Annotated in this window: 31 protein-coding genes and 3 pseudogenes; 18 read left to right on the top strand and 16 right to left on the bottom strand. The window is 61.1% G+C overall.

Features of this window, described 5'->3' with window-relative positions; all coding sequences use genetic code 11:
* From NKI72_RS26605 to NKI72_RS26575, 7 genes and pseudogenes are all read left to right on the top strand, one after another.
* Positions 1-120 (top strand): annotated as a pseudogene (locus NKI72_RS26605) (transcriptional regulator); the annotation flags it as partial.
* Between the two features lie 184 nt (positions 121-304).
* Positions 305-1,816, top strand: coding sequence for an arabinosylfuranosidase ArfA (arfA, locus tag NKI72_RS26600; protein ID WP_352837464.1), 1,512 nt, complete (start codon positions 305-307; stop codon positions 1,814-1,816).
* A gap of 49 nt (positions 1,817-1,865) precedes the next feature.
* Complete coding sequence (locus tag NKI72_RS26595; protein ID WP_352449658.1) at positions 1,866-2,957, top strand: ABC transporter ATP-binding protein; 1,092 nt, start codon at positions 1,866-1,868, stop codon at positions 2,955-2,957.
* Between the two features lie 19 nt (positions 2,958-2,976).
* Entirely contained in the window at positions 2,977-3,894 is a 918-nt protein-coding gene (locus NKI72_RS26590; protein WP_502893759.1) for a carbohydrate ABC transporter permease, read from the top strand.
* Positions 3,891-4,739 carry a carbohydrate ABC transporter permease gene (locus tag NKI72_RS26585; protein WP_352851243.1) on the top strand — a complete coding sequence of 283 codons (849 nt, stop codon included), beginning with the start codon at positions 3,891-3,893 and terminating at the stop codon, positions 4,737-4,739. Before NKI72_RS26590 ends, NKI72_RS26585 begins: the two co-directional genes overlap by 4 nt.
* 94 nt (positions 4,740-4,833) lie before the next feature.
* A complete protein-coding gene (locus tag NKI72_RS26580) occupies positions 4,834-6,153 on the top strand; it encodes an ABC transporter substrate-binding protein (RefSeq protein WP_352472497.1) in 1,320 nt (439 codons plus the stop codon).
* A 296-nt stretch (positions 6,154-6,449) separates the two neighbouring features.
* Positions 6,450-7,396: pseudogene (locus NKI72_RS26575) on the top strand (IS630 family transposase).
* Positions 7,397-7,402: 6 nt separating this feature from the next.
* Here the strand turns inward: NKI72_RS26575 and minE are convergent.
* Genes minE through minC form a run of 3 tightly spaced genes read right to left on the bottom strand, consistent with a single transcriptional unit; the run spans position 7,403 to position 9,226 of the window.
* Positions 7,403-7,675 carry a cell division topological specificity factor MinE gene (minE, locus tag NKI72_RS26570; RefSeq protein ID WP_023677151.1) on the bottom strand — a complete coding sequence of 91 codons (273 nt, stop codon included), beginning with the start codon at positions 7,673-7,675 and terminating at the stop codon, positions 7,403-7,405.
* Positions 7,672-8,487, bottom strand: a complete 816-nt coding sequence (gene minD / locus NKI72_RS26565; protein WP_352472499.1) for a septum site-determining protein MinD — start codon at positions 8,485-8,487, stop codon at positions 7,672-7,674. The genes minE and minD overlap by 4 nt, the downstream gene beginning before the upstream one ends.
* Before the next feature lie 19 nt (positions 8,488-8,506).
* Positions 8,507-9,226, bottom strand: coding sequence for a septum site-determining protein MinC (minC, locus tag NKI72_RS26560; protein WP_352472500.1), 720 nt, complete (start codon positions 9,224-9,226; stop codon positions 8,507-8,509).
* A 238-nt stretch (positions 9,227-9,464) separates the two neighbouring features.
* Here minC and NKI72_RS26555 point away from each other — a divergent pair, with 238 nt between their 5' ends.
* Positions 9,465-10,325, top strand: a complete 861-nt coding sequence (locus tag NKI72_RS26555; protein WP_352851241.1) for an alpha/beta hydrolase — start codon at positions 9,465-9,467, stop codon at positions 10,323-10,325.
* A gap of 94 nt (positions 10,326-10,419) precedes the next feature.
* On the opposite strand, the gene NKI72_RS26550 is transcribed toward NKI72_RS26555, so the two are convergent.
* Positions 10,420-11,526 (bottom strand): glycosyltransferase, encoded by a 1,107-nt coding sequence (locus NKI72_RS26550; protein WP_352472502.1) that lies wholly within the window; start codon positions 11,524-11,526, stop codon positions 10,420-10,422.
* Positions 11,527-11,534: 8 nt separating this feature from the next.
* On the bottom strand, positions 11,535-13,085 hold the full coding sequence (locus NKI72_RS26545) for a GumC family protein (RefSeq protein ID WP_352832132.1): 1,551 nt from the start codon (positions 13,083-13,085) through the stop codon (positions 11,535-11,537).
* A 167-nt stretch (positions 13,086-13,252) separates the two neighbouring features.
* Here NKI72_RS26545 and NKI72_RS26540 point away from each other — a divergent pair, with 167 nt between their 5' ends.
* Positions 13,253-14,566, top strand: a complete 1,314-nt coding sequence (locus NKI72_RS26540) for a VpsF family polysaccharide biosynthesis protein (protein WP_352832129.1) — start codon at positions 13,253-13,255, stop codon at positions 14,564-14,566.
* Positions 14,567-14,584: 18 nt separating this feature from the next.
* Here the strand turns inward: NKI72_RS26540 and NKI72_RS26535 are convergent, their stop codons facing one another.
* Positions 14,585-16,027 carry a glucosamine inositolphosphorylceramide transferase family protein gene (locus NKI72_RS26535; protein ID WP_352851240.1) on the bottom strand — a complete coding sequence of 481 codons (1,443 nt, stop codon included), beginning with the start codon at positions 16,025-16,027 and terminating at the stop codon, positions 14,585-14,587.
* 201 nt (positions 16,028-16,228) lie between these two features.
* Here NKI72_RS26535 and wecB point away from each other — a divergent pair, with 201 nt between their 5' ends.
* The 3 genes from wecB to NKI72_RS26520 are packed head-to-tail and all read left to right on the top strand — an operon-like array spanning position 16,229 to position 19,507.
* On the top strand, positions 16,229-17,383 hold the full coding sequence (gene wecB, locus NKI72_RS26530) for a non-hydrolyzing UDP-N-acetylglucosamine 2-epimerase (protein ID WP_352851239.1): 1,155 nt from the start codon (positions 16,229-16,231) through the stop codon (positions 17,381-17,383).
* Positions 17,376-18,707, top strand: coding sequence for a UDP-N-acetyl-D-mannosamine dehydrogenase (gene wecC, locus NKI72_RS26525; RefSeq protein WP_352851238.1), 1,332 nt, complete (start codon positions 17,376-17,378; stop codon positions 18,705-18,707). Before wecB ends, wecC begins: the two co-directional genes overlap by 8 nt.
* The gene (locus tag NKI72_RS26520) at positions 18,704-19,507 is read left to right on the top strand and encodes a WecB/TagA/CpsF family glycosyltransferase (protein ID WP_031211886.1); all 804 of its coding nucleotides are present in this window, start codon (positions 18,704-18,706) and stop codon (positions 19,505-19,507) included. Before wecC ends, NKI72_RS26520 begins: the two co-directional genes overlap by 4 nt.
* 208 nt (positions 19,508-19,715) lie before the next feature.
* Here NKI72_RS26520 and NKI72_RS26515 read toward each other — a convergent pair whose 3' ends face one another.
* Both NKI72_RS26515 and NKI72_RS26510 read right to left on the bottom strand, forming a co-directional pair.
* Positions 19,716-20,534, bottom strand: coding sequence for an isocitrate lyase/PEP mutase family protein (locus NKI72_RS26515; RefSeq protein WP_352851236.1), 819 nt, complete (start codon positions 20,532-20,534; stop codon positions 19,716-19,718).
* Between the two features lie 267 nt (positions 20,535-20,801).
* The gene (locus NKI72_RS26510) at positions 20,802-22,241 is read right to left on the bottom strand and encodes a lipopolysaccharide biosynthesis protein (protein ID WP_352851234.1); all 1,440 of its coding nucleotides are present in this window, start codon (positions 22,239-22,241) and stop codon (positions 20,802-20,804) included.
* A 169-nt stretch (positions 22,242-22,410) separates the two neighbouring features.
* Here NKI72_RS26510 and NKI72_RS26505 point away from each other — a divergent pair, with 169 nt between their 5' ends.
* Positions 22,411-23,529 carry a glycosyltransferase family 4 protein gene (locus NKI72_RS26505; RefSeq protein WP_352851233.1) on the top strand — a complete coding sequence of 373 codons (1,119 nt, stop codon included), beginning with the start codon at positions 22,411-22,413 and terminating at the stop codon, positions 23,527-23,529.
* Here the strand turns inward: NKI72_RS26505 and asnB are convergent.
* Together asnB and NKI72_RS26495 are read right to left on the bottom strand one after the other, a co-directional pair.
* On the bottom strand, positions 23,503-25,428 hold the full coding sequence (asnB, locus tag NKI72_RS26500; protein ID WP_352851231.1) for an asparagine synthase (glutamine-hydrolyzing): 1,926 nt from the start codon (positions 25,426-25,428) through the stop codon (positions 23,503-23,505). The genes NKI72_RS26505 and asnB overlap by 27 nt on opposite strands.
* 168 nt (positions 25,429-25,596) lie before the next feature.
* Positions 25,597-26,838, bottom strand: coding sequence for a glycoside hydrolase family 5 protein (locus NKI72_RS26495; protein WP_352851230.1), 1,242 nt, complete (start codon positions 26,836-26,838; stop codon positions 25,597-25,599).
* A 116-nt stretch (positions 26,839-26,954) separates the two neighbouring features.
* On the opposite strand from NKI72_RS26495, the gene NKI72_RS26490 reads away from it, so the two are divergent.
* From NKI72_RS26490 to NKI72_RS26480, 3 genes are all read left to right on the top strand, one after another.
* Positions 26,955-28,883 carry a heparinase II/III family protein gene (locus tag NKI72_RS26490; RefSeq protein WP_352851229.1) on the top strand — a complete coding sequence of 643 codons (1,929 nt, stop codon included), beginning with the start codon at positions 26,955-26,957 and terminating at the stop codon, positions 28,881-28,883.
* A 239-nt stretch (positions 28,884-29,122) separates the two neighbouring features.
* Positions 29,123-30,118 (top strand): sterol desaturase family protein, encoded by a 996-nt coding sequence (locus tag NKI72_RS26485; RefSeq protein ID WP_352851228.1) that lies wholly within the window; start codon positions 29,123-29,125, stop codon positions 30,116-30,118.
* The gene (locus tag NKI72_RS26480) at positions 30,115-31,284 is read left to right on the top strand and encodes a GNAT family N-acetyltransferase (RefSeq protein ID WP_352851227.1); all 1,170 of its coding nucleotides are present in this window, start codon (positions 30,115-30,117) and stop codon (positions 31,282-31,284) included. Before NKI72_RS26485 ends, NKI72_RS26480 begins: the two co-directional genes overlap by 4 nt.
* A 144-nt stretch (positions 31,285-31,428) precedes the next feature.
* Here NKI72_RS26480 and NKI72_RS26475 read toward each other — a convergent pair whose 3' ends face one another.
* The 6 genes and pseudogenes from NKI72_RS26475 to NKI72_RS26450 all read right to left on the bottom strand — a co-directional run bounded on the left by NKI72_RS26475 (position 31,429) and on the right by NKI72_RS26450 (position 36,767).
* A complete protein-coding gene (locus tag NKI72_RS26475) occupies positions 31,429-31,740 on the bottom strand; it encodes a UBP-type zinc finger domain-containing protein (RefSeq protein WP_036238601.1) in 312 nt (103 codons plus the stop codon).
* Complete coding sequence (locus NKI72_RS26470) at positions 31,737-33,428, bottom strand: FAD-dependent oxidoreductase (protein ID WP_352851226.1); 1,692 nt, start codon at positions 33,426-33,428, stop codon at positions 31,737-31,739. The genes NKI72_RS26475 and NKI72_RS26470 overlap by 4 nt, the downstream gene beginning before the upstream one ends.
* A 358-nt stretch (positions 33,429-33,786) precedes the next feature.
* The gene (locus NKI72_RS26465; protein WP_352449638.1) at positions 33,787-34,713 is read right to left on the bottom strand and encodes an NADP-dependent oxidoreductase; all 927 of its coding nucleotides are present in this window, start codon (positions 34,711-34,713) and stop codon (positions 33,787-33,789) included.
* Positions 34,714-34,826: 113 nt separating this feature from the next.
* The gene (locus tag NKI72_RS26460) at positions 34,827-35,264 is read right to left on the bottom strand and encodes a CBS domain-containing protein (RefSeq protein WP_352472517.1); all 438 of its coding nucleotides are present in this window, start codon (positions 35,262-35,264) and stop codon (positions 34,827-34,829) included.
* Positions 35,261-35,395 carry a hypothetical protein gene (locus NKI72_RS26455; RefSeq protein WP_352501351.1) on the bottom strand — a complete coding sequence of 45 codons (135 nt, stop codon included), beginning with the start codon at positions 35,393-35,395 and terminating at the stop codon, positions 35,261-35,263. Before NKI72_RS26455 ends, NKI72_RS26460 begins: the two co-directional genes overlap by 4 nt.
* A 368-nt stretch (positions 35,396-35,763) precedes the next feature.
* Positions 35,764-36,767 (bottom strand): annotated as a pseudogene (locus NKI72_RS26450) (AraC family ligand binding domain-containing protein).
* 71 nt (positions 36,768-36,838) lie between these two features.
* On the opposite strand from NKI72_RS26450, the gene NKI72_RS26445 reads away from it, so the two are divergent.
* Positions 36,839-38,305, top strand: a complete 1,467-nt coding sequence (locus NKI72_RS26445) for an alpha-glucosidase/alpha-galactosidase (protein ID WP_352851224.1) — start codon at positions 36,839-36,841, stop codon at positions 38,303-38,305.
* Positions 38,306-38,424: 119 nt separating this feature from the next.
* On the top strand, positions 38,425-40,509 hold the full coding sequence (locus NKI72_RS26440; protein ID WP_352851222.1) for an ABC transporter substrate-binding protein: 2,085 nt from the start codon (positions 38,425-38,427) through the stop codon (positions 40,507-40,509).
* The last annotated feature ends 149 nt before the right edge of the window (positions 40,510-40,658 follow it).

Raw genomic sequence — 40,658 nt, 5'->3', positions numbered from 1 at the left:
TCAATCCGCGTCCGTATCGGCGTCAAGGACGACGCCAAGCGCCCCGGCGGGATCAATATTTTCGGCAAGGGCTTTGGAAATTACGATCAGGACATCCTGCTCAGGATCAAAACTGGTTGATATCATGAAACCGGGTTCTGAAGATAACGCAGCGATTTCAACGATCTGGCATTCTGCTGTGCCACATCGTTCGTCTAATTGTCCTACATTTGGCTATTTTGGCTTGACGAAGGGCTGCCATTTCCCCTTTGATATCGGGCAAGATGATTTAAATCATCGTTTGTGATATCGATGGGAGGAATGCATGAAGGCAGCCGTTACGGCTCATCCGCACTATGTTGTCTCGGAAATCGACCCGAGGCTCTACGGATCCTTCATCGAGCATCTGGGGCGGGCAGTTTACACCGGCATCTATGAGCCCGGCCATCCGACAGCGGATGCCAGCGGCATGCGTCAGGACGTCATCGATCTCGTCAGGGAACTCAATGTTCCGATCGTCCGCTATCCCGGCGGCAATTTCGTCTCGGCCTACAATTGGGAAGACGGCATTGGCCCCAAGGAACAGCGCCCAGTGCGCCTCGACCTCGCCTGGCACACATCGGAAAGCAACGAAGTCGGCCTGCATGAATTTGCCGATTGGTGCACCTGCGCCAACACCGAGATGATGCTTGCCGTCAATCTCGGCTCGCGCGGCCTCGACGAAGCCCGCAACCTGCTGGAGTACGCCAACCATCCCGGCGGCAGCAAATGGAGCGACAGGCGCATCGCCAACGGCCGCAAGGAGCCGTTCGACGTCAAGCTCTGGTGCCTCGGCAATGAAATGGATGGCCCCTGGCAGATCGGCCACAAGACCGCGGACGAGTATGGCCGGCTGGCGCATGAGACGGCCAAGGCCATGCGCGCCTTCTCCAAGTCACTCGAGCTGGTGGTCTGCGGCTCTTCGAATGCCAAGATGCCGACCTACCCTGAATGGGAAGCGACGGTTCTCGACCATACCTACAACGAGGTCGACTACATCTCGCTGCACATGTATTTCGACAACGAAGCCAACGACGCTCCGAACTATCTCGCCATGAGCGAAAAGCTCGACGACTACATTGTCTCGGTCGCCGGCGTCATCGAGTATATCAAGGCCAAGAAGCGCTCCAACAAGCAGGTCTACATCTCGTTCGACGAATGGAACGTCTGGTACCATTCCAAGGAGCAGGACAGGAAGATACTCGGCGGCAGCAACGGCTGGCCGTTCGCCCCGCCGTTGCTCGAAGACATCTATAATTTCGAGGATGTGCTGCAGGTCGGCCTGATCCTCAACACCTTCATCCGCCGTTCCGATGTCGTCAAGATCGCCTGCCTGGCACAACTGGTCAATGTCATCGCGCCGATCATGACCGTTCCGAATGGCCCGGCATGGCGGCAGACGATTTTTTATCCCTATCTGTTTGCTTCTAACTATGGTCGCGGCAATGCGCTGGATCTCAAGGTGGAAAGCCCGACCTACAAATCCAGCGTTGCGGGCGACGTCGCTTATGTCGATGTTGCCGGCGTGCACGACAGGCAAACCGGCCACGTCACCTTCTTCGCGGTCAACCGCCATTCGAGCGAGGCAATCGAAACAGTGGTCGACCTCACCGGCTTCGGCGCGGCGGAGATCGTCGACCACCAGGTGATGGCACACGCCGATCTGAAAGCCGTCAATTCGGCCGAAAACCCTGGCAATGTCGGCCCCAGGAAGGGTGAGGGCGCCTCGCTCGCCGGCGGCAAGCTGAGCCTGTCACTGCCGGCCTATTCCTACCAGGTCATACGCCTGAGACTCTGAGTTCAGGCGGATCATCGAGAAAGCGCAAACGCTGAGGAGGAGCGTCGACGTGACGGCCGATATCGAGATCAGGAACGTGAGCAAGCAGTTCGGTGCCATGACGGTGCTGGATCATCTGTCGCTCTCCATAAGGGCACGCGAATTCATCGTGTTCCTGGGCCCGTCCGGCTGCGGAAAATCGACGCTTCTTCGAATGATTGCCGGGCTCGAAGCTGTCGATAGCGGCGAGATTGCCATCAACAACGAGCGCATCGATCATCTGCCACCGGGCAAGCGCGGCATTGCCATGGTGTTCCAGTCCTATGCGCTTTATCCGCATATGACGGTGCGCGACAACATGGCCTTCGGGCTTGCGAATATCGGCGTACCAGGCAAGGTCATCGAGGCGCGCATCAACGAAGCCGCCCGCATCCTCGAAATGCCGCATCTGCTCGATCGCAAGCCGGGCCAGCTCTCCGGCGGCCAGCGCCAGCGCGTCGCCATCGGCCGTGCGATCGTCAAGGAGCCGAAGGCCTTTCTGTTCGACGAGCCGCTTTCCAATCTCGATGCGGCGTTGCGCACCCGCACCCGCATCGAGCTTGCCCAGCTTCACCAGCGGCTGCAATCGACGATGATCTTCGTCACTCATGACCAGGTCGAGGCCATGACGCTGGCCGACCGCATCGTCGTCATGAACAATCGCAAGATCGACCAGATCGGTACGCCGATGGAGATCTACGAACGCCCGGCGACCAAATTCGTCGCGGGTTTCGTCGGCGCGCCGGCGATGAACTTCGTCGATGCGACGCTTGACAGATCCGGCGAGAACGCCACGGCCAGGTTTGCGGACGGCGTCTCGGTGCAGACCGAGATCGCCTCCAGCCAACTGACCGATGGCAAGTACACTTTCGGCATCCGTTCTGAAGACGTGCGCATCGTTGCCGCCGGACAGGGCAATGCCGGCGGCGTGGTCGATGTGCTCGAGCGGCTCGGCGAACGCACCCTGATCTACGCGCGGCTGGGCGATGGCCAGCAGATCGTCGGCTCGGATGCCGGCAACAGCCGCGTCGCCGTCGGCGACAGAATCGGGCTCGCCTTTGACGGCCAGAAATCGCATCTGTTCAACGAGACCGGCCGCGCCTGGCATGCGAGGGAGGCCTGAGATGGCTGACCGGCTGGCGATGTCCCCAACCGCGACACTTGCTGTCGGCGTCAGAGCCCCTACCGCCGACATCTATGCGCCGCAATGGCGAAACGTCATTTTCGTTGCGCCATTCTTGTTCTTCTTCACCACGCTGCTGCTCTTCCCGCTGCTCTGGGGGATGTGGCTGAGTTTCCACAAGGCCGACACGTTCTCGTCCGGAAATTTTGTCGGTCTCGGCAATTACGCCAGGCTGTATCACGACAAGGTCTTCCTGCAATCGATCTGGAACACCTTCTATTTCGTGCTTCTGACGGTGCCGACGCTGGCGCTGATCGGCCTTTTCCTGGCGCTTTGCCTCAACCGCCGCACGCGCACTGCCGCGGTTTTGCGGACGCTGTTCTTTTCCTCGTCGGTGCTGTCGGTCACCATCGTCACGCTGATCTGGCGCATCGTCTTCATTCCGAATGTCGGCCTGTTGTCGACGATCTACGGATGGTTCGGCGCAACGGCTCCGGCCTTCATTTCCGACCCCAGCCTTGCGATGATCGGCATCGCCATTGCCACCATCTGGTGGTGCATCGGCCTGCCGATGATGCTCTTTCTCTCGGCGCTCCAGCAGATTCCACAGGATATTTACGAGGCGGCAGCGCTGGACAATGCCAATCGCTGGCAGACGCTACGCTCGATCACGCTGCCGTCGATCAAGCGGACCTTCATCCTGGTGATCATCATCCAGATCGTGCTGCAATTCCAGCTGTTCGGCCAGGCCTGGCTGATGACGCGCGGCGGTCCGAACAACCTGACCAAGCCGATCGTGCTCTACATCTACGATACCGCATTCCGTCGCTGGGATCTCGGCCTGGGCGCCGCCGCATCGGAAATCCTGTTCATCCTCATCCTGGTCGCGGCCATGGCCCAGTACCTGGTGACACGCAGCAGGGGAGACCAGGCATGAGCGCCACAGCAGCTTCCATCAAGGGCCGGGCATTTGGCGACCATTTGTTATTGGCCCTGGTCATCCTGCTTTCGATCGTCATGATCGCGCCGGTTCTGTGGGTCATCGGCCTGTCACTCAAGGACAATACGGAGCTGATGGCCGATCCGAATTCGGTGTTTCACGCGCCCTATACGCTGAAGAACTACATCAACACCGTCGGCACCTCGTCGGTGTTCATCTGGGTGCGCAACAGCATCATCGTCTCGGGCGGATTGACGCTCGGCACGTTGATCCTGTCATCGCTCGCCGGCTACGGCTTTGCACGGCTGAATTTCCCCGGCCGAGACGTGCTGTTCGTGATCGTGCTGTTCGGCCTGGCGGTCCCGGAACAGGCCGTGCTTGTCGCCCGTCACCAGATCTTCAGCATGCTGAAGTTCCACAACACCTATCAAGGGCTCATTCTGCCGGGCCTTTCGGCTCCGTTCGGTGTCTTCCTGATGACCCAGTATTTCAAGGCCATCCCGAAGGAGTTGGACGAAGCCGCCATGCTCGATAACGCCAGCCGGCTCAGAATTTTCTGGAAGGTGCTTCTGCCGCTCACGCTGCCTGCGCAGGCGACGCTCGGCATCTTCACCTTTCTCGGCGCCTGGAATGACTACTTCTGGCCGCTGATTTCGGCGACGAGGAAGGACATGTTCACGCTGACGGTCGGCATGGCCTCGACCCAGACCAACTTCGCCCAGTCCGAAGGCATCGGCTTCCTGATGGCGCAGGCGGTGTTCGCCGGTGCACCGATCCTGATCGTCTACCTGTTCTTCCAGAAATACATCGTCACGGCAGTCTCCGGCGCTGCGGTGAGATAACGAAGATTGCCTGACGGCCGGGGGAATGCGCAGCAATTGAAGCACGAAAGCCAATCCAGGGTGGAGCGGCGGAAACTCAGTAGGAGGAACTGATATGAAACTGAAGAAAATACTGTTTGCCGCAGTCTCTGCGGGCGCAATGATGCTCGCAAGTCCAAGCTTCGCGGCCACGGAGCTGAGCGTGCAGCGCTTTTTCGGCGCCTGCGATGCCGATTTCGGCACCAACACCGATGCCACCAAGGCCGTTGGCGAATGCGGCATCATCACCTCGCTAATCAACAAGTTCAACGCCGACAATCCCGATGTCCATGTCAACGTCACCACCGTGGAATGGCCCGGCTATGATCAGCTGACCGCGCAGTTCGCTTCAGGCGACGCTCCGGACATCGTCACGATCCATGAATCCGTACTGTCGGATTATCAGTCGAAGGGCCTGTTGATGCCGCTCGACGATCTCTTGAAGTCGGTCGGCGTGACACCCGACGCCTTCACCGACGCGGCACGCAATGGCGCCACCAAAGACGGCAAGGTCTATGGCCTGCCGATCGACAGCTGGACGATGCTCTATCACGTCAACATGGATCTTTTCAAACAAGCCGGCCTCGTCAATGCCGACGGCACGCCGATTTTTCCAAAGTCGCCCGAGGAACTGCTCGCCCAGGCCGAACAGTTCAAGCAGAAGACGGGCAAGCCTTATTTCGTTCAGAACCTGACCAATGAGACTGCACTCTACACACGCAACCTCTACACCTATCTTTTCCAGCAGGATTCCGATTTCTTTGCCGATCCGAAGCACGTGAAGTTGAATACGCCGGAAGCCAAGAAGGTCGTCGAGATGTACAAGGCGATCTTCGAGAAGGGCTACACCACCAAGGATCTCGATTATGGCGGCTCGATAAACGCCTTCCTTGCCGGCGAGGGTGGCGTCCACCTTAACGGCACCTGGGTGGTCGGCGATTACAACGCCCAGTCCGAGACCAAGGGTACGGCGCTCAACAAGGGCGGCTATGCGGTCTATCCGTATCCGCAGCTGTTTGGCGGCGCCCATGCGCAATATGCCGACGGCCACACTTGGGCCGTTTCGCAGAAAGACCGCACGCCTGAACAGATCGCGGCCATCGGTAAATTCCTGAAGTTCTTCGCCGACAACGACTTCGAATGGTCACGCACCGGTCACCTGCCGGCCTATAAGGCCGTCATCACCTCGGACGCCTTCAAGGCCCTGCCGCATCGCAACACGATCTCTGCGGTCGCCGATCTCGGCAGGCCGCTGCCGTCCGCCGTACAGCGTCAGTTTGCGATCCAGGACATTATCGGCGAAGAGATGAGTGCAGCAATCAGTGGCCAGAAGGACGTCGACACCGCCCTTGCCGACATGGAAAGCCGCGTCAACGAATTGCTCGCCAACATTTGATCACGGGTTTCGAAAGGCCCCTCCCAAGGCCCCCCGCGGCTGGAAACGGCCGCGGGTTTTTGGTGAGGCAGTGATTTTTGTGAGGCAGTGATTATTGTCCTCGAATTGCGCGCGACTTGCCGGTGGCGACCGGGTCAAACACGCCAACCACGGCGCCGCAACCTCGGCAGCAGCCGACGCAAGCCCTGGCCGGAGGATTCGGTTAGAGCGGTTCCTGATTTGACGGAATCGAAGGGGATTCCGGATCAGTCGGTTTTGTGATTCAAGATGCTGGCTGGAGTGGAGGCCAGCATCGGATGACGCGACCTCTTTCGGATGATCTTCGCGAACGTGTTGTAGCGGCGGTTTTGGGTGGCGAGAGCCGCCGGTCGGCCGCGAAACGGTTCGGCATTTCGGTTTCGGCGGCGGTGAAGTTGTTGCAGCGCCATCGGGCGACTGGCTCGGTTGCGCCTGGCAAGATGGGCGGACATCGCAAGAGGGTGCTGGAGCCGCACCGTGCCTTCATCGAGGCGCGTGTGCGAGACGCCGCATCTGACACTGCATGGTCTGAAGGATGAGTTGGCCGCACGCGGGGTCAAGGTCTCGCACAACGCGGTCTGGATGTTCTTGAGGCGCGAGGGCCTGAGCTTCAAAAAAAACGCTGTTCGCCCTTGAGCAGGCGCGCGCTGATATTGCCCGCAGGCGTCAGCGATGGCGCTCTTGGCAGGCCGGCCTCGATCCGCAGCATCTGGTCTTCATCGACGAGACCTGGATCAAGACCAACATGGCTCCGCTGCGCAGTTGGGGGCCGAAGGGCGAGCGGCTGCGCGGCTTGGCCCCGCACGGCCACTGGCGCACGCTGACCTTCCTCGGCGCGCTGCGCTGCGATAGGCTCGCGGCACCTTGCGTCTTCGACGGGCCAATCAACGGCCAATGCTTCCGCGCCTATGTCGAGCAGCAGCTCATCACCGTGCTGAAACCCGGCGACATCGTCGTCATGGATAATCTGGGAAGTCATAAGTCGGCGGCCATCAGGCAGATGATCAAGGCGGCCGGCGCCAGGCTTTGGTACCTACCGCCCTACTCCCCAGACCTCAATCCGATCGAGCAGGCCTTTGCCAAAATCAAACACTGGATGCGCCAAGCTCAGAAACGTACCGTCGAGGACACTTGGCGCCACATCGGCCACCTCGTTGAAACGATCGAGGCAACCGAATGCAACAACTACTTCGCAAACGCCGGCTACGCTTCCATCAAAACGTGAAAGGCTCTAGAACGCCGCGGCCATGGGCATTGCGACCTTGTTGGGGATCTGGATGTCGATCTCCAATCTCGACGTCGTTTCGCCGTGATCCATGCTCACCTGCAGGAAATCCTGGTCGACCTGAACATGCCGGGCGATCACCGCCATGATCTCCTCGCGCAACACCGAGACGAGATCGGGCTGGTTGCGGCTTCGACGCTCGTAAGCCAACAGCAGTTGCAAGCGCTCGCGCGCCACCGGCGCGCTGCCGCGGCGCTTGAAGATATCGAGCAGGTTCATGCTGCCCTCCTTCCCAACAGCCGGTCGAGGAGGCCCCTCCGCTCGAAAGGCAGAATGACCGGCAGGTCCTCGCCCTCGAGTCTTCTTGCCGCGTCGATATAGGCGCGTGCGGCGGGGTTGGTGTTTTCGCTGAGCGTAACCGGCGCGCCCACATTGGATGCGCGCAGCACGTCCTGGCTCTCGGGAATTATTCCCAGCAAGGGCGTCGACAGGATCTCGAGCACGTCATCGATGCTGAGCATCTCGCCGCGGGCAGCGCGCGCAGCATCGTAGCGCGTGACGAGCACGTGTTTGGCAATCGATTCACCCTGCTCGGCTTTCATCGTTCTGGAGTCGAGCAGGCCGATGATGCGATCGGAATCGCGGACCGAGCTCACTTCCGGGTTGGTGACGATTACCGCCTCGTCGGCAAAGCGCATGGCAAGTTGCGCGCCCCGCTCTATGCCGGCGGGACTGTCGCAGAAGACGTAGTCGAAAACCGAGCGCAGCTTGTCGATGACATCGGCGACGCCTTCCTCGGTGAGAGCATCCTTGTCGCGCGTTTGTGAGGCCGGCAGCAGGAACAGCGTGTCGAGTCGCTTGTCACGGATCAGCGCCTGCGAAAGCTTGGCGGTTCCCTGAATGACGTTGACGATATCGAAAACAACGCGCCGCTCGGCACCCATGATCAGATCGAGGTTGCGCAGGCCGACGTCGAAATCGACGAGAGCCACCCGCTTGCCGGTTTTCGCGACCGCGGCGCCGAGAGCGGCCGTCGAGGTCGTCTTGCCGACACCCCCTTTGCCGGATGTGACAACCACTACCTTGCCCATATTTGTGCCTCCAATGTTGTTAGTTGAGCGGTGCGACGCAAAGTGCGCCGTCCTCGAGAAAGGCCTGTACCGGCCTTCCTCGCGAGGAGGCGTCCATCTCCTCGGCAGTGCGGTACCAGCCGTCCACCGCCAGAAGTTCGGCTTCGTTTTTCCGGCAAAAGATGCGAGCCGCGGAATTTCCCGTGGCGCCGGCGAACGCACGTCCACGCAGCGTGCCGTAGACGTGGATTGATCCTCCGGCGACGATCTCGGAACCGGAACTGACGGAGCCGACAATGACCACATCGCCATCGGGATGAAAGATCGACTGGCCGGAGCGGATCGGTGCCTTGATCATCAATGAGTTCGGCGCCTGCGGTTCTTCCGTCTTGGCCTCAGCGGCGGCCTTCGGGTCCGGCTGCACGTAAAGCGCATCAGCGGTGGCCTCCTTGGCGCCAACGAGGAGCGGCGGCAGATCGGCATCGAGCGCTACATTGCCATCGGCCTCGATCGCGTAGATGCGAATCCCGCGCTCCGCGAGCTGTAAGACCAGATCCCGCATCTCGCCCACCTCGGGCTTGAGTATATTCAGATCGAGCACGACCGGGCGGCCGGCAAAGAAGCCGGGGGAGTTTTCGGTCCAGTGATCGAGGCTTTGCAGCCATTCCCCTAGCGGGGCCTCAGGGGTGAGGGTGAAGGCTACAAACGAGCGCGCTCGAAAGCGTATGGACTTGTTTTGAATGGGAGCGACGCAGGTCACAGAGGCGAGTCCTTACTGATTGGTTAAGGCTAGCCCGGCATGGTTAACGAAAAGTTAATGGCGGCTTTCCGAGGCGTTGGCGGAGGCATTCTTTTTGTCCCTGATCGTCCCGGCGGCGCCCTGCTTCCGGTGCACGACGAGGTCCTCCTCGCGGCTGCCTGGAGGCGCCTCCAGTTCACGAGGTCGGCCGACCGGTATATTGTTGCCGGAACGCCGGGCCTATTAAGGAGTTATCGATTTGACAAGCGTTGCCAGGGGACCTGTCGCGGATCGCGGTCGCGCTGCCTATGACCTTGGCGCGACCGCCATCTTTGCTTCCAAATCAGACCCGCGCTTTCACTATTGCCTGTATGTGCCTCCCGCGGTTGGGGAAGGGGCCAAAGTCGATCTGATGGTCGCTGTCCATGGCACCGGCCGCACCTCTTTTCTTGGATTCCGCGACGCGTTTTCCGAGTTCGGACGCTGGAACGGCTGCGCCGTTTTGTGTCCGCTGTTTCCAATCGGCGTTCTCGGGGATGATGCCCGCAGCGGGTACAAATATTTGCTCGAGGGCAACATACGCTACGATCAGGTGCTGCTCGCCATGGTTGAGGAGGTCAGCGCCAAATACAGTCAGGATTGGAGCCGCTTTGCCATGTTCGGATTTTCCGGCGGCGGACATTTCACGCATCGTTTTGCTATCCTGCATCCCGACAGGCTCTGGGCGGCCTCAATCGGCGCGCCAGGCTCGGTGACCTTGCTCGATCCGACGCATGACTGGTGGGTGGGCATTCGCGATCTGCCGGAGAAGTTCGGCATCACCTTCGATGCCGCAGCGCTGGCAAAAGTGCCTTTCCAGATGATCGTCGGCGGCGCTGACCTGGAGACTTGGGAAATCACTCATGTCCAAGGCAGCACCCATTGGATGCCAGGCGCCAACGATGCCGGGCGAACACGGCCGGAACGCCTCGTGGCATTGTGTCGATCGTTCGAGGAGGCGGGGGCGCGCGTGCGCTTCGATTTGCTGCCAGGCATATCTCATGAACGGGACGCGGTTCTCGATTCGGTCAAGGATTTCCTTGCCCAACAACTCAAGGAACGAGGAAACGTCTCACGATGAATTCGTTGCGCCCCAGCCCGTGAAGAGATTATCGCAATCAAAGCCCGACTACGTCGACCGCATCCAACGCCGATTTGCTGCCAGTGCGTAACGACTAGAGCAACGCTTCGTATTGATTGCCAATCTTGTCGACTGTGAAATCCACCGCCCTGTTTTTCAGCACGGCAGCAGGGGTGGGGTGGTCCAGCGTCTCGGCCATCGCCTTCGCCAGGGCCGCGGCGTCACCGATCGGCACCAAGGTGCCGAAGCGGCCGTCACCGAGTATTTCGCGCGGGCCGTGCGGAGCATCGGTGGAGATTACGGGGACACCGGCGGCCATGGCCTCGACCAAGACGTTGCCAAAGCCTTCGCTCGTGGATGTAAGGACGAACAGATCGGCTGCGGCGTAACAGGCTGCGGGATCGTTGACGTAGCCGGCAAAGAGTACGTCCTGGCCAATGCCGATCTGCTCGGCACAGGCGTGCAATTCGGCAGCCAGCGGACCTTCGCCGAAGATGACAAGCCGGGCAGGGCGGCCGGCGCGCAGGGCAGCGAAGGCCCGCAGCAAAGTCCGGTGGTCCTTGACCGGCACCAGGCGTCCCGCGGTGGCGATGACCGGGCCATCGCCCATCGCCGCCAACGCTGCCTGCCAGGCATAGGAATTCCTCTGCGGTGCTACAGCTGGCGGCAGCGGGTTATTGATGACGACAACCTTCGATTCGGGGAAGCCTCGGGCGATGATGTCACGGCCGACACCCGCCGAAACGGCGATGGCTTTGGTTGCGCGCGCTGCAACCAGCGCGGAAAGCCAGATCGCCAGCCTGGCGCCGAGGCCGCTGGCAGGCAGCGAGGCCGCGGCATGGAAGCTTGGAAAGAATTTTGCCCGGCTTCTGGCCAACATGAGTGACAGCGCCATCACCAGATTGGCGAATTCCGGGGCGCTATAGACCGCATCAGGATCAAGGCGGCGGAACAAATTTGCGCTTCGCACGATGCCTTTCAGCGTCGCCGACTTGGCGTAACCCTCGCCGCGCAAGGGAAGGCCGAAGTCGACCAGATGCACGGCAGCGGAACGCAGCGCGGCGTTAGGGCCTTCCGCGTTCCAGGTAAAAAGCGTGACCTCGTGGCCACGCGATGCCAGTTCATTTGCCATCAGGACGAAAACACGTTCGGCGCCCCCGCCCCTCAGGCTGGCGATGTGGAAAACGATGCGCTTCACCATGCCTTGCTTCAGGCTCGGCTGGCGGCAACGCCTGATCGGGTCGGCGGCCGGCGCATGTCGCGGATGATGCCCATGCCGATGGCCAGCAGCATCCCCAGGGCAAAGCCTGCGAACGCTCCGGCGCCTGCCACCAGGGCAGTGCGCGGGGGCCATGAGCGCGCGGGCGGGGGCACCGCGGTCGAAATCACCTGTACGTTTGTGGTGTCGATCTGCTCGCGCTCGCTGATTTGGCGCGCACGTGACAGGAAGCTCTCATAGACCGCTCTCTTGGACGCGGCATCGCGTTCAAGTTCACGCAGGGCGACCTCGGATTCGCTGTCGGTGAATACATTGCCCTTCAGATCGTTCATCCGGGCGTTGAGAGAAGCCAACGAGGCCCGGGCCTTGTCCAGGCTGGCCTTTGCCGTGCCGACGGTGCGGGAGAACTCGGCCCGGAGTTGCGAGTTGACGGTCTCGAGTTCCGTCCTGAGCCTGACAATCGTCGGGTGGCGCGGACCGAAGGTCATCGACTGTGAGTCGATCTGCTGCCGCAGGCTGTTTGACCTGTCGCGCAGCGCAGCGAGCGCTTCCGAAACCGTGGGGTCGGGATTGGCCCCGTTGATACCGGAGGCAACCAGGGCGTCGTAGCTTGCCTGCGCGGCGATGACACGCGATTGCGCATCGACGATTTCGCCATTGAGCTGCGTCAGCGTCTGCGAACTGACGAGCTGGCCATTGCTGGACGACAGGTTGTGGCTGCGCCTGTAGCTCTCGACCTTCTCTTCGGCTGCCTGCACGTCGCTCTTGAGTTGGCCAAGCCGGCTGTCAAGGGCAGCCGCGGCACGGCTGGCGCCGGCAGCTTCGGCCTTAGCCAGTTCTTCCTGGAAGTTTTTGACTATGGCCTGCGAGATCAGGATCGCCTTGGCGGTGGTTTCCGCAGATACCGAGAGGGTTGTGACAAATGAGGTCGGATCCGCGATGGCGTCTACCCGGTCCGCCAGGTTCTTCAAGGCGATGAGCCTCGGGTCGGGCTTCGCCACAGCGCCGGACGAGGATGTGCTCCGGTCCGGATCGAAAAACTCCGGATCGTGAGTCAGATTCAGTTCGTCCACCACACGGGAAAGCACGTTGCCCGAGGTCAGGATGCGCTGCTTGCTGCGCGTGCTGAGCAGCTGGCTATCGACCTGGCCCGGTTGCGAGTAGAGGTCGTTTTCCACAACCTGCAAATTGGATGGGTTGATGAGGACCTCGGTCGTGACGGTGTAACGCTGCTTGCTCAGCAATGCATAGGCGCCGCCGACAATGCCGCCGATTACCGCCAGCATGAAGGCCAGGGCGAGGCCGGCCCGCAGCCAGACGAACAGGCGTCGAAAATCGAGCTCGAGGAAATCGCCGATCTTGTCCAGGGTCACCGTTGCGACAGGCTCTGGAGGTTGCGGCGTCACCGGCGCGGAGCTTAGCCCCGCGACTGGGCCATGCTGTTGCAGCAATGCCCTGCGCCGTGCATTGGCGATACGCTCGAATGCACTGTTATTGGAAGCCGTCGCGGAGATAGGGGGTGTGCCGGAACCGGCAGACATGGTGACAACCCTTGTTAAATCATTACGCTTGGCCTGCTCTACAGAAACATCGTTAACATCTTATTTTCCAAGTTGGCCCATTTTACCGCTCTCGCTGTCCGTCCGGCGGACGTTGAAGGGGTCTCGTTGCCCGGAATGCTGTTTGAATACCTTCACCTGGATGGGCCATGAGCTATCCCGCTGCCGCATCGGAACGATTGTTGCCCAGTCGAGCGCGCCGTGAGAACGCGCTGTCGCTGCTGTTTTTCCTATGCGCCGCCTTCGCGCTCCTGCTTCGCTTTACGGTGTCGCCGCAGGTGATGAACATGGTCGTCGACTATACGGCCCAGGGGGGCTCGTTCTACGAGAAGCTGCATTTCGGCACCTATGCGATCTTCCTGGTCCTTGCCGTCGTTCTTTTCAGCCGACCGTTTCTGCTGCAGGGCGACGAAATTGGGATATTCAAAGCGTTGATTCGCTTTTCGGTGCTGATGTTCGCGCTGGTGCCCTATCTGTTCGTCACCGGCCGTGCGGGCTCCTCCGGGTTCATCATCGATTCTTATCTGGTGGCCGGCGCCGCAGGCCTGTTGATGCTGGCCTTGAACGCGGAAGTGCGGCGGGCGTTGGGCGACGTCGTGCTTGGAATGGTGATCCTCAGCGCTGTGCTCGGCACGATCGAAGCGGTGACTCAACATCGATTTATGCCTTACGGTCTCAACGAACTGCAGTTCAGGCCAATTGGCCTATCGGCGCACCCGCTGGCGCTAGGCGCGCTCTGCGCCACAGCCATCGGATTCGTGCCGCTGACGCGCTGGCGCATATGGGTGCGGGTGGCATCGATTCTCGTGTTGCTCGTCGGTTGTGCTGCGTCAGGCGCCCGCGCCGCCCTGATGCTCGCTGCGGGAGAAACCCTCATTCTGCTGCTGTTCGTGCCTTGGCCGCGCCTGACTCTCAAGCACCAGCGGCAGGCCAAGTCCGTCGTGCTGCTGTTCGCCCTGGTGAGCGGCGCAGTGCTGGTGGCCATACTATTTTCGGGCGGGCTGCTGAATCGATTCGGCAACACGATCTTTGACGAGAATTTCATGGCGCGGGTGACGATCTACCAGATATTCGGACTTGTTAGCTGGAAAGACGTCCTGTTTGGCATGAACGTCGACGACCTCCTGGCGATCGTCAAAGAGAAGCTGCATCTGCCCTATATCGAGAGCGCTCCGGTGGTCATCACCATGCTATTCGGCTTGCCGATAGCTGTGCTCTTCATAGTGCTGGTATTCTGGTTCATTTTTCGGCTGCTGCGCGCGGCGCCGCTGCCAGCATGGATCGGCACCATGACATTCCTGCTTGCTGCGCTGTCGAACAACGCGCTCTCGTCAAAAGCGCCGGATATTACGACTATCGTGGTGTTGCTGCTTGCCTATAGAAACGTGCCGTATAGAAACCAGCCGAAGAGCACGTCTTCGACCGCTGTCGCATCCGAGCCGAAACTGGATCGGCTTGGATAAGCGCAGGCTCCAGACGCATCAGCCGGCGCTATCCACAACCTCGACATTGCCTGCGCGATTGAGCGTGTGGATGCCCGCCCGCGCCCACGCCGGTCCTGGGCCGATCGGGTGGGGCGGTGCAAACAGGACATCGAAGTCGTCAAGGCGATCCAACCGCATCAATCCCAGGCCGCCGCCATAGGCTCTAGACCCGTTTTGCACGGGCAGTAGCAAAGCGTCGCCCTGGCGGATGAAAGCGCCGCCCGGCCGAGTGGCCGAGTGATCGACGGCGACGGGATTGAGCGCGTGCGCAGCCCACGGCCCACGCAGCGCCGGGGCGGAATAGACGGCCATCGTGTCGGACGCGCTACCGTGACCGAACCGCTCAGTCCCCAACAGCCAGAAGCGGCCGTCGGATTCGAGCAGCGTGGCGTCGTTGAAGTCCCTGTCCGTCATCAGCACCGTGTCGCGTACCCAGCGAACCGGAAACTGCACGGCACGGTAGAGCACCACTTCGCGCGCCGTAGCGCTTTCAGGGATCATGAAAATCTCGCCGGAGTGAGCGAACACCTGCGGATATGACAGATGATGCGCTTCCTCCAGCACCACTTTCGGTACGCCGAAAGTGCCGTCGGTGCCAAGTTCAGCGACAGAAATCACCCCGCGGCCGGTGGAGTAGGGAAACTCCTCGACAAACAGAAAATGACGGCCGTCGCGCTCGAGAACGAACGGATCGGCGTAGAAGCGCTGCCCGTCATCGGCAAGCACGGTGAAGGGCTTACCATCCAGCAGTCCGGTTTCGGCGACGCCTGGACCGTCGATCAGCCGATAAGCAACCTGCCAATAGAAGGGACGCCGACCACGTCGCAGTTTTTGCACGGCGCGGTCGACTAACCCCCTGCCGAAAAAGGGCAGATAGTGCCCGATAAATCCGCCTTTCTGCAGGGGCGGCGCCGGGCTCTCGGCAATCGGCGCAAGTTTGCCCGCGGAAAAGCGGGCGACACATTGGGCAATCAGGGAGATGGCGCCGGCGAGCAGGTCGTTGCTGGTTCGGGACAGCCACAACCGGTCGCTGATCATCGGCCGCGCCCTGGCGACGGCAACGCCGTCGAGGCGCGCGGTGAGTTCGGGCAGCCGCCCGCTCGCCAGCATCTCGGTCATGCCTGCGGCAAAGCTGCTTTGGCCGCAAAATTCGAGCGTCAGGACAGGCGTGCCGCGTCGTGCGGCGGTAGCCGTGAGATCGACTATAAGATCGACTGGGCCGGTGTCGCCGGACGGCAACGGCCGGGAACGGCTTGCCAGTGAGGGGCCGAAGCGCCGGCCCTCGAGCGCCAGCACATTATCCATCGTGCGCGCATTGGGTTCAGGCGTCGGCGCGCGGCAACTCGAAACCGCATGTCCAGCCGCACTCAACCGCGCCAGAAGCTCATTTTCCCAGCGCCGGGATGTGTCGGCGTGGCCGATGATTAAAATATTAGTCAATCCAATATATTCTTTTTCAAGACTACTGCCATAGACTACTTGTCAGCCCAACCTTTCACAAGAGTTAAACCGGGAGAACGCGGCCTTGGTTGTTAATCATATATTAAGAATTGAGATCACGAAGGCGCTTTCCGGCGCTATTATGACTCTTGCGGGCAATAGTCGGCATGTCCCGAAGGCTGCAGGCGACCAGGATCAGCGATGAACGTCCTTTCACGTCCAAAACTGCCATCCAGGCAGAAACTGCTGATCGTGTTCGGCACTAGGCCGGAGGCACTCAAATGCTTTCCAGTGGCGCGTGCCGCCCTCGCTCATCCAGGCTTCATCACCGAAATATGCATAACCGCCCAGCATCGTGAAATGGTCGACCAGGTTGTCGAGCTGACCGGCTTGCCTGTGCACCACGATCTCAACATCATGCAACCCGGCCAGTCGCTGTTCGATGTGACCTCGCGCGTGCTCCTGGGCATGGCCGAGGTGTTGGACAAGGCGAAGCCCGATATCATCATGGTACAGGGCGACACCACCACGGCAATGGCCGCGGCTCTTGCTGCCTTCTACAAGCGTATCCCCGTCGCTCATGTCGAAGCAGGATTGCGCAGCCACAACATCAACTCGCCGTTTCCTGAAGAACTGAACCGCAAGATTGCCGGCGACATCGCCACCTGGCATTTTGCGCCGACCGTTCAAGCGCGCGACAATCTCATCGCCGAAGGAAAGGCCGAAAGCACCATTTTCGTGACCGGCAACACGGTGATCGACACGCTGTTGCATTTTTCAAGCGCGATCGATGCCGACAGGCTGATGAACGCGAAGCTCGCTGCCAGCTTCCCCTTCCTCGACCCTTCCAAGAAGATGATCCTCGTCACCGGACATCGCCGCGAGAATTTTGACGGCGGCATCCAGCGCATCTGTACGGCGTTGAAGGGATTGGCGGCGCGGGGAGACGTGCAGATCGTCTACCCTGTCCATCCAAACCCCAATGTGCGCTCGGTGGTCAACGCAGAGCTGGAAGGCGTGCCGAACATCCATCTGGTCGAGCCGCAGGACTATCTGCCGTTCCTGTACCTGCAGAAGCAGAGCTATCTGGTGCTTACCGATAGCGGCGGCGTGCAGGAAGAAGCGCCGTCGCTCGGCAAGCCGGTGCTGGTGATGCGCGAAAATACCGAGCGACCCGAGGGGATCGTGGCCGGCACCGCCCGCCTTGTCGGCACCGATGTCGAAAAAATCCTGTTCAACGCCAATCGCCTGCTCGACGATCAGGCTGCCTATCGCGGCATGGCGGAACGACACAACCCATATGGCGATGGCCGGGCTAGTAACCGGATTGTTGAGGAACTGCTGCATCATGGCTGAAATCAAAACCGTTTCCGTAATCGGCATGGGATATATCGGCCTGCCGACCTGCGCCATTTTCGCCAGCCGCGGGCTCAACGTCATTGGCGTCGATGTCAACGGAGCGGTGGTCGAGAAGGTCAATCGCGGCGAAATCCACATCGTCGAGCCGGACCTTGACGGTCTGATCCAGAAGGTCGTGGCGAACGGCAAGCTCATGGCCTACAGCACGCCGCAGCCGGCGGACGCCTATATCATCGCCGTGCCGACCCCGATGACCCACGATCATAAGCCGGACGTAACCTACGTGCTCGCGGCGGCACGAAGCATCGCCCCCGTGCTGAAGCGCGGAGACCTTGTGGTATTGGAATCGACATCGCCGGTTGGAACCACGCGTATCATGACCGGGCTGCTTGCCGAGTTGCGGCCTGATCTCAAATTTCCTGTCCAGCATGGCGAAGACGCCGATGTGCTGGTCGCCTATTCGCCCGAGCGTGTGCTGCCGGGAAAGGTGCTGACCGAGCTGATCAACAACGATCGCTCGATCGGCGGATTGTCCCGCAAATCGTCGGAGCGGACCGCGGCACTCTATTCAACCTTCGTCACCGGCGACCTGTTCATGACGACGGCCGAAAGTGCTGAGCTGGTGAAACTGACCGAGAACGCGTTCCGCGACGTCAACATCGCCTTCGCCAACGAGCTTGCCGCCGTGTGTCAGGACCTGTCGCTCAATGTCTGGGAAGTGATCGATCTCGCCAATCGGCACCCTCGCGTGAACATCCTCCAGCCGAGCCCGGGCGTCGGCGGTCACTGCATTGCGGTCGATCCATATTTTATCATCGACGCCGCACCCAACAGCACGCGGCTGATGGCTTCGGCACGCCAGATCAATTCCGAGCGGCCGATGTCGGTGGTCAGGGATATCGAGGCCTTGCTCGACCCCTCCCGCAAGCAAACGATCGCCTGTCTTGGCCTCAGCTTCAAAGCCAATATCGACGATCTGCGCGAGAGCCCGGCCGTCGAGGTGGTGAAGCTTCTGTCCGATAACCCCAATGTGAAGATCATTGCGGCTGAACCCAACACAAATGCGCTGCCGCATGAGCTCGAGGGCAGGGGCATCGTGTTCACCGACGCACTTTCGGCCATCGACAAGTCCGATATCGTCGTCCTCCTGGTCGACCATCGGCAGTTCAATCTGGTCGACCCCGAAGCGCTCAAGGACAAGAAGCTCGTCGATACGAGGGGTCTGTGGACGTGGCGCAAGGCACGCAAGCCCGACGCCCGCATCGAAGGCAAGAAACCAGAGGTCGCACAAGTGACGCTTGCAAGGGAGCAGGCCGCATGAACGCGCACGCCCCGGCATGGGCGCAGCATTCCCTGTTGGCATCACGGCGCCGGGAGTTCCTTGGTGCACCGATCCATGCGCTGACCATGGCCGAGACACTGGCCATCGCCGACGAGGCGATGACCCTGGGGCGGCCGCTGCATCATGTGGTCGTGAACGTCGCCAAGCTGGTGACCATGCGCCAGAATGCCGAGCTGCGCGAGGATGTGGCCGGGGCGGACGTGGTCAATGTCGACGGCATCGGCGTGCTTTGGGGTGCACGTCTGTGCGGCGTCGCGCTGCCCGAGCGGGTGGCGGGCGTCGACATCATGATCAATCTGCTGAGCCTCTGCGCGAAGCGTGGATTCAGGCCGTATCTGCTGGGGGCCGAACAGCACGTTCTCGACGCGGTTGTAGTGAGACTTGCCAAGGACCATCCGAGCCTCGTCATAGCGGGAATGCGCAACGGCTATTTCAAGCCGGAGGACGAGGCCGGGATCGTCGCGGCGATCAACGCCTCGGGCGCCGACTGCCTGCTGGTGGCCATGCCAACACCGCGCAAGGAACGCTTTCTCAAACGCTACCGCGATGAACTCGCCTCAAGTTTCGTGATGGGCGTGGGCGGCAGTTTCGACGTCTATGGGGGCAAGGTTGCCCGCGCGCCGAAGCTGATACAAGCGGCCGGCCTGGAGTGGCTGTTCCGCGTCGTCCAGGAGCCGCGACGCTTGTGGCGCCGCTACTACGATACCAACACTGCCTATGCGGGACTGCTGTGCCGGGAGTTCTGGGAGCGTCGCTGGCGCCGAAACGCCGGTTTATAGTTTCGCGTTCCCTCACAAAACAGGCGTTGGCCCTGGGAGCGACGTTCGAACTCCGGAGACTAAGGCCGTGACTTGGAAAACAGCGCTTAACATTGGGTGTCTGAGTGTCACGATCGGAGATGCCGTCTCGGAATCGTTGCCGCTTAAATATCAAGGTAAGCGCCCGCCTTGCGGTATGTTGCAGCCGGGGCGCGTCGCTCTTTCGGGCTTAGATTACAGGCTCGGGATCGTGAAGGCTGTTCCAGGCCGGAGCGCTTTCCAGTGCCGTATAGTTCCCCGTTGCGATGTCCTGGCATATTTTCATTAGTTCTCCGCCAGCCGCGCGCGCAAGTGATCCGCCCACGCTTATCCGCCGTACACCCGCCCCGGCAATCTGCTCGAACGTGAGGCCGGAAACGCCTTGGCCAAGGACATGGTTCACTGGTGCACTGACAGAGCTGCAAATCTGCTCGAGAGACGCCAGATCCGGGACACCCGGCGCATACAGCACCTCAGCGCCAAGAGCTTCGAAGGCCTTCAGGCGGCGAATTGCCTCGTCGAGACCATATACGCCTTTACCCATCCCATCGGCGCGGGCGGTGAGTACGATGTCGTATTTTCGAGCAGCTTCAACCGCCGCCGCTACACGTGCCACCGCCGTATCAAAATCGCGTATTGGCTGGCCGGGATTTGGTTGTCGATCTTCGATCGAAAGTCCAGCCAATCCCGCTTCGGCGGCAAGCCGGACGGTTTCAGCCACGCCTTCTGGTGTGTCTTTGTAACAATCTTCCAGATCGGCAGTGACTGGTATGATCGTCGAGGCTGCGATCTCGGCAGCGTATGCCAAGCTTTCGTCGCAGCCGACTTCCTTTGCCCCGTCCTTCTTCCCCTTCGAAAAGGCGTAGCCCGAAGATGTGGTCGCTAGCGCCCTAAAACCCAGACTAGTCATCATCCGCGCGCCGGCTACGTCCCAAGGGTTTGGCATCAGGAAGCAGCCGGATTTATGAAGAGCGCGAAATTGTTTAACCTTCTTGGATCGGGAAATCACATTGCCCCCTCAGACTTGGACAAGAAGCCGGGTTCGACTAAATGCCGATGATTGCAGCTTTTCAATCATCCGTTTCTCGCCCGACTGCGATCCCGCGGATTCGTTGGCATTTTTCCGCCGAGCGCGACGTGCGGACCATTATGGCGCCTCGCTCTCATGACCCGAACACCCGGAGACCGAATGTCGGATATGCAACGAGCCCGTCCCCGGCAAGGTACACCATGTGTTGTAAGCCTCAGAAATACCTGCTTACAGATCGCTTGGAAATTACGCGATCCGTAGCCGCGCTCGCAGCTGGGCGACGAATTGCGTCGCTGCCACGGGGTGGAACAACGAGGTCAGCCCGAAGAAAACCGCGGCGCCGGTGGTGCCGCCGGCGACAAGCGAGAAGATCGCCGGCACGTCGCCGGCCACCATGCTGGCAAGCTTGGCGGCCACCCCCGTGCTGAGCGAGATGACCACCGAGACACCGATGTCGCGCCATGGCACAGGCACCGGTGTGAGCCGCTCGCTGATGATGATGCAGGTAATGGAGCCCACCACCGAGCCGCCCGCCAGCGCTAAAGCGGCGCCGATCTCCGCCATCGGGGGGATCAACAGCAGGGACAATGCGATTGTTGCCACCGAGCCGAAGAGATTGGCGATGATCAGCAGCCACGGCCGCTTGTGCGCGTGCACCACGACGCCATAGACGAAGCTGGTGAGGTTGGCGCACAGCACGCTGAAGGCAATGATCGGAAACAGCAGGCCGAAGCGGCCGTGATATTGCGAGGGCAGCATGAGCTCGGCGATATCGCTGCTGAGCGCGACCAGCATCGCTGCAATCGGCAGGCAAAGCCGCATCATCAAGGCCATTAACTGCGACAGCAACCGACCCGATGCCGCGGGCCCATCCTCGTCGAACCGGCTAACCACCTCGGGAAAGGCGCCCATGTTGATGGCGTTGGCGACCATATCGATCGGCTGGCGGGCCAGCGCATAGGCTGCCGCGAAGATCGCCACGGCGCTGGCATCGTAATAGAACTTGAGGAACAGACGCTCCGCGCTGTTGAGCCCGAAGCCAACCAGCGCCATGATGATCAGCGGCACACCGAGCGCAAAGAAGTCCCTGTGGGTGAAACGCGGCGGACCGGCAACGAGCCGTCGCGATGCCATGATGCCCGCCACGATGCCGGCAATCAAGGCGCCGAGGCTCGAGCCGAGCGACACCGTCAGAAAGCTATCCTGAAAGACAAGGATAGCGCCGATCGGTAACGCGAGTTGCAGCAGGGCACGCAGGGCTTCTAGCATCGAATAGACCGAATGGCGCTGCTGCATCTGCAGCACCGTCAACGCGAAGCGGCTGATGGACCCGGCGACCAGATAGCCGCAGACTGCGATCGCGAACTCGATCCAGCGTTCAGGCACGATCACCGCCGACGCGCCTACCGATATGACCAGCGCCAGTGCCGTGGTGGCAAGCAACACCTGCCCGGCCAGCATCAGGCTGCCGCGGCTGACTTCGCCCTTGCCGCCAAGCCTGAGCAAGGCGATGCGCAGCCAGTTGGTGACGGCAATGTCGGTCATTTCCCCGACGGTCACCACCAGGGTGAGCAGGCCATACTCGGTCTGGTTGATCAAACGCGTCACGACGACCAGCAGGAGCAGCGCCGAAATTCGCGTCAGCAGGATCGCCGGAGCATAAATGAGCGTGGAACGGAGCAGCAAGGGCGTGTCCCTGGAAAACTCACCTTCGACTAGCCGCCGACTGGCGGAAAATCCAGCCCGATGACGCCGAAGGGTGAACAGATTCAGTTTGAACTAAAAGATTTGCCGTAAAACTTATCGGGAACGTTTGCTTTGCAGTTACCCGGTCTGTGTTATTTAGAGTACCATCATGTTGCAGCGCCTCATATCCGATCGAAAAATACATGTCCTGGTCGCGACGCCCTCGGGCGTTTCGGGGCAGGGCGGCATCGACCGCATCATGGGCGCGCTGAAGCAGGAGTTCGAACGGCAAGAAATCGCCGACATCGATGTGTGCTTCCTTGCCAGTCGTGGCCCGGGGCATGTCGGACTTTCGATCTTCTATATGCTCGGTTTTTGCTTACGGATGCTTAAAGCGCGTCTGGCTGGACGCGCCGATGTCATTCATATCAACATCTCAGTTTCCGGCAGCACCTACCGCAAGATGGTGATCGCCGCCTGCGCACGGCTGCTGTCGATACCCTATGTCCTGCACTTGCACGGGGCGCAGTATCAGACATTCTGGAAAGCCGACCGCGGTTTCATTAGCCGCCGTATCAAAGCTCTGTTCGAGCATGCCGATCGGGTGATCGTTTTGGGCAGGCTTTGGCGCGATTTCGTCGCCAGCAGGGCGCCGGGCGCAGCCGGCAATATCGTGATCGTGCCCAATGCGACCGAAGTCCCGTCGCTGGCCCATGTCGGCGGCGGCGACCATTTGCATATCCTGTTCCTGGGCCGCATCGGCGACCGCAAGGGCGTGCCGCAATTGCTCGAGGCACTGCACCGCATGAGCCCTGTCAAGAATTGGCGCGCCACGATTGCCGGCGATGGCGAAGTCGAGGCGGCACGGGCAAAGTCAGCCGCGCTGCGGATTGCAGACCGGATCGCCTTTCCGGGTTGGGTGGGACCGGACGATGTCGCATCGCTGATTTCTTCGGCCGATATTCTGGTTCTTCCATCCTTCGCCGAAAATCTGCCGATGTCGGTGATCGAAGGCATGGCAGCCGGTTTGGCGGTGGTGGCGACCCCGGTTGGCGCCGTCGAAGACATAATCACCGACGGGCAATCCGGGCTGCTGGTGCCGCCAGGCGATGTTACAGCGTTGACCGAGGCGCTGAGCCGCCTCGCGGAGAACCCGGCACTGCGGGCAAAGCTTGGTGCCGGTGCCATGGCCGTGCATCGGGAACGGCTTGAGCTCGCCCCGTTTGTCGGCGCAATCTGCGATGTCTGGCGGTCGGCCGCGTCAAGCCGTCAAACGGTCAAGCGCTGAGGCCGACGATCGCGGCGGCGCGTCGAGCCTGAATTCGCGGTGGAATATCTCCAAATTCAACAGCGCCCATATCAGCTTTTCGTGGTCTGCAGCACGCGTTGTGTGTTCCGAGACGATTTGATCTAGCTGTTTCGGACTCAGATAGCTGCGAATGACGGAGTGAGGCGAGCAAAGATGGTCATGCACGTAGTTCCTCATCGATCCGCGAAACCATTCGGCGACCGGTACCTTGAACCCGACCTTGCGGCGGCTGAGAATTTCCTCCGGGAGGATATTGGCCATGCTGTCGCGCAGGATCTGCTTGCTGTGCAACCAACCCAGCCTGTAGCGATCGGGCAATTTGCTAACGAATGAAACCAGGTCTCGATCGAGGAACGGCATTCTTCCTTCGATTGAACCGGCCATCATCATGTGGTCGCCTCGTTCCAGGAGATTGTCAGGCAGCCACGATGTCTGATCGAAAAACAACACGCGGCGAAGATGGGAGGCCGCAGCACTTGACGAGAACGGAAAGTCATTGCGCTCATAACGGCGATTTGCGGACGCGCCGATCAGGCAAGCGCTCTGCTGCGCCGAAACGGCTCCAAACCAGGAGACCATCCGGGCGGCAAAGTCCCTTTCGCCCGCGGTGCGGGCAAATGTATCGACCTTGGCCGACGCGCCCGGCATGGCGCGTACCAAAGGGGAAAGGACGTTATCGTGCAGCGAGGCTGGAACAAGCGACTGGTAGATCCCGGCCAGTGATTCCGCGCGATGCTTGGGATAGCCGCCGAGAATCTCGTCGGCTCCTTCTCCGGTGAGCACCATCTTGACGTCTTGCGAGGCTCGCTCCGACATCAGGTAAATTGGAATATCGCTGCTTTGCGAAACAGGTGCCCCGCGTTGGCGAACCATCATCGGCAGATGATCCATCAGATCGCCTGGCTGGATTACAAGTTCGCAATGATCGGTCTTGAAATGATCGGCAACGCGTCGGGCGAATGCAAATTCGCTATAGGCTGCGTTGTCGAACCCGACGGAAAACGTGCGAATGGGCGTGGCGCTGTGCCTGGCCATCAGCGCGACGATAGCCGAGGAGTCGAGCCCTCCGGAGAGAAAGGCCCCAAAAGGTGCATCGCTGCGCATCCTGATCTCGACGGAATGGTCGAGCAATTCCAGAAATCGCCGCTTGGCGGTTTTTCCGTCGATCCGCTCGGTAACGGCCGCCTGGTCCGGAGGCGTATAGTAGCGCGTTTCCTTGACTACCCCTTGCGACCAGACAGCATAGCTTCCGGGATTGAGTTTGCGGATCTGTTTGAAGAGCGTGCGCGGTCCCGGCACATAACGCCAGTTCAGATACTCGTGCACGGCATCCAGATCGAGTTCCTGAGCATCTTGCTGCGATGACAACAATGCGTTGATCTCCGAGGCAAATAGCAGCAATTTTTCGCTTTGCATGAGGTAAAGCGGCTTTTCCCCGAAGGGATCCCGGGCGAGGATCAATTCCTGCCTCTGAGCATCCCAGAGTGCAAAGGCGAACATGCCGCTCAGCCGGTCGAACATTGACAAGCGCCACTGATCGTAGGCTCGGAGCAGCACCTCGGTATCGGAGCGCGTTCGAAAATGATGGCCAAGGCCGATCAGTTCCTGGCGCAGCTCGATGTAGTTATATATCTCGCCGTTGAAAATTATTTTGAGACGACCGTCCTCAATCTGCATCGGCTGATTCGACTCGGGCGCTAGGTCAATGATCGCCAGGCGGCGATGAACCAATGCCAATTGTTGCTCGCCGGTATTCAGGTCCAATATCTCGGTGCCTTCGGCATCGGGACCGCGATGCCGCAATGCGTTTGACATTTTGGCGGCCCGCTCTTGTGGATTTTTAGCCCTTCGCCCGATCCATCCGGCAATTCCACACATTGTTCCCCCCTAGGCGCGCGCATTCCCCACTCAGTACAACAAATGTGTTAAACACTTCGTGCCAATACAACCCAACCGGGAGAAAGCTGCCGCGGGCCGTTCCTCGATCGAGCCTGGCGGGTCAGGGATTGCCACCGGTTGTTCGCTAGTGAGGGCGTGTGATGGCACCTATGGCAGGCCCAATGCCTGCAGCATCTCCGGGTCGGGAACCGGGGGACCATCGGGCGGGATGAGGCTCATCCCATAGGGATTGGAGAACTCCCAGGCAGACCATGGGATCGCGAAGCGTTCGGCCTCTCGGCGCACTGCCTTGAGATAGCGCGAACGGTCGGCCTCAAAGGCGCCCATGCGGCCGTCCGCGGACATGAGAATAGCGCCGAATTCGCCCATGAAGAGCCGCCGGCTGGGAATGCCATGGCCATCAGCCCAGTCGACAGCCTGGCGAAAGCTCGCCTCCAGTTGGCTCTGGCCCCAGTTCTGCTCGAAATAGTTCGCGATTGCTTGGCGCGTGGTGGCCATGTTCATGACCTGCTCGACCCTGCTCAAGCCGGCAGCGTCCATCCGCGCTCTAAGGGTTTCGGTCACCACTTCGGGTGTACTGCTGTCGGCCGGCCAGGGAAGTCCCGAAGCAAAGCTGATCGTGTCATCGGGCCGCTGGTGGGTGAAGCTGTGCGGCTCATACATATGGAAGCTGTAATAGAGGTTTGGGTCATCAAAGCCGGGGCTGAGGTTGACCAATCCGGCAATGCTGCCGCCGCAGGCGCCGGTTGCAACGATGGTAAGTTCGCTGCTGACCGCTCGAATTTCGTGGACGGTCCCTGCCATGATCCGCTGCCAGTGATCGCTGCCGCTCGCATCGCAAGGGTAGTATGCGGGCTCGTTGTAAGGTTCGAGGGCGACTTTGTCGGTGCCTATCTTGACCAGCATGGCGGCGACCGCCACAACCATTTGACGATAGCGGGCAACGCCCTCGCTGTCGGCGCCGCCATAGATCATCTCCATGCTGTAGTCGGGAACCTGAGTGACGCCATGCAGGTCGAAAACCACCTTGAGGCCGGTCGACGTGATCCGCTCGACGGCGGCGGCAAGTATGTCCAGCGCCTGCTGCCGCCTGGCGTCCCCGCTGGCAAGCAGCGGGCCGGGATCGACGCTCAGCCGGACGAAGTCGAAGCCCATCGATCGGATGTGGGCAAACACCTCCCCGGCCGGCCAGTCGGTGAGCGGCCTGCTTTCCGCAAGCCACTCCTTTTCGCTGCGATAGGGCGGCCAAACGTAGGTTCCGTCTTTCGCCACCGGCGACCAGTTGAGCCACTGATGCACGCCAACGCCGCGCTTGAGAGGGATGGGCTCTGCCTCGGCCGCCACAAGCAAGGCGAGCACCCAGGCAACAAAATACACCGCTTTTCGCATCGCTCCCTCCGCATGCTCGCGGGAGATATTAACCGCAACGAACGGGAAAGAAGATTGCCGGCCCGCAGCTTTTCCACGGCATGGTATACAAGGACCGAAACGTTGACGGGGCGTGCATGAGAATCGGCTGGTACATCAACCGATTGCGCAGCATGGGACCGGCCGAGGTGTTGCACCGGCTGGGCGAGCAACGTCGAAGGATCGCGTCGCGCCGCCGCGATGATGGGTGGGGGCGCTATCCATCGCCGCAGTTGCACCCAGTGCTGCCCGGATTTCGCCATGCTGCGCTGGCAGCGACCGACGCTCAACGGCAGGCCATAGCGGCGGCCGCGCAAGAGATGCTGCATGGCCGGTTTTCGGCACTCGGGCGGACATGGCCAAAGCGTGAGCCCGATCGTTTGTTTCCTGCTGAGCTTTGGCGTCTTGATCCGGTAACCGGCAGGCTTTGGCCTGGCGCCGAGGCTCATACTTTCGATATCGATTTTCGCGATGGCGGCGACCTTGGCGATATAAAATATGTCTGGGAGATCAACCGGCTGCAGCAATTGCCAGTACTGGCTGCACACCTGCTCCTCAGCGAGGACAATCGATCCCGGAGTGCCATTGAGGCGGCAATCGGCAGTTGGCATTCCGCCAATCCGCCGTACCGAGGCATTGGCTGGGCTTCCGGCATCGAAGTAGCGCTGCGAGCCATCAGCCTGATCGTCACCCTGGACCTTATCGGTGACCGGCTTGACCCGGCGACGCTGCGGAAAGCCGGTGAGATACTCGCGGCAAGCGCCTATTGGCTGCCGCGGTTTCCGTCGCGATATTCCTCCGCCAACAACCATCTCGTCGCAGAGTTGGCTGGCGAATATCTGGTTAGCCTGGCGCTCGGGGCCGAATCCGAAATTGCCCGCAGCGCCCTCTTAAATGAGACGCACAAGCAGATTCTTGCCGACGGCGCCGGTGCCGAGCAAACGCCGACCTATGCAGCCTTCAGCGCCGAACTCATCTTGCTGTGCGCCGCCGCGGCGCGCCAGGCGGGAACGCCGTTTCCCTCGGCCGCCGAAGCGCGTCTGGGCGCCTTCGCCAATTTCGTCGGCTGGCTGCCACAGAAAGCCGCCCGCTTCGGCGACGACGATGAGGGCCATGTGCTGAAGCTGGGCGACGAGCCGAACTATATCCGATCCGTCGCGGCCGCCATCCACGGCTTACTGGGGACGCCGGGCAACGCGCCGGAGCCTGACGATTTTCGTTCGCTTTTCTTTGGTGCGCCGTCAGGCCCGGCGCCCGCGGTGCATGGCTTGCAGACATTCACGCAAGGCGGGCTCTCCGTCTGGCGCGGAGCAATGAATGGCCGCAATGTCGAACTGACGTTCGACCATGGACCGCTCGGCTATCTCTCGATAGCGGCGCACGGCCATGCCGACGCGCTGTCGCTCACCCTGTGCATCGACGATGAGCCGGTGCTGGTCGATCCCGGCACCTGGCTCTACGGTTCGGGAGGCGCATGGCGCGACTGGTTCCGCTCCACACCGGCGCACAACACGCTGAACATCGAGGGCAAGAGCCAAAGCACCATCGCTGGAAATTTCAACTGGTCGCACAAGGCAGTCGCATCGCTGGTGGAGAGCGAACCGGGACCGCACTGGAGGCTGAGCGCCCGGCATGACGGCTATAGAAGCCGCTTCGGCGTCGTGCATCAGCGCACTTTGGCGCGCCAGGCCGATGGCATCCTCATCACCGACCAACTGCTCGGCGGCAGGCGCCAGTCCGAGATCGTCTTCCAACTGGCCGCCGGCCTCCATGCCGAGCGGCACGAAGATACGGTCACGGTATTGTGCGGCGACGAGGTACTGTTGGCCATCCGCTTTCCTGATGCTGTGCTCGATATCGGCGCCGGCGGTGACATGCCGGGCCAAGGCGGTTGGGTTTCACTGCGTTTTGGCACCAGGCAGCAAGCCGAACGCATCGCCTGGCACGGTGAAGTGGGCGAAGCCGGGATCGATATCCATCTTGCCCCAATTCACCCGCCGCGACAGCAAAAACCGGTGCCAACGTAGAGTTGCCGGGCTAGTTCCAGCCGTATTCGACATTAATTACGTTTGGACATTTAGCGGTTTCGTTACCGTTGATCTGCTAGTCTCGCACCATCCAGCCTGCTTTGCCCGCTGCGCCCCGCAACAGCCACTGGTTGCAGGCGGCGTAGCGAGTTTGGCGGGAATTTTGTGCTTTGCTATTCGCCAGATCGCCTTCTTACGACCCCCAGACTGCCTTCTTACGACCAGGAGCCGCTGCATCAATGTTTTCCGAATTTGCCAGAGCGATTGTGGAAAAGCTTTCGAACGTCAATCTGACCACGCTCGGCCTGCTTCTCCTCACCGCACTGGGCAGCGCGGTGATCGCCTACTGGCGAACTGCCGAACATAAGTCCCTCAGGGACTTTTTCGACTTCGCCTTCCCACAGGAAGTCATCCTGCACCCGTCGGCGCGAGCCGACGCCATGTTCTGGATCACGAAACGGGCGATGATGCCTTTCCTGCTTATTCCTGCCGGCGTCACCTTCGTCGTCGCGGTGGGCTATGGCACACGCGAGGCAATTGGCTGGCTCCTTAACATCCACGCGCCGCTTCTCGGCGGCCCGGCGGGACCGGTGACGATCGTCATCTTCACCGCAACGATGCTGGTCGCCTATGATATTTCATACTACCTCTACCACGTCGCCCAGCACCGTTTCCCGTTCCTGTGGGAATTGCACAAGGTACATCATTCGGCCGAGGTGATGGTGGGGATCACCAAGGACCGGGTTCATCCGCTGGACGATCTGATGAACCGTATGTGGGATGGCGTCATCCCGGGCATCTGCTTCGGGATCTGGAGCCTGATCGCACTCGATCCGGTAGAGGTCGCTATCTTCGGCATCAACGTCTACGTCATCCGAAACATCCTGATGATGGACTTTGTTCGCCATACGCATCTCAAGGTATCGTTCGGCCCGTTGAACAACATCATCCTGTGTCCGCACTGGCACCAGGTGCATCACAGCATCGACCCTCGTCATTATGACAAGAATTTCGGCCTGCTTTTTTCGTTCTGGGATCGTCTGTTCGGAACGCAATTTGTCCCGGAGCCGGATGAAGACCTGAAATTTGGCCTGGTCGATCGCGATGTGCGCGATTACCAGTCGCTCTTTGGGCTCTACATCCTGCCGCTCAAGAAGATGGCAAGGCATGTCATGCGACTGTTTCACAGACGGCCCAATGTGGTCGCGCAGCCACAGGACAGTTCTCCTTCATGAACACCGCTGTTTCCATCGACGTCCTAAGCGCGGAGCGCCTGGAAATCGTCCGTTCGGCGGATCGCCTGGCTGCGGTCGAAGCCGCTTGGATGGAGCTTTGGCATCGTACCGACGGGCTGATCTTTCAAAGCCATGCCTGGATTTCGGCATGGTGGAGTACCGTACAACGCCGTGACCAGCGCGCGTTGCGGATCGGCCTGGTCTGGAAGGGCGAGAGACTCGTTGCTGTCGTTCCGCTGGCGATCGGCAGGCGCAGGGGGCTGCGGTTTCTCGAATGGGCGGCCGGCAGCTATACCGACTATGGGGATATTCTCGTTGCTCCGGAATGCTCGTTATCGGCGCTGCAGGAGCTATGGACCCAACTCTGCGATGCCGGCGGCTTCGACCTTGCCTTGATCAATCGTCTCTCGCCGGATGCGGCGGCCCGCAAAATTTTCACGCCGGGAGCTTCCGGCGGCATCAGGCTTCGTCCGTTTCACCGAACGGAAGTCAGCTATCGCGTTGCCGGACAATGGGAAAGCGGAGCGGCATGGTTCGCGGGCCAGTCGAAAAAGACGCGCCAGAACTATCGGCGCGGCATCAAGGCGCTGGAAGAAACCGGAGAGGTGAGATTTCGCCTGCTTGCCCCCGACGAGCCGCTGCAACCGGTACTGGAGCGCCTCGCGGCCTTGAAGCGGAAATGGCTGACCGAGCGCATGCGTGAATCAGATCTGTTCGAAGAGGGCGTGCCGGTACTCGCCGCGCTCGTCGATGCGTTGGCGCGCGCCGGCGTGCTGCATATCTTCGTCCTCGAATGCAATGGCGTGATGGTCGCGGTGTCGATCAACTTCGTCCAGCACGACGTGATGATGGCCTTCGTGACGACGTTCGATCCGGATTTCGGCCGGGCGTCGCCGGGTGTGATCCTGTTGATGGATTACGTGCAGTGGTCGATCGATCACGGTTTGAGCATGGTCGATTTCCTCTGTGGCGCAGAGTCGTTCAAACACAAATTCTCAACGCAGGCGGCTACGCTGGAATCCGTCATCGGAACGCGCACGGCACAGGGCGCGCTTGCATTTCTTGCCGATCGTGTCCTCCAGACGGTCAGGCATATGCGCGAGCGGTCATCGGCACCACCAGAGGGACGCGATGCGCCCGCTCAAGCCGAAGCAGCCTTGGACTAAAGCGCGTCGCGTTCGATCGGCCTCATGCGACGCGCTTTAGATTCTTGTTTATACATGTCGTTATCGCAAAACCGCTGCACACTTTTGCGCGACATGCTTTAGAACGGTTCATCGTTTCACGGAAACGGCCCGCTCGCAAAAAGCTCAAATGAAGCGCGGTATCGGACCGTTTTGCGGCGTGGTGCGGTCGCCGAGGTCGAGGAAGATTTCGTCGATGTAGCACCATCCCCAACCTTCCGGCGGATCGTAGCCTTCGATGACAGGATGGCCGGTTGCCCGAAAATGCTTGGTGGCATGACGGTTGGGCGAGTCGTCGCAGCAGCCGACATGGCCGCATGTGCGGCAGAGCCGCAGATGCACCCACTGCGAACCGCTCTTCAGGCATTCCTCGCAGCCGAGCGCGCTCGGTGTCACGTCGCGAATGTCCCCGGCGTGCCTGCATTCGTCTGCCATCATACGCTCCTGACCAGTTGTGGCGCCACGGCGAGACTGCCGTTTCGCGCGAGATATGCATGCAGCGCTGCAACCACCTGGGCGCCTTCGCCGACCGCAGCGGCGACGCGCTTGATCGAGCCGGAGCGCACGTCGCCGATGGCGAACACCCCGCCGCGGTTCGTCTCCAGCGCACCACGTTCCTGGCCAATGTCAGGCCCGGTGCGAACGAAGCCCTTCGCGTCCAACGCCACGCCGCATTGCGCCAGCCAGTCGGTGTTCGGATCGGCGCCGATGAACAGGAAGAGGTGGCGGATCGGACGTGCTGTCTCGGTGTCGCGGTTGCGCCAGCGCACTTTGCCAAGATTGCCGTCGTCGCCTTCCAGTGCCGCAATCTGCGCCTCAGCCAGCACTTCGATGTTCGGCTGTGCCCTGACGCGCTCCACCAGATAGCGCGACATGCTCGCATCGAGGCTGCTGCCGCGCGCCAGCAGCCATACCTTCTTCACATGCGCCGCCAGGTAGACGGCAGCCTGACCAGCCGAATTGCCGGCGCCGACCAGGGCTACCTCTTGCCCGGCACAAAGCCGCGCTTCGATCGGCGAAGCCCAGTAATGCACGGAGGTTCCCTCGAATTGCGCCAGGTTTGCCATGTCGAGGCGGCGATAGCGCGCTCCGCTGGCGATCACCACCGACCGTGCCCGCACGGTCTCCCCGCCGCCGACGGCGAGCGTATAGTGGGCACCGGACGTGTCGCTTGCGCTGCCCAGCCACTTCGCCTCGTCCGGTATCACCATCTCGACGCCGAATTTCTGCGCCTGGTTGTAAGCGCGCGCCATCAGCGCCATTCCCGAAATGCCGGTCGGAAAACCGAGGTAGTTCTCGATGCGCGAGGAGGCACCCGCCTGTCCGCCGAAGGCACGGCAATCGAGCACGATCGTCGACAACCCTTCGGAAGCCGCATAGACGGCCGCCGCGAGGCCGGCCGGTCCGGCGCCGACAATGGCCACGTCGTACAGCCTGCCGGCGTCGATCGGCCTCACCAGGCCGATGCAGCGGGCAAGCTCGTTCTCTCCGGGATTGAGCAGCAGCTTGCCGTTCGGACAGAGCACGATCGGCAAATGGTGGATGTCGACATGGAAGCGTTCGATCAGGGTCCTGGCGCAGGGATCGGCAGCCGAATCGAGAACGCGATGCGGCTGACCGCCGCGAGCCAGAAAACCTTGCAGCCTCAAAACGTCGCCGCTGTCGACCGGTCCGACAATGATCGGGCCGGCTGTGCCGCTCTCGAGCAGGCCGACACGGCGCAGGATCAGCGCCCGCATGACGCGCTCGCCGAGGTTTGCTTCCTGCACCATCAGGTCCCTCAGTCTTTGCGAGGGGATGACGAGCGCCTCGACCGGCTCGACCGCCTCCACATCCACCAGTGAGGGTCGGGCTGAAAGCTGCGCCAACTCGCCGACGAAATTGCCTGCACCGTGCGTGACGATTGTTTCGCGCCGGCCGAAGCTGCCGCCCTGGATGATATCCACCTTGCCGGACAGGACCACGATCAAACCGGGCGCCAGCTCGCCGGCTTTGACGATCTGTTCGCCTGCAGCATAGGACACGGCTTCGCCGAAACGGCCCATGCGGTCCAGATCCGCCTCAGCCAGCACTGGAAACATCTGATCGCGACGGGCAATGGAGATCGGATTGGCGGGTTCAGACATGGTTCGAACCTATCGCCGGTTTCCGACAGTTTGAAGCGGTTTTTGCGGCTTGCGGCCGGTAGGAACCTGGCCCGCCTGTCGGTAAACGCTGTGCCCTTCGCTTCGCAGTTAACTGATCGCGGCCGTGCGACGGTGTCGTCGCGACGTGCCTCACGATCCGTTGCATCTCCTTGATTTGTTTGATTTGCGCATCCCGGCAAACCCGGCGCATGCTGCTTTAGCCGGCACCTGCCTAAGCCGGCCAGGCCCGGCGGGCCGTCCTGTGTCAAACTCTCGGCCGCCGGGCTTCTGGACAGCAGAAAACGGCCTGTGTCCGAGCACTCCGCAAACTGGCCCGCGGCCTGTTGTTCGCGAGTGCTCAGGCAGCTACCTGAAGCACAATCTTGCCGCGCGTGTGCTGCTTCTCGAGCTGTTCCTCGGCCCTGGCGACTTCCTCAAGAGGATAGATTGCCTGCACGAATGGCCTGACCTTCCCGGCGTCGATGAGGCGGCTGATCTCGGCAAGCTGCGCCGCGTTCGGCTTGGTCAAATAGGAAACGCCGCGAGCCCGATGCAGGCGGGCCTTCTCCGCCGACGGTTCGGAAAGCGTTGAGACGAGCGTCCCGCCGGGCTTGAGCACGTCCCACGAGCGGTCCTGTGTTTCACCCGCTACCAGGTCGAAGACGAGGTCGACGTCCTCGACAAGCTCCTCGAAGCGCTGGTTCTTGTAATCGACCGCCTGGTCGGCGCCAAGCGCGCGGACGAAATCGAAATCCTGCGCGGAAACGGTCGTCGCGACAAACGCGCCCGCGGCCTTTGCGAACTGCACCGCCAGATGACCGACGCCGCCGGCGCCGCCATGGATAAGGACCCGCTGCCCGGATTTGAGGCCGCCGTGATCGAAAAGGCCTTGCCACGCGGTAAGGCCCGCAAGTGGCACGGCGGCGGCTTCGGCGTGGCTTAAGCGTTGCGGCTTCGCCGCCGCCTCCGTTGCCTTCACGACGACATATTCGGCGTTGCCGCCGCGGTCGTTGCCGAGCATGGCATATAGCGGATCGCCCTTCTTCAGCGTATGGGCCCGCGTGCCGCACAGTTCCACCACGCCGGATACGTCGCGGCCGAGCGTGACGGGCAGATCCGCGCCCGAAGAGCCCTCGCGAACCTTGTAGTCGACGGGATTGACGCTTGCCGCGTAGACCTTGAGCGTGACCTCGTCGTCATGCGGCTGAGGCAACGGAACCGCGTCCAGCGAAAGAACCTCCGGTCCACCAAAATCGTGGATACGGACGGCCTTCATCGTAATCATGGCTTGCTCCTCGTCGGGTTGCAGTCCAGTTCGCTCTGAACAGTTTCGCCGGCAGGCCGGCGTCTATGCAGCCGGCGGTTCGGTCGTAGCAAAGGCCGGCCGGTGGTGCGCCGTCAGTGTATCGTTTGCGAATGCTCGCCGCCGGGTTGCGAGATGCCGCTCAGCGCTTCACCTGCTGTCGCCGTCTCGCTGTTGGTGGCGAGGTCGCCCAGCGAAACGATGCCGACCAGGCGCTTGTCGCGGTTCAGCACCGGCAAGCGGCGCACTTTCAGGTCAGCCATGTTACGCAGAACATCCTCCGCGTCTTCGTCTTCGAAGCAATACCTGACCTCGGTGCTCATCACTTCCCGTACCTTGGCGTCAGGTGTCTTGCCTTGGGCGACGCCGCGGATTGCGATGTCGCGATCGGTTACCATGCCGACAAGCCGATCGTTCTCGCCCACCGGCATTGCGCCGGCGTCGAGGCGACCCATCATTTCAGCCGCATCGCGCAGGGTTTGCTGCGGACTGGCGATCTCGACGTCCTTTGTCATGCAGTTGCCAACTTTCATTTTAACCTCCCTTGGTTGCAGGGCCCGCCGCCGGTTTCCAGGATGAAAGGGTGAATGAGCGCCAGCGCAAAACGTTCCATGGCAAGACCCGTTTCGAGCGCTTCGCCGAAATCACCCTTGCCATCCTCCACCCGACTGCCCTTCAGGCGGTCGGCCCGGGAAAGGTCGGTTCCGAAGGAATTTCGGAAGGCGTGCCGGGAGGAACTCCGATCGGCTCCTGGTCCGGCGTCGGAATTGGATCCGGCGAGGGCGGGGGTACGCCTGGAGGTTCTCCCGGCGGAGTCTCCGGCGGGGCAGGCGGCCGGGCCGGCTCCGGATTGGGATTGTCCGGCAGTGGATTCGGGTTGTTCGGATCGGGGTTGTTCATCGATCACTCCCCTGACATCTGTGGCCTGATCTCCGCCAAGAGCGGGTTGCCGCAGCGGCGATCAGGCTCTCTTGTCCTAAACCAAGGGGAAGCAAAAGCGTTCCCGCTTCCGACGCCACGCGCGGTGCCAATCTATCGGGCGGTTCCCAGGCTGGCATACATTCCGTTGGTGCGGAATTGCGTCGGGTTGATGCCGTAGAGGCGGCGGAAGACCTTCGAAAAGTAATTGGCATCCTCGAAGCCGCACATGATGGCGACTTCCTTGACCGGCAGGAAATCGGCCTTCGTGAGCAACTTCGCCGCGCGCTGCAGTCGCTGCTGCAGCACGAATTCGGCGGGCGGAAGACCTTCACTCTCGGCGAAGCAGCGCGAGAAATGCGCGCGGCTCAGGCCGCTGATCTCAGCGAGATCGGCAACGCGGAGCGGCCTGTCGAGATTGGCCCTGATGTGATCGATGACCGGCTGCATGGCGCTCTTGTCGTCGGTGACGGCATGCGAGCCGAAGACATCGTCGTAGAGCGCCATGGCTGCTTCATAGGCGACGGCCGAGGCGGCTCCCGGCGAGACCGCGCCCGTGATCAGCCGCACACTGCAATCAGCTAGATGATCGATCGTCGAGGGCTGCAGCCGCAGCACCGGACCGACGGCGGCAAGGATCGACTTGTGGATGCGCAGTGCCTCCTCGCCGTTCATCGATATCCAGAAGAACTCCCAGCGTTCGCCCTTGGCCAGCCAGTAACGGTGGTTGTGCGGCACGAGAACCAGCAAAGTGTCGCCCTTTTGCAGGCGGTAGTTCCGGTTCTCGTAGCGCAATCGGCCGGTGCCGCTGATCGTATGCTGGAGCACGGTAAACGGCGTCAGGCCGCGCTTGCGCCCATCCCAGTCGTAGACCTCGTTCTCGCGCACTTCATAGCCGGTGCTTGTCGGCATGGTGTGTAGGCGCTGGCGCCCGCGCGGCAGCGATACCGTCCTGCCCGCCGGCCCGATGTCGATCAAGTTCCGCAGCACAAAATTACCCCTAAAAGCATAATCCTTCTCTGGTCGCGTGCCGAATAAGGCGCATAATCCCTCGAGAAAAGCAAAAGAAACCGCGGTCAAAGAGCGGATGGGAGGAAGTGCCGGATTCCAGCCTGCATAGCGTGGCAGGCGGGCCAGGCCTCTTTTCGCCGCCTTTGCCCTAGTGTTCGATCAGGTCGAGGTGAGGCTGATGAGTTTCAAGATCGCTATCATCGGTGCGGGAAGCGTCGGGTTCACCAAGAAGCTCTTCACCGACATTTTGTGCGTTCCTGAATTCAGGGATGTCGAATTCGCATTGACCGATCTCAGCGAGCGCAACCTCCAGATGATCAAGTCGATCCTCGACAGGGTCGTCGAATTCAACAGGCTGCCGACCAAGGTTACGGCAACGACAGACCGCCGTGCTGCCCTCGAGGGTGCCCGCTACATCATCAGCTGCGTTCGCGTCGGCGGTCTCGAAGCCTATGCGGACGACATCCGCATTCCCTTGAAGTATGGCATCGACCAGTGCGTCGGCGACACGATCTGCGCCGGCGGCATCCTCTATGGCCAGCGCAACATTCCGGTAATCCTCGATTTCTGCAAGGATATCCTCGAAGTCGCCGAGCCTGGGGCGAAATTCCTGAACTACGCCAATCCGATGGCCATGAACACCTGGGCGGCGATCGAATATGGCAGGGTCGATACCGTCGGCCTCTGCCACGGCGTCCAGCATGGCGCCGACCAGATCGCCGAAGTGCTCGGCGCCAAGTCGCGCACCGAGCTCGACTACGTCTGCTCCGGCATCAATCACCAGACCTGGTTCATCGACCTGCGTCTCAACGGCCGCAAAATCGGTCAGGACGAGCTGGTTGCCGCCTTCGAGGCGCATCCGGTCTATTCGCAGCAGGAAAAGCTGCGCATCGATGTCCTGAAGCGCTTCGGCGTCTATTCGACCGAAAGCAACGGCCATCTTTCCGAATACCTGCCCTGGTATCGCAAGCGGCCGGACGAAATCACCCGCTGGATCGACATGTCCGACTGGATCCACGGCGAGACCGGCGGCTACCTTCGTTATTCGACCGAAACACGCAACTGGTTCGAAACGGAGTTCCCGCAATTTCTGGAATCCGCCGCCAGGCCGATAGACCCCGCCAAGCGCTCCAACGAGCATGCCAGCCACATTCTCGAGGCGCTGGAGACGAACCGCGTTTATCGCGGCCACTTCAACGTCAAGAACAACGGCATCATCACCAACCTGCCGCAGGACGCGATCGTCGAGTCGCCCGGCTTCGTCGACCGCTTCGGTATCAACATGGCATCCGGCATCACGCTGCCGGAGGCCTGCGCCGCCACTTGCATTTCCTCGATCAACGTCCAGCGCATGTCGGTTCATGCGGCGATCTCCGGCGATATCGACCTGCTGAAGCTCGCGGTCCTGCACGACCCGCTGGTCGGCGCGGTTTCGACGCCGGAAGAGGTTTGGCAAATGGTGGACGAAATGGTCGTCGCCCAGGCCCGCTGGCTGCCTCAATATGCCGATGCGGTGCCGGCCGCGAAGGAGCGGCTTTCGAAATCCAGGATCAAGACCCGCGAATGGGCCGGTGCGGCACGGCGCGACGTCCGTTCGATCGAGGAACTACGTGCGGAAAAAACGGCTCTCAAGCAGGCCGTCTGAATTTCGCCAGGACGGATCGCGGCGAGCTTTCGGGAGGATTTTCCGCACCCGCCTGTACATTCGTTCGAGGAGAAATGGAGCGGCGTCAACGCGCTCCTGAACAACAGGGAGGAGAGACGATGAGGAATTTTCGAAACATTGGCATTCTCGCCGGGCTGGCGCTTAGCGTCTCGGCCTCGGCGCTGAACGCGTATGCATCCGAGCCGACCGTGCCGCCGGTGCCCGCGCAATTTCCCGCCGAGGGAAAGATCAAATACGTGGCGCGCGACTCCATCCTGGAGTTCAAGGCACTTCCGGAATACCACGAACCCGATTGGGTCACCGACAAATACGTCAAGGCAGGCAAGCTGCCGCCGGTCAAGGACCGGCTGCCGAAGGAGCCGCTGGTCTTCAAGACCGGCAATATGCCGGACGGCGTCGGTGTCTACGGTGATACGATGCGTCATGTCATCGGCGGCCGGCCGGAGGGCTGGAACTACGGCGCCGGCCAGACGCAAGGCTGGGGCGGTATCGACATCGGCCTTTCCGAATGCCTGACGCGCACCGCGCCGCTGTTCCAGGTCGAGGCCAAGGACACGGAGCCGCTGCCGAACCTCGCCAAGAGCTGGGGCTGGTCGAAGGACGGCCACACGCTGACGATGCATCTGGTCGAAGGCGCCAAATGGTCGGACGGCGTTCCGTTCAACGCCGACGATGTGATGTTCTACTGGGACGACGAGGTGATCGACCCCAATGTGTCGCCGCTGAACGGCGCGACGCAGGAGACCTTCGGCGTCGGCACGACGTTGAAGAAAATCGACGACTACACCGTCGAGTGGACGTTCAAGGACGCCTTTCCGAAACAATACCTTTACGCCATGGCTTACGGCACCTTTTGTCCGGGCCCGTCGCATATCCTCAAGCCGCAGCATCCGAAATATTCGAAGAACACCTACGAGCAGTTCAAGAACGCGTTCCCGCCGGAATATATGAACATGCCGGTGATGGGTGCCTGGGTGCCGGTGGCATACCGCCCCGACGACATCATCGTCATGCGTCGCAATCCGTACTATTGGAAGGTCGACGAGAAGGGCAACCAGCTGCCGTATCTCAATGAACTGCACTACAAATTGTCGACCTGGGCCGACCGCGACGTTCAGGCGGTATCGGGGGCGGGCGACTTCTCCAATCTGGAGCAGCCAGAGAACTTCGTCGCCTCGCTGAAGCGCGCGGCGCAAAAAGACGCACCGGCACGGCTTGCGTTCGGCGCGCGGCTGATCGGCTATAATCTGCGCATGAATTTCTCAGCCAATGGCTGGGGCAACCCCGACGAGCGCGGACAGGCGATACGCGAGCTGAACCGCAACGAGGACTTCCGCAAAGGCGTCACCATGGCGCTCAACCGCAAGGCGCTCGGCGACTCGCTGGTCAAGGGTCCGTTCACTGCCATCTATCCGGGCGGCTTATCCTCGGGCACGAGCTTCTACGACCGGAAGTCGACGGTCTACTACCCCTTCGATCTCGAAGGCGCTAAGGCGGAACTCGCCAAGGCAGGCCTGAAGGACACGGATGGCGACGGCTTCGTCAATTTTCCTGCAGGTACCGCCGGCGGCAAGAATGTCGAGATCGTGATGCTCGTCAACAACGACTACACCACCGACAAGAGCCTTGCCGAAGGTGTCGTCGCCCAGATGGAAAAGCTAGGGCTGCGGATCGTGCTGAACGGACTCAACGGCACCCAGCGCGATGCCTCGCAATACTCCGGCCGCTTCGACTGGCTGGTACGGCGCAACGATCAGGAGCTGACTTCCGTCGTCCAGAATACCGATCAGCTGGCCCCGGTCGGTCCACGAACCAGCTGGGACCATCGTGCGCCGGAAAACGGCGAGGTCGATATGATGCCTTTCGAGAAGGACCTCGTCGACATCGTCAACAAGTTTGTCTCGTCCGCGGACAATGACGAGCGCGCCAGCCTGATGAGAAAGTTCCAGGAGATCTCGACCGAGCACGTCTACAATGTCGGCCTGACGGAATATCCCGGCGCGCTGATCATCAACAAACGCTTCTCCAACATCCCGCAGGGCACGCCGATCTTCATGTTCAACTGGGCCGAGGATTCGATCGTCCGCGAGCGGGTCTTTGTCGCTGCCGACAAGCAGGCCAAGTACGAGCTGTTCCCCGAAGAGCTTCCCGGCAAGCCCGGAGACAAGGGCCCGATGAACTAGGTTTACCTCCCCTGACTGAGAACTCCCGGGGGCCCCCGGGGGGGGGCCCGGGCCCAGCCACCAACCCACCACCCCCCACACGGGCCCGCCCGGCCCCCCCCAGCGCCCCCCCCCGGTGGGGTATCGGAGGAGCGCGCCCCCCGGCGCGG

The organism is Mesorhizobium sp. M0437, from assembly GCF_040321335.1.
Lineage (GTDB): Bacteria > Pseudomonadota > Alphaproteobacteria > Rhizobiales > Rhizobiaceae > Mesorhizobium.
The sequence above is the reverse complement of the archived record's forward strand: the minus strand, read 5'-3'. Positions and strand labels throughout refer to the sequence as shown.

Bases quoted from the DNA above. Each gene is read 5' to 3' on its own strand.
- wecB (WP_352851239.1), top strand. From the start codon at position 16,229: ATGAACGTCCTTTCACGTCCAAAACTGCCATCCAGGCAGAAACTGCTG.
- arfA (WP_352837464.1), top strand. From the start codon at position 305: ATGAAGGCAGCCGTTACGGCTCATCCGCACTATGTTGTCTCGGAAATC.
- NKI72_RS26495 (WP_352851230.1), bottom strand. From the start codon at position 26,838: ATGCGAAAAGCGGTGTATTTTGTTGCCTGGGTGCTCGCCTTGCTTGTG.
- NKI72_RS26545 (WP_352832132.1), bottom strand. From the start codon at position 13,085: ATGTCTGCCGGTTCCGGCACACCCCCTATCTCCGCGACGGCTTCCAAT.
- NKI72_RS26470 (WP_352851226.1), bottom strand. From the start codon at position 33,428: ATGTCTGAACCCGCCAATCCGATCTCCATTGCCCGTCGCGATCAGATG.
- NKI72_RS26475 (WP_036238601.1), bottom strand. From the start codon at position 31,740: ATGATGGCAGACGAATGCAGGCACGCCGGGGACATTCGCGACGTGACA.
- minD (WP_352472499.1), bottom strand. From the start codon at position 8,487: ATGGGCAAGGTAGTGGTTGTCACATCCGGCAAAGGGGGTGTCGGCAAG.
- NKI72_RS26440 (WP_352851222.1), top strand. From the start codon at position 38,425: ATGAGGAATTTTCGAAACATTGGCATTCTCGCCGGGCTGGCGCTTAGC.
- asnB (WP_352851231.1), bottom strand. From the start codon at position 25,428: ATGTGTGGAATTGCCGGATGGATCGGGCGAAGGGCTAAAAATCCACAA.
- NKI72_RS26485 (WP_352851228.1), top strand. From the start codon at position 29,123: ATGTTTTCCGAATTTGCCAGAGCGATTGTGGAAAAGCTTTCGAACGTC.
- NKI72_RS26505 (WP_352851233.1), top strand. From the start codon at position 22,411: ATGTTGCAGCGCCTCATATCCGATCGAAAAATACATGTCCTGGTCGCG.
- NKI72_RS26540 (WP_352832129.1), top strand. From the start codon at position 13,253: ATGAGCTATCCCGCTGCCGCATCGGAACGATTGTTGCCCAGTCGAGCG.
- NKI72_RS26490 (WP_352851229.1), top strand. From the start codon at position 26,955: ATGAGAATCGGCTGGTACATCAACCGATTGCGCAGCATGGGACCGGCC.
- NKI72_RS26585 (WP_352851243.1), top strand. From the start codon at position 3,891: ATGAGCGCCACAGCAGCTTCCATCAAGGGCCGGGCATTTGGCGACCAT.
- NKI72_RS26550 (WP_352472502.1), bottom strand. From the start codon at position 11,526: ATGGTGAAGCGCATCGTTTTCCACATCGCCAGCCTGAGGGGCGGGGGC.
- NKI72_RS26590 (WP_502893759.1), top strand. From the start codon at position 2,977: ATGTCCCCAACCGCGACACTTGCTGTCGGCGTCAGAGCCCCTACCGCC.
- NKI72_RS26480 (WP_352851227.1), top strand. From the start codon at position 30,115: ATGAACACCGCTGTTTCCATCGACGTCCTAAGCGCGGAGCGCCTGGAA.
- wecC (WP_352851238.1), top strand. From the start codon at position 17,376: ATGGCTGAAATCAAAACCGTTTCCGTAATCGGCATGGGATATATCGGC.
- NKI72_RS26460 (WP_352472517.1), bottom strand. From the start codon at position 35,264: ATGAAAGTTGGCAACTGCATGACAAAGGACGTCGAGATCGCCAGTCCG.
- NKI72_RS26465 (WP_352449638.1), bottom strand. From the start codon at position 34,713: ATGATTACGATGAAGGCCGTCCGTATCCACGATTTTGGTGGACCGGAG.
- NKI72_RS26520 (WP_031211886.1), top strand. From the start codon at position 18,704: ATGAACGCGCACGCCCCGGCATGGGCGCAGCATTCCCTGTTGGCATCA.
- NKI72_RS26580 (WP_352472497.1), top strand. From the start codon at position 4,834: ATGAAACTGAAGAAAATACTGTTTGCCGCAGTCTCTGCGGGCGCAATG.
- NKI72_RS26445 (WP_352851224.1), top strand. From the start codon at position 36,839: ATGAGTTTCAAGATCGCTATCATCGGTGCGGGAAGCGTCGGGTTCACC.
- minE (WP_023677151.1), bottom strand. From the start codon at position 7,675: ATGAACCTGCTCGATATCTTCAAGCGCCGCGGCAGCGCGCCGGTGGCG.